This window comes from Acinetobacter sp. ANC_7655, from assembly GCF_056784015.1.
Map to the genome: position 1 here is coordinate 1 of NZ_JBWYJB010000003.1, position 57671 is coordinate 57671.

Genomic DNA, 57671 nt, shown 5'->3' on the forward strand with positions numbered 1-57671 from the left:
AAAGTTTAACAGCAATTTTTGGACAGACGCTTTATGGTGAAACACATGATGAAGCGTAATAGGGATAAGTTATGAGTCAGTTATATGCAAGTTTGTTTTATCAGAATGATGTAAATATCATATTTAGTGATGAAGCACTCGTAAAATATATGTTGCGTGCAGAGGTTGCACTGGCTCAAGCTCAAGCTGAAGTTGGTGTTATTCCCTTAATTGCTGCTGAAACGATTCAACGTGTTGCAGAACAAGAAATTCATTCCATTATTAATTTTGATCATTTGGCACAGTCCAGTGGTCTCGCTGGCAATATTGCAATTCCATTCGTAAAGCAATTCACTGCTGCTGTGAAAAAAATCAATGAAGATGCTTCTCGTTATGTGCATTGGGGTGCGACCAGCCAAGATATCATTGATACGGCCTTTATGCTGCAAGCTCAAGATGCGTTACAGCTGATCGAAAAGCAACTTATTCAAGCTATTCAGGCAACTAAAAAACTGACGATTCAATACCGTGATCAGGTGATGATTGGACGTACATGGTTGCAACAAGGTTTACCACTTACCTTTGGACATAAAACAGCACGGTGGCTCTCTAGTTTAGATCGAGATTTAAAGCGTGTTCAGCAGTTACAGCAACATGTCTTAACAGCACAGTTAGGGGGTGCGGTAGGTACTTTAGCTTCACTAACTGAATATGGTTCGGCTGTAGTGAGTAGCTACGCACAAAAACTTGGTTTAAATACGCCCGTATGTACATGGCATGGGGAGCGAGATCGTGTAGCCGACATTGCACATGTACTTGCAACGATTACAGGAAACTTGGGCAAGATGGCCCGTGACTGGTCACTCATGATGCAAACAGAAATTGCAGAAGTGTTTGAACCGAGTGGTGCTGGGCGTGGAGGGTCATCGACGATGCCTCATAAGCGTAATCCTGTTGCAGCTGCTTCAATTCTAGCCGCTGCAAATCGCGTCCCTGCATTAATGTCAAGTATCTACCAAAGCTTAGTACAAGAACATGAAAGAAGTTTAGGTGCATGGCATGCTGAATGGCTAGCGTTACCAGAGTTATTTCAACTGACGGCGGGTAGTTTAAGTAGAGCAATCGATGTATTTACGGGATTAGAAGTAGATCCTGAAAATATGTTCAGAAATTTAGAGTGCACGCAAGGATTAATCATGGCTGAAGCACTGATGATGTCACTCGCACCTCAGATGGGTCGATTGAATGCACATCATCTTGTGGAAGCTGCTTGTAAGCAAGCAGTTGCCGAACAACGACACTTACTCGATGTTGTACAAAATAATCCAGAAATATTAGCTATTTTTGATCTAGATCAACTCCGTCAGATTTTTAATCCGCAACATTATCTAGGAAATACTCAAGCACAAATAGATGCGGTACTAGAGAGCGTTCAAGGAAGTACACCATAATGACATTAATCAATAATCGTAATGGTCAGCAGCTTGCGGTCTATCGTTTTGGTGACGATACAAAACCAAGCATCATTTTTTCAAACTCACTGGGCACTGATCATGGCATGTGGCAAGCCCAAATTGATTATTTTTCCAAAGATTATGATGTGATTTGCTACGACACACGTGGTCATGGAAGAAGTAGTGTCATTGAAAATACCACAATCATTGATTTAGCCAATGATGTCCTTGATGTACTCAATCATTTCTCTATAGAAAAAGCGCATTTTTGTGGTATCTCCATGGGGGGAGTTACTGGGATTCAATTAGGCATAATTGCACCAGAGCGTTTTCACTCTATTACCATTGCAAATTCAGCAGCAAAAATTGGAAATGCCGAGGCATGGTTGAGTCGTGCAGATGCGGTTGAACAAAATGGTTTGGCTGATATCGTCAGTACTACACATACGCGTTGGTTTAGTGAACAATTTGATTATTTACACGATGTGACAGCTCAAAAAACCATTCAGAGTTTGTCTGTCACTCAGCCTAAAGGCTATGCAGCCTCTTGTCGTGCTTTAGCTCAGACGGATTTACGCAATCAACTTGGAAAAATTATTGTGCCTTGTTTGGCATTATGTGGCGGCTTAGATCCTGTGACCACAGTGAATGATGGTGAGTTTTTAAAACAACATATACCTGACTGTCAACTTGCAGTCATAGATGCATCGCATTTATCCAATATTGAGCGACCAGTTGAATTTAACCAAGCATTGCTTGCTTTTATTCAGTCTTAAGCACATCTGAACATCAAATAATTTCAATTTTAAAGAGGAACAACCTCATGAATGATGAAGAACGTTATAAGCAGGGGCTAGAAGTCCGTACTGAAGTCTTGGGTGAAGCCCATGTCGGGCGTTCACTTGAAAATTTAAACGAATTTAATGCTGATTTTCAAAACTTTATTAGTCGTTTTGCATGGGGTGAGGTTTGGTCACGACCAGGATTGCCAAGACACACACGTAGTTTGGTGACGATTGGAATCTTACTTGCATTGGGGCGTGAAGCAGAGCTCAGAATGCATATTCGTGCTTGTTTCAACAATGGCGTTACCAAAGATGATCTTAAAGAATTATTTTTGCATGCGTCTTTATATGCAGGTCTGCCTGCAGCCAATGCTGCAATGCATATGGCAGAAGAAGTATTTGCAGAGTTAGGCATTTCGCCTGAGAAAATTAAATAAACGGACGATATTTTAAATTGAATAAGGAGAGGTTCATGTCTCAAATTCTGATGGGTGCTTATGCACAGCGAAATACAGATGATCATCCACCAGCATATGCACCGGGATATAAAACCAGTGTATTACGTTCCCCGAAAAATGCACTGATTTCGATTGCGCAAACATTAACCGAGGTTACTGCACCTCACTTTAGCGCAGACTTATTGGGTCCTAAAGACAATGATTTAATTTTAAATTATGCAAAAGATGGTTTACCTGTTGGTGAACGCGTCATTATTCATGGTTATTTACGTGATCAATTTGGTCGTCCTGTTAAAAATGCTTTGATTGAAGTATGGCAAGCGAATGCCTCAGGACGTTATCGCCATCCAAATGATCAGTATGTGGGAGCTATGGACCCTAACTTTGGTGGTTGCGGTCGAATGCTCACAGATGAAAATGGATTCTTCATTTTTAGAACGATAAAACCAGGACCTTATCCGTGGCGTAACCGTATCAATGAGTGGCGTCCAGCACATATCCATTTTTCTGTGATGGCAGATGGCTGGGCACAGCGTTTGATTTCCCAGTTTTATTTTGAAGGCGATACATTAATTGATAGCTGTCCAATTTTAAAAACTGTGCCTTCAGAACAACAGCGAAGAGCTTTAATTGCGCTCGAAGACAAGAGCAACTTTATTGAAGCAGATAGTCGTTGCTATCGTTTTGACATTACTTTACGTGGTCGTCGTGCGACATATTTTGAAAATGATTTGACTTGATAGGGAGCATCAGGATGAATGGCTGGAAATTTGAAGAATTACATGAAACACCATCTCAAACAGGTGGTCCATATGTCCATATTGGATTAATGCCTAATCAAGCTGGTATAGAAGTATTTGAGCATAGCTTCAATAATCAAATGGTGAAAGATGGCACTCAAGGTGAACGTATTCGCCTCGAAGGGCAAGTTTTTGACGGTTTGGGTTTACCACTTCGCGATGTACTCGTAGAAATTTGGCAAGCTGATGCCAATGGTGTTTATCCAAGTCAGCAGGATACGCAAGGGAAGCAGCCAGATCCAAGCTTTTTAGGTTGGGGTAGAGCGGGTGCGGATTTTGACACTGGTTTTTGGAGCTTCGATACGATCAAACCAGGTGCTGTTCCTGGACGTAAGGGTTCACAGCAAGCACCACATATCGCGCTGGTTATTTTTGCGCGTGGTATCAATTTAGGTTTACATACTCGAGTTTACTTCGAGGATGAAGCTGAAGCGAATGCGAAAGACCCAATTTTGAATGGTATTGAGTGGGCGCCACGTCGTCAAACACTCATTGCTAAGCGTGAAGAGCGTGATGGTCAGATCGTTTATCGTTTCGATATTCGCATTCAAGGTGAAAATGAAACTGTATTCTTTGATATTTAAACTTTGAACAAGAAATTAAAAAGGTCAGTGATTTCACTGACCTTTTGTTGTTTCTATCAATAGATTTTGATGAAACAACTTATCTTAACAATACAAAGTTATATATCCGTGAGCATAAATTATTGAGGTTCTTTTTGTAAAACGACATATGGTGTATTTACTACGGATCTTTGTTTTAACTTATAGATGATGAAAATGGCAATAGCTGCTAAAACAAATGCAAAACCAAAATTTCCGTACAATTCTAAAGGCGAGTTCCCTAGGTCTAAAAAGTATCCCGCAATGATTGGAGAGAAAATACCACCAAAACGACCAACACCGGTTGCAATCCCCACGCCTGTTGATCGTACATCTGCCTCATAGAGCTGTGTAGAAATGGCATAGATTCCAGCTAAACAGCCATTAATAAAGAATCCTAGCGTTGTGGCAACGATAATTAATATATTTAAATTATCTGTATTGTTCACAAACAATAAAATACATACGTACGTGAGGATTAAAAAGGCAATTTGATTGATGTATACGCTGACTTTAGAACTAAGAACACCAATGATAAAACTACCCAAAATACCACCCACGCTGATCATCATGGCAGTTTTAATAGATAATGAGTTATCTAGACCAGAACTATTGAGAATTTTAGGTGTCCAGCCCATCACGAAATAAAAACCAAAAAGAATAAAGAATATAGAAACCCATAATACAAGGGATTTAACTAAATACTTGTGGTTAAATATTTCTACGTAAGAAGACTTTTGATTTTCTTTGTATGCTTTAGGGAGTGCGAGAATTGGTTTTTTATGCATTTTAGAGAAAATTTGATTCAATTTTTCCAAAGCATGTTTTGGTTGTTTTATTAATAAATAATCGATCGATTCTGGTAAAAATTTCAATGAGCAAAGAAAAGCAAATGTAGTAACGAATCCACCAATTAGAAATACTTGTCTCCAACCGATACTTTCTAAGCTATATACAGCAAGTAGTGCTCCGCTAATTGCTCCAATCCCATAACCAGCAGATAATATACCAACACTAAAACTTTTATATTTAGTCGGAGAATATTCACTGGCCAAAATCATAGCACTGATTTGAACACCACCAATACCAACACCAGTGAGAAATCTGCACAGAACCAATTGCTTAAAATCGGTGGCAAATGCAGATGCAAACATGCTCAAACCACAGATTAATAGACAAAGATTAATCAAATTACGTCTACCGATTTTATCTGCGAGAGGTGCAAGTAAAAATGAACAGACGGTCATACCAATTAAACCAGCACTGATTAAAGTTCCTATATTAGTACCAGTTAATGAAAACTCATTGGCAACTGAACTTGCCAAATAAGCCATTATCATGAAATCGAATCCATCGATAATGTATAAAATAAAACAGAAAAAAACGACGAATTTTTGATATGAACTTATTTTTTCATTTTCGACAAAGTCCTTTAATTTTAAGATATCCATTCTTTTTTAATCCTTATAGAACCATAAATGCAGCACTGGTTTTTGCCACTAACTTTCCATGCTGCCAAGCTTCACTTTCAATGCTTAAAATTTTACGTCCTTCTTTAATGAACCACGCTTTTGCCAATACTTCACCAACTTCACATGGTCTGAGGAAATCAATTGTTAAATTAATTGTGGCAGCTGGTTTTTCTGTTTGATTTAAGGCAGCTAAAATTCCCATTGCATCATCAAGCATGGCACAGATCATGCCTCCTTCAACACTTCCCCTGGGATTGGTAAAACTTTCAAGAGCAATATATTGAACTGAAATTACTCGCTTTTCCTTGTCCCACTGAAGTTGATGACCACCCAATAAATGATGAATAGGGGGTAAATTAGATAAAACTTGTTCGTCCATTAAAAAGTACTCCTTTTAATATTTATTTCACTGTAAATGCATCATAGATCACGGCTTTTCCGAGACGCATTGCACTTCCAACTGCAATTGTCTGATTTAGCCATGCATATTTTTCTGAGCTAGTTTCAAACTGCATGGTTAACTTGAAGTAATATTGAGTGGGATTAACATCTTCGCCACGACTTAATTGTTCTAGTACTTGTGGTGAAGCATGGCGATAACCTTTAGGTTGTAAATAAATCAGAGCACCATCATCAGTTTCTAATAAATAGCGCGTATCTATATATGCCAAACCTTTGCTATCGACCTTTTGCCAATCTGCACCATTGTTAAGAATACGCCCCTTCAAACTTGGTCCAGAAAAAGTTCCTCCAGTGATTGGGATAATGCGTCTTTGCCCTAAATCTGAAGTTTTACCGAGTTCCCAAACTGGGGCTGTGAGTTCAACATTGAATGTCGCAAGGGGTTCAAGTTTTATGGGTTGTGGTGAATATTGGGTATTTGCCAAACTTAATGTAGTGGTGGTATAGACCAATAAGCCGATTAAATATTTCATACTTATTATCCTTAGAGAGGGTAGGGTTCCTCAGTAAAGAACCCTTTTGTTATTATTTAAATTTCCACGTGTAATCAATATTGATACGAGTTTCATTGGCTGGCTTAATATTGGCGGTAATTGGCATATCATTATCGTAGATCGCATAACGCGCGCGTAAACCTAAATTTTTTAGTGGGCCATTTTGAACTGTGTAAGCTAGATCAAAATCCAATTCATCTTCCGAAAAATCTGTACCACCCAACTGTGGTGCGTAAATATTGCTACCATGGGTATAGCGGGTCATAAAACGAAGACCTGGAATATAGTCTTTAAAATCGTATTCATAACGCAGGCTATAAACACGCTCTTTCGCATTCAAAAACTCACCAGTCCAAGTATCAATTGCTAGTCCAGTTTCTCCTCCAGTTAAGTACGGAAAAGCAGTATCTCCAAAGTGGTGAAATGTAGAAAAGATAAACTTATGGTTTTGGTGTTGAAGTTCTGAATGGCTATGAAGTAAATTATTGTCAACTAAACCCGCTTTAGCAGTCCCATCTTCATCGCTAATGTAGTAACGCAACTGTGTTGTAAAAGTGGATTGATTTGAGATTGGATATTTATAGGTTATGCCTAACAACGATTGGCGATATAAGTCGTTAACATCCATATGAAATGCAGTCAACCGCAATGGATTATGAGTCAAGTCATAATGTCCACCTAAGTAATACAAATAATCTGTTTCTTCAGAAATATAACGACCATTTACTCCAGAGATCTTTATAGCTTCATAATTTGTAGAATCACGTTGATTGACTTCATCAATATAGGATGCTTGGAGATCCAGACCTTGAATATCTTTAGATTGAACTGCAACACCTCGATACGTTTGAGGTAAAAGTCGTGCTGGAGAGCCGACTAAAACAGGAGTCATGGGTTGAAGGGTCCCTATACGTACCTCGGTTTCAGAAACTTTAGCTTTTAAAGTGACTCCAACTTCACCATATTGATCTGCAGGCTCATTGGTTTCCAAGGAACGAATTAAGTTTCCTGTACCTCCATATTTAGCATCAGCATCCAGTTTAAAACCTGCAGTCGCTAATAGATCTAAACCAAAACCAATCGTTCCATCGGTGAATCCAGATTGCGCTTTAAAGATAAATCCTTGTGTCCAGTCTCTTAATGCGGGGTATCTATTCTCAACTTTAAAGTCACGGTCAAAGTAGAAGTTACGTGCAGTTAATTCGACTTTACTTTGGTCGATAAAATTATTTGCAAATACTGGAGCGGTACATAATAGAAGTGGTGTGATCCATAATTTTTTCATCTTTATTTCATCCTGAAATAGTATTAATACATAGAGGTAATCTTTGTGTTATTTTCCTAAAAGTTCTCTTGCAACGATTTCTTTCATAATTTCATTGGTTCCCCCATAAATTTTTTGAACACGTGCATCGACATAAAATCGAGATATTGGATATTCCCGCATGTATCCATATCCCCCGAACAATTGCAGAAGTTGATCAATGACTTCACATTGGGTATCAGTGATGAAGCATTTCAATGCCGCAACTTCGCTTACATCCAATACTCGCTGTTGATAAAGCGACTTACATTTTTCGACAAAGGCTTCGGCTGCTAGAGTTTTAATTTTGGCTTGAGCGATTACAAAACGAGTATTTTGAAATTGTGCAATTGATTGTCCAAAAGCTTTACGTTCGAGGACATATTCTTGAGTAATTTCTAAAGCACCTTGCAAAGCGCCTAATGCCATGAGAGAAATACTCAAACGCTCACGTGGAAGTTCTTGCATGAGATAGCTAAAGCCTTGACCTTCCTGACCTAATAATTGGTCTTTAGGAACTCTGACTTGGTCAAAAAATAATTCGGTAGTGTCTTGAGATTGAAGTCCAATTTTTTTTAGACCACGACCTTTTTTTACTCCATCTAAATGAGCATCCACCAATAAAATCGAAATACCTTTAGCTCTTGCTTGAGGATCAGTTTTAGCAACTAAAACTATGAGATCTGCATGTTGACCATTCGATATAAACGTTTTTGAGCCATTTACCACATAATGATCGCCATCTAATAAGGCTTGAGTGCGGATGGCTTGTAGGTCTGAACCTGCATTGGCTTCAGTCATTGCAATAGCTGTAACAACTTCACCGGATACCATTTTAGGTAACCAATATTGTTTTTGATCTTCACTTCCAATATTCTGGATATAGGGTGAAACAAGCTCACTCTGACCACCGATTGCAACGGCTAACGCAGAGAAGCCCGCTCGAGCCGTTTCTTGAACGATCATTTGTGAATAATATATCGGTGCGCCGTAACCTCCATATTGTTCAGGCACATCGACGCATAAAAATCCATTTTGTCCAAGTTGATCCCAAACTTGTCGAGGCATGAGTCCTTGCTCTTCCCATGACTCATAATATGGGGCGACAAACTCTGCTAGGAAGCGTCGATAATTGTCCCGAAACAGCTCAAAATCACTATCTTTCTGCATAGCGTTATCCTAATTTTGAATGCAACTGTCTAAGCAGCGTTTGACTAAACGCTGCTGAATAAAAAAGTTGAGTTAATTTCTAAGGGTTGGAATGCGAATAATGAGTGGATTATTGATGTTTTTTTCGTATAACTCTTCCACCATTGCTATGCGACGTTTCAAGATACCACTTTGATTGAGATTGCCTTTATCAGTGGTTTCTCCTGCATCAAGAAGTGGAGGTTCAATCATGAGGTAAAGCATAGAAACAGTGTTTGAACTACCTGTCGCATCTTTGTTGAAATCAATTAAAAACTGCTTAAACCACTGTTGAACTTTAGGGTGTAGAAGCACCTCTTTAGTATCCACTAGACTTAAATCTAATCCTGCATACTCAGCGCAATCTGCAATTTTGGGAAATATTAAAAATCCAATCGCACTTAAATTAGAACCGGTGATACATACATCTTGAATAAGTCGATTACCTGTAATGAGAACTTTATTGCGTAAAGTTCCAACATTGACAAAGGTACCTGTATTCAACTTAAAATCTTCAGCTATACGGCCATCATACATGAGTCCCTGACTCGGGTCGGATGGATCCACTAATTTCACTGCATCCCCGGTGCGGTAAAAGCCTTCATCATCAAAGATGTCAGCTTGTTGTTCCATAGGTAGACGCCAGTAATGTTTCATGACATTTTTACCACGAACACAAAACTCAAGTTTGTCACCATAAGGAACTAATTTCACTTCACAACCTGGAGCTGGATATCCAATGAACCCAGCCATTACTTTGGGACCAGTTGTAAACACACATGATGGTGCAGTCTCAGTCATCCCCAAACCGCTCATGATACGAATACGTTCCCCACAGTGTGACTGCGCGATTTGGTCAAGTCTGTTCCAACCAGCTTCTGATAGTGCAGCACCAGCAAAAAACAAAATTTTAACTCGACTAAAAAATTTTTCACGTAACTCAGCATCTTGTTCAAGTGCTACGGTTATTTCTTCCCATCCTTTAGGAACGTTTAAATACACAGTAGGTGCAATTTCCTTAAGATTCCTGATGGTTTCTTCCATCTTTCCTGGAACTGGCTTGCCGTCATCAATATAAATTGTGCCGCCGTTATATAATGCGATTCCTACATTATGACTGCCACCAAAAGTATGATGCCATGCTAACCAATCAACTAATACTGGGGGGGTCTCTTCAAACTCAGGGAAGGTCTGAAGCAGCATCTGTTGATTGGTACATAGCATTAGATGCGTTGTAGGTACCGCTTTCGGCATTTTAGTTGAGCCAGATGTAAATAGAAATTTCGCTATTTGATGTTCATCAATGGTCTCATAATGATCTTTAATATCACTAATTTCAGAGGAGAGGAGTGAAGAGAAAGCAAGGCAATTTTTCTCACCAAGTTTTCCAGAATTCGTAACGATCACAATATCATCTGTATCACAGCAATGTTCAATCGCTTTAGCAAAAGCTTGACCATCATTAGCAAAAACCAAACCTGGTGTTAGAAGATCAAACACATGTTTGAGCTTGCCAAAATCTTTAGAAATAAGTGAATAGGCAGGAGAAATTGCAGAGAATGGAATTCCTGCAAGCATTGCTCCCATTGACAAAGTAAGATGCTCTAGATCATTTCCAGATAGAATGACAATAGGACGTTCAGTTGAAAGATGTGAATATTGTTTCAAACTTTGTGCAATACGCCATGCTCGATCTAATGTTTCTGCGTATGTAAGCTTAATCCATTCATCATCATGACCACGTTTTGCTGCGAATACACGATCGGGATGTGTTTGAGCATATTGAATTAAACGGTCAGTAATTTTTTGTGGGTATGGTTTAAGTTGTTCTTTTGGGGAAATATACAAAGTGCCATTTTTAGATTGAAACTCAATCTCGTGACTGCCTAATTTAACAAATCGCTCAGGATATTTATGCGTATGAACCGTCATATTCGACATTGTTTTCACTCCATGTATTTTTAGCTATTCTTTTCCAACGAAAAGAGCTGACTTCATGTCAACTCTTTGAAATATTCGTTAAATAGGGTAGTGACGAGTTTTGGTTTGCATGGTGATCCAACGAAGCTCAGTGAACTCTGCAACTGAGACTTTACTCCCAAATCGTCCATAACCACTTTGTTTCACGCCACCAAAAGGCATTTGCGCTTCATCATGAACGGTTGCACCATTAATATGACAAATACCTGATTCGATACGTTTAGCAACATCTAGAGCTAGGGATAAATCTTGACTAAAAACTGCTGCAGATAATCCAAATTCTGAGTCATTTGCTAAATCGATTGCTTCATCAACAGTTTTAAAACGTTGAACGGTGCACACAGGACCAAAAGACTCTTCGGCATAAATCTGCATATCTTTAGTGACGTCAACTACGATAGTAGGTTGCATCATAGCACCATCAATGCTTAAACCTAGTGGTAAATATGCACCTTTTTCACGTGCATCTTCAATTAAATTTTTGATTCTTGTTGCAGCTTTTAAACTTTCTAGAACGCCCAGGGGTTCTTGACTCTCAAGTGGATTTCCTGCTCTGATATTCTGAACTTTATTGATCAATTTTTCGATGAATTGATCTGCAATTTTTTCATCCACAAGAACACGCTCTGTCGACATACAGATCTGTCCCTGGTTGAAAAAAGCGCCGAAACTGATGGCATTAACGGCTTCGTCCAGGTCCGCTTGCTCCAATACAATGACCGGTGCTTTGCCACCAAGTTCCAGCAACACTGGTTTGAGGTATTTCGCTGCAGTTTCTGCAATTATTCGTCCTACATGCGTTGAACCTGTAAAATTAATTCTTTTAGTCAATGGATGACTGATTAAACGCTCTACAATCTGTGGAGCATCTTGCGGGGCATGAGTAATGACATTGACAACACCATCGCCAATACCTGCTTCATGAAGTACTTCCCCAATTAATCGATGTGTTGCAGGGCAAGCTTCAGATGCTTTAAGTACGACTGTATTCCCACAAGCCAGAGGCATCGCTAAGGCACGAGTGGCTAAGATAACTGGAGCATTCCACGGCGCCATACCAACGATGACACCACATGGAACGCGAACACCCATAGCTATATTGCCAGGAACATCTGATGGAATAATATTTCCATCAATTTGTGTAGTCATGGCTGCTGCTTCTCTCAGCATATTGGCAGCAAGATGGACATTAAAGCCATACCACGTCGCAGTTGAACCTATTTCATGTATTGCAGTTTGAATAAACTGTTCAGTTTTTTGATCCATCAAATCTGCAGCTTTAAGCAATTTTAAACGTCGGTCTGTTGGTGATAGAACAGACCAAGTTTTGAATGCTTCATGCGCTGACTCAATTGCACGATCAACATCGCTTAAAGTCGCTGCTGCACTCGTTGATGCGATTGAGCCATTAATTGGACTGATTCTTTCAAAAGTTTGTCCTGAACTTGCTGCAACAGATTGGCCGTGAATAAGTAACTGTACGTTTTGCATGGTGAATGTTTCCTTACATGTCCATCATGACGAAAAAAGTAGATTCTGCTTAAGCAGGACGTTTATAAGTTTGAAGACCTGGTTTGATTGTTTTGTCATCCAAGAATTGCTTCATACCTTGTGCACGACCACCTTCATCATCACGGTAGTTGCATTGATCCAGTTTGGCGTATAAGTAATCTTCGTTTTGCTCCCAAGTCAGCTCACGACAGCGTTTAAAACCATTCTTCGCAGTACGCAGTACAACTGGATTCTTTTCAAGCAAATTATTTGCCAATTCAGTTACTTCTGAACGTAATTGAGCAAGTGGAACACTCTTGTTCACTAAGCCCATATTTGCAGCTTCAACACCAGAGAAGGTTTTGCCTGTCATGATGTAGTACATAGAAGCACGATGACCGACTGTATCAGCCATAGCTTTGCTCACTAAGTTACCTGGAGGAATTCCCCAATTCACTTCAGACAAGCCAAATGTAGCTTCATCTGCTGCAATGGCTAGATCACATGCGACTAGTGGTGAGAATCCACCACCGAAGCACCAGCCGTTTACCATTGCAATCGTTGGTTTTGAATAAAAACGAAGTAAATGCCATTGCCAACGTGATGCATCACGACGAATTCGCTCTTGGAAAATTTCTGGCTGGCTGTCAACCTCACGGAAGTACTCTTTCAAGTCCATACCTGCTGTCCAAGAATCCCCAGCACCAGTGAGTACCAAAACACCTGCTTCTGGATCGAGTTCAAGCGTTTCAAGTACATCAATCATTTCTTTATTTAAGGTTGGACTCATCGCATTTTTCTTTTCTGGGCGATTTAAAGTGACCCAAGCAATGCCAGCTTCAACTTTTACATCAACAGTGGACCAGCGATTTTGATAAGACATGATAAGCTCCTTAGTGTTTGTTTTATGTCCTGTTGGAATTAAGATAATATCAGTTAAACTTACATACAAGTGTTTTTTTGAATTTTTTATATAATTTTTATAATATATTGATATTTAATAAAATAATATTTTAAATGAATTTTATTTAAAAAAAAATATTGATTATTTTATAAGTTTAGGTGATATTTTTTAAGTTGCCTGGACGGAGGCAATACATAGGATGTGTATTTTTTAAAAGTATTTTAAAAGCTCTAAAAGGGACAATAAAAAATGGAACAAAGTGTAAGTAGTAAGACTAAAGCTACGCTTACACTCGTACTGTGTTTCGCTATCGCTGTATTTGAAGGTTTCGATCTTCAATCAATGGGCGTAGCAGCACCACGGATGCGAGCAGAGTTTGGCTTAGATAATACTCAAATGGCATGGGCATTTAGCGCGGCAATCTTGGGTACTTTATCTGGTGCATTATTAGGAGGTCGTTACGCTGATAAAATTGGGCGTAAGGCAGTTCTATTGACCAGTATTTTAATTTTTGGAGTGATGTCAGTTCTAACGGCATATGCTTCTGATTATACACTGCTTTTAATCATTCGTTTCTTGACTGGCTTAGGGATGGGTGGCGCTTTACCAATGATGATCACCATGGCATCTGAGGCAGTATCAGAGAAACATAAAGGCATTGCAGTCAGTATTATGTATAGCGGTATTCCATTTGGTGGAATGTTGACATCATTCGTGGCAATGGGTTTAGCTGGTGATGCGCAATGGAGACATATCTTCTACATTGGTGGCTTCGCGCCAATTCTTTTAATCCCTTTGCTAATGAAATATTTGCCAGAGTCTAAAGACTATTTAACAGCGACGAAGAATAAAACTTCTACCCCATTCTTTGAAGTGTTGTTTGCAAAAGAACGGCGTTTTTCCACGATTCAAATTTGGATCAGTTTTTTCTTTACGTTAGTTGTTTTATATTTTTTACTCAACTGGTTGCCACTATTGATGGGTGCACAAGGTTTAGGAAAAACAGAAGCGAACTATGTTCAAATTGGTTACAACATCGGTGGTATCTTCGGGTCGATTCTCATGGGAACTTTACTTGATAAGATTCGCATGAGTACTGTAATTAAATTTATATATATTGGTATTTTGTTATCACTGTGCTGTCTTGCAATCTCACCAACTGTTGCCTTACTTGTATTGTCTGCTGTGGGTTGTGGTCTATTTATTGTAGGTGGCCAATCAGCGCTCTACGGATTGGCAGCGATGTTCTATCCAACAGAAATGCGTGGCACGGGTGTAGGCGCTGCAGTCGCAGTAGGGCGTATAGGATCTTTTGCAGGGCCACTATTTGCTGGCATGCTACTGTCGTTAGGTTCTAGTTCAGCAATGGTCATTGGTGCAAGTATTCCACTGATTTTATTTGCAGCTATTGCGGCATTAATGCTTGTACGCAAACCACGTCCAGAGCAGTCTGATGCTGTTCTAAATATAACTACACGTTAAACATATGTTAAAAGTATGATTACGACAGTAGTCATACTTTTGTTCATCTATTAAGGAATATAAAATGTCAGAAGTTAATCATTCGATTCCGACACTGAGCTATATAATTGCAAGGGTTGATCGTATTGTGAGTAAACTTTTAACTGAACGTTTAAAAGACTTAGATATCACCTTATCTCAGTTTACAGCATTGTCAGTTATCGCTGCGAAAGGCAATCTATCTAATGCAAAACTTGCAGAACGTTCATTTATTAAACCGCAATCTACCAATAAAATTCTACAAGATTTACAAAACCAGGATTGGATCAGTAGAGCTTCAGATCCCTCACATGGACGAAGAATTTTAATTAATGTAACGCCTAAAGGATTTGAAAAACTCGAACAATGTCGAAACATTGTTAATGAGATAGAACAAAAAATGTTAGATGGGGTAGATATCCATTTAGCTTATTTAATTCGAAACAATCTAGAGTTAATGGCAACCAATCTTCAAAAAATAAATATTGATGATACGAACTCATAATCACCTCAGTTATCAAAAATAGAATAGTGAATTTCCGGCCTAAAAGAGTCCTTTAAGTCAACAGAGATTGATATTCCAAATCTGACTCGTTAGGATCAATCATGATCAAAAAAATTGAGTAGTTATATGTCTTCAGGGCAGCAAGTGTTAATTGAACTTCGAAAAATGATTATTTCTGGGGAGATTGCAGGAGGTTCTCGTTTGGCTGAAATTCCGACTGCTGAAATGCTAGGTGTATCGCGTCAACCTATTCGAATGGCTTTTCGGCTTTTAGAGCAAGAAGGCTTACTCGTTAAAAATCCAACTCGAGGCTATACTGTTCGAGAAATTTCATCCAAATTAGTTCATGATGCGTTGCATGTACGTGGCGTTTTAGAAGGTCTTGCTGCAAAAACGCTTGCTGAAAAAGGCATGACGTTAGATCAACATCAAACACTTTTGAATTGTATTACGCAAATTGATTCCATATTCAATAAACCAGAATTAACAAGCGATGATTTAGAAACCTACCATCATTACAACACTATTTTTCACAATACTATTATTCAAGGCTCGGATAATGTCGCAATTGTGCAAGCACTCAGTAAAAACAATCAGTTACCTATGGCATCTGCACAAGCACTGACTTATGATAAAAATAATGCGCTGTCTGAAATTCGTCGTTTGCAATATGCGCATATCCAACACTGCTCAATATTCAATGCATTAAAGCAACAAGACTCAGCACGCGCTGAAAGTTTAATGCGTGAGCATAGTCATGTGGTTACTTTAGGGGAGACTATGCGTTCAATATTTCATACAGATGGGTCTATATAAAAAACCCTTCAATTAATGAAGGGCTACACTTGAAAATCTATCGATCCAAATTAAACATCAATGATAATTCGTTGAGATTTGGCTCTTGAGCAACAAGGTGTGAATTGATCATTTGCAGCTTGTTCCTCTTCAGTTAAATACATATCTCTGTGATCAATTTCACCTTCAACTACATCTACTAAGCAAGTGCCACAAATACCTTGTTCACAAGATAAAGGGATACAGATTCCAGCATGTTCTAAAGCTTGTGCTGCAGATTGATCAGCTGCGACATGAATACGTTGCCCTGTTTTTAAAATCTCAATTTCAAAACTGCCATCTTGACTGGTATCAATAGCTTGTGCGCTGAAATGCTCTTTATGTACTTGATGACTAGGCCAAGAGAGCGTATCTGCGGTATGGATCACATAGTTCATAAAACCATCTGGGCCACATACATAAATATGATGATCGATATGAGGAGAGGCAAAGACTGTATTCAAAAGAATATGTGTTTCAGGTTCATCATCAATATGGATGTGGACGGAATCTCCTAGAGCCTCTAAATCTTGTTGGAATGCAATAGAAGCTCTCGTTTTCACAAAATACAGTAATTGGAAGGGCTGATTATTGCGTTTAAGCTCTTTAGCCATTGCTAAGATAGGAGTGATACCGATTCCACCTGCACACAAATATGCATATTCTGTCTCAGGAACCAAGGCAAACAAATTTCGTGGTTCACTAATCTTGAGCTGCTGACCCTCACGAAGTTGTTCATGAATAAATTTAGAACCACCACGTGATAAAGGATCATTCAGGACACCAATGACGTAACGGTGCTGCTCTGAACTACAATTTGCCAAAGAATACTGTCTAATTAATTGATTACCTAAGTGCACATCAATATGTGCACCGGCTTGAAAAACTGGTAATAATTCACCATGGGTGTTTACCAGTTCGAAAGATAAAATGTGTTCATTATGACGATAAATCTTCTGAATAGTCACATCCATGTGAGTATCGCTCCTTGGTAAAATGAAAAACTGATAAAATGTGGGTTTACTTTAAACAACATTCAAAGTTGTCATTTTCTGCTCATCATTCGTTTGCTCTAAGCTGATCAAGCGGTCAATTACTTTTCGAGATTGAACACCGCCTGCATCAATATTCAGCATCAGCAATTTACGATCAGGATGTCTCAATAAATTCTGTTGCTGTTGTTCAAGCATATCTAAATCTTCCGAGAAAATTTTGCCCTGTCCCTCACGAATTTGGTTAGTTAATTCGATGTTGTCAGGTTGGAAGTGTCGAGCCATTCCCCAGAAATACCAGTGAGACGTTTCCGTTTCGGGGGTAATAAAATCTACAACGATTGAAGACACTTTTTTATTTTCCGGTGCGTTGTAACCACCATGTCCTGCGTGGGCAACACCAACTTCAATATGAACATTACTAGGTGCATGAAAGTGACAAATTTGCCAACGGTCTACTAGAACATCTGCAGCGAGATTATTACCTTTTAGAGCCATTTGCCAAAATGGAGGTGCATAAATGTTTTCCATATGGCGTTCAGTCACAACATGGCCACCATCAACACGAGTGGTTGGTGCAGCTTCATCAATTTCTTTTTGACCAATGCTGTTTGCATGAACATATGTTTCATGGGTGAGATCCATTAAGTTATCAATCATCAAACGGTAATCACAGTTGATGTGGAATAGTCCACCACCATAGGCCCATTCTGGATTTTCAGCCCACTCTAAAGTTGGGAGTTGATCTTCACTTGCAAGCGATTGGTCTCCTGGCCATACCCAAATAAAGCCAAATTTTTCAATTGCGCGATAGCTTTTATTGCAAGGAAAGCCACGTACACGTTGCCCAGGCATTGAAACCGTTTTGCCGTCACATCCCATCACTAACCCATGATAACCACAGACCAGTTGACCATCTTCAACAAAGCCTAATGACAAAGGTGCACCGCGATGTGGGCAAAAATCTTCAACGGCATGTATTTGGTTTTCTTTTCCACGATAAAAAACCATTTTTTCACCGCAAATTTGTCTTCCTAGAGGCTTGTCTTGTACTTCTTCAGGTCGTGCCGCCACATACCAAGCATTTTTTACAAACATGAGTTGATCTCCTTATCAATTGGATCCAATAATTCTATTTTTTAGATAAAAAGTCAATAATAATCTTTAAAAATAAATATTTTGGATCCATTTTTGAGAGAGCATTTAAATAATAATTATTTTTGAGCAAAAATGATGGCAAATCACCATCCAAGAATATGGCGAAATTGATTCATTGTCAGAGAGGGGACGAGGGTTAATTCATTAAACAAAAAATGCTTAAACTTGATCGATTATTGGGATTTTATTTTTAGCTTCATTAGAAAATTAAAATTGACCTAATTTTTTCATTTGACGACGACGTCTCGTGAGCCCCAAGATTTCTTGGCGATCTTGAATTTCTTGAGCAGAATAAGGAAGCGTCTGTTGCAATGCTTCGAGTTGAAGATGACTGTTTTCAATGAGGAAGCAATCATGCTCAACTGGCCATGCACTGGTAATGGGTTTGCGTTTACGGGAATAGTTCATGGTTAAATTATAAAATTTGAGATATGAATAGTGTAGATGCGTATCAAGTTAAACGACAAAACATGTCGTAATGATTTAGAACACTAAGATTTTAAACCCTATTTTAATGAGACCTTTTAATATGCTTTTAAGTGATATTGATTGAGTAAAATTACCTAGATTTACACGGTTTACATAACATGTGGATTTTGAAATGAGTTGTTACGTTTCGTGCCATCGCCCTACTGGTTTTTAAGTTAATATTTTAAAAGTTAAAACTTAATAACACCAAGAAAATTAACAATAAAAATAAAGAAATAATCATTTCTGTAATGAACGATTCAATGAATAATCATCGGAATGAGTAAAAAATATGATGCTAATCGTGGTGTGTTTTGCTTTGGTCAGTTGCTATGCCGTATGGCGACTATTATTACAACCTAAATTGATTATGGGGAATACGCAGAGGCACTTTGATTTAACAAAACTCCTCAAGCCTACTGATCTCAGCCAGCCGGCGCGCTTGGTGTATGATACGGATTCTGTCGAAGATATTCGTATGTTTGATGAGGTTGCAAAATTACTGTTTGAGAAACGTGTAAATCATCGTGATATCAAGTTTGCTCAGCAAATTCAATATGAGTTTTTGAACAAGATGCCATCACGAACTTTATGTCAGATCAATCAATTTGATTTAGGTGAGTGGTCGATTTTATGGGAATATCGTAATCAATCACTTGAATACTATGTGAGTCAATATGGCATCATGTATCGACATACTGACGCACAAGGGGTAGAGCATCAATCTGACTTTATTCAGTAATTTAGAATTTAATCATTAACTAAATTGAGATAATTTTGGAGCATGTCATCCCAAATTTTTTTTGCGCCTTTTTTGAAATATCCCATGTGTCCAATTGCAGGCATTTGATACTGTTTGGCTGTGATATCAATGTAGCGCATATCAGCAGAACGATAATGTTGCATAAAGGCTTGCCTCGAATTTGGGAGAGCCCAATCATCATCTAATGCTGAAACAGCATAAATTTTGGTTTTAACACTTGCATATTGTGCTTTTAAATCTTGTTGCTCGGGGTCAGCGAAAAAATATAACGGATTTTTGCACCAACGACGCCACTGTTGATATACCCCTAAAGGCAGATCAGAGCCCATATTGAATTTACTCCAAGGTAAATAACCTGTGACTGCGACAATGGGTGGAAACACAATACTCCACATCACGGATACTTTGAATCTTTCTTTGAACGGCATATATCCTGCCCAACCTGCACCTGTACCGTAGCAACACATGGCACTGACTTGATGATGATTAGGGGTAAGTCCCAAGGCTTGACCACCATAAGAGTGTGCAGTCACAAATAAGGGGAAAGTATCGCTAGAAAAGTATTCAATGGCACCAGCGAGATCAAGTTTCCCCCAATCCAAATAACTCATTTTAAAACCTTTGAGTTGTGCTGGAGATGATGCCCCCACACCACGATAATCAAAGGTTAGCACTTCAAAACCACGTTCTGCAGCATACTCTGCAAATCTGCGATAAAAAGGTTGGGGAACCGCTGTCGCTGAAGCCACAATAATACGTGCAACAGTCTTCACACCAGATGATAGGTAGCGAGTGCCAGTGAGCATATAGTTATCTAAGGAAGGAAACTGAACTTGAGTTTTATTGATGCTTCTTGGCATCTGGTTCACATTTGGAATGGCTTGCATGTCTATATTTCCCGATATTGAACTATTGACCCTTAAAGCGAGGTTGACGTTTTTCGCTCATTGCTCGCATACCTTCGACTGCATCTTCAGATTGTATTAGTGGAAGAAGATGAGTCTTTAACTGATTAAAAGCGTACTGCTCATCATGTGAAATCGCTTCGTGAGCAGCCGTCAAGGTGGCTTGAACAGCGAGTGGAGCAGCTGAAGCGATGGATTCGGCAAGTTCAATGGCACGGTTAAGCGGATCTTGTTCTGTTACTTCAGTAATCAAATGAATTCGAAATGCAGTTGCAGCATCAAAAAAATCCCCCGTCAATAAGTAGCGCATTGCATTAGACCAACCTGCTGTTTTAACGAAGCGTGAAGTTGCTCCGCCAAAGGGGAGGATGCCACGTTGCACTTCAAGTTGAGTAAATTGGGTATTTTGATGGGCAATACAGATATCGGCATTCAACATCAGTTCGATTCCAGCAGTAAAACAATACCCCTTCACAGCGACAACGACTGGTTTTTTTCGTTTACGACCAGTCGTGCCCCATGGGTTAATCAAGTTCATATCTTCCGAAAATATACCATCTGACATACGCGGCTGAAGCTCAACCAGATCTAATCCTGCCGTAAAGTGCTCTCCATGTGCATAAATCACAGCACAGCGTAAATCAGACTGGTCTTCATAGGTGGTAAGTGCTTGTGAAAGTTCATCAATCATATGACTGTCGAATGCATTGCGCTTCGCAGCACGGTTTAAACCAATCAACATCAGATGATTGCGAATTTCAATGGTTATTCTGGTCGTTTGAGTTGTATTCATCATTATTATTTTCCATTGAGGATATTCTATTTTTAGAGGAGTTTAATGGTTAGGTCAAAACTGTGCAGTTCAAATTGAACAGCGCTAAGTCGTGTTCGTTAAGAATCATGTATGGCGCCATTCAATATGCGTTAGGATAGGCGTATCAAATAAACCACGATCATTTTACGTAGTGTATGAGCCTTTTAGAAATTATTTCAGTATTGATTAGTGTATTGGGTGTAACCCTCACTATTCGCCGTAATATTTGGTGTTGGCCTGTGAATCTCGTGGCTTATGGCTTATATGCAAAGTTATTTTATGATTATCAACTCTATGGTGAAACGATATTGCAATGCGTGTTTATCGGTTTAGGTGTGTATGGGTGGTGGATATGGAAAGCTCAGTTTAAACAACAAGAGCAACTTGCCATCAATCGTATTCAAGGGTTGAGAATTATCAAACATGTGTTTTTTACGATGTTTGCAGGACTTATTTTTGGTTTAGGTCTGGATTATTTTACGGATGCTTCCATTCCTTATTTAGATGCTCAATTGGCAAGTTTAAGTCTGCTCATTACATATTGGACGTCTAAACGATATTTGGAAATTTGGCCTGCTTGGATCGCGGTGGATATCATCTATGTGATGATGTTTATGTATAAAGATCTATACTTGACGGCTGGTCTTTATGGCGCATTTATTGTTTTAGCCTTATTAGGTTATCTTCAGTGGAAGAAAAAATATCAAGTTCAACAGCAAACCGTCTACTCACTCTGAAAAATTTACATCCTTGGACATTGATTTGAATGATTCGATCTGCAAAATAAAGCAGATCGACGTAACAATGAAATTGAATTTAACCAGTAGACTTTAAATGTATGATTATCCACTTTTGGGAAGCTCGATTTCTGCAATTTGTAAAATCATTACAACAGCATCCTCATCGTTATCTTAACTTTGAATCCGTTGCCGATTTTTATCAAAGTCAGTGGTTAAAAACGCTTCCTCCTCATACTGAATATTTTTGTACTGGATTAGACGATGGTGCAGAGCAATTTGATATTTTGATTCAATATTTGCATCATCAAGTCAGTATTCACATTGCACAAGAAATTAAAGTTATTTATCGAGAACTCGATCTCTAAGAGTTAGGAGTGTGCTTAGCAATTTTTAGCTGAGTCAAATTAAAATGCTTGAGCGTATCCTTAGCTGGATTTAAGCAAAAAAAGCTTTAAAAAAAAATAGAATAAATGGTAAAAAAACCTTGATAAATCCTAATCTTAAGGTTAGATTGTGATAATAAGTGCAATTATAATAAAAAATATGTGATTTTATTCACTATATTTTGTAGGGGTGAAATAGATTTAATGATTACAGAGTTAAATGAAAATATAGTTTATTTTGATGAGCTGTTTCAATTGAGTTAGTTCATTATGTTAAGACTATTCAATCGAATTTTTCGCCCCTATACACTTCATTCATTTATGAATCAAAGTGTGTTGATGAATTGGAGTAACTTAAATAAATGTATTCTGGTCATGGTATTGGGCGGGCTTGCACATATCACCTGGATTACATGGTATTTATTTTCATTTCATCATCCTGCATTACATCATTGGCTCAATCCTGATTATTATTATTTTCACCTATCACGGATGTTGCTGTGCTGTGTATTACAGTTTTTGCTGATCATTCCTTGTGTCATATGGCGTCATAAAGAATGGGTGAGACAATATTTACCTTACTTTATTATTTTGGTATTTTCCGTAAGCTTTATTTATGGTGGCTATTCGGTTGGTATCAGTAGTCCTGCTACCGTTGCGGGATTTATCAGTATTTTAACAGTTGGTCTGGTTTTATTTGAACGCAAGATTGTATATCTGCTTTTTTTACCAGTCACTGTATATATGCTCATTGCAATTGTCAGTAGTGCATTGGGTTATATGACCTACGCACCGGTCTTTAGTGATCAGCTCAATTATTCAGTCATGGTATTTAATGAATTCTGGGTTTATTCACAACTTTATTTTTACGTGCCTATTTTTTTTGCGACTTTTGTATTGTTTGAGATTTTGTTGACGCAATGGCGAAATCGAGAAAAACAAATTAATTTAATGAGTCAAATGGACCCGCTTACGGGGATTTATAACCGTCGAAAAATAGGTTTAGAACTCAATGAAATTCAATTACAAGAACGAAAATTTGCTCTCATTCTGTTAGATCTTGATCATTTCAAGAGTATTAATGATAACTATGGTCATGATATCGGAGACAACGTCTTAAAGCGTGTTGCCAATGTACTACGTCAAAATATACGTGATACAGATATTGTCGGGCGATTTGGTGGTGAAGAGTTTGTGATGCTGTTGCAGAATAAAAACCTCAGAGCTGCGATGGAGGTCGCAGAGCGGTGTCGCAAAGAAATTGAAAATGAGCTCTTTTATATCGATGAACGTACGACGATCAGAGTGACAGCAAGCTTTGGTATAGCCATTTCTGAATTTAATTTAAATAAAGAAGCGGTGATTCGTCATGCAGACCAAGCATTATATCTGGCAAAAAAACGTGGTCGTAATCAGGTTAGACACTACTACGAACTTCAGGATGCTGATGTCATACAAAAAAGTGAAACTTGAGCCGTAAAATTATCATCTCACAAATTCGTCATTTAAATCAGTTTTACTTCAACTTGAAATGCTTTAAGATTGGTTGACTATTAATCAAATATTTGATTTAAAATTTAAAAAATTATGAAGATCAAATTCTTATCATAATTGAGATGAACGTATTATGACGATACTACCCGTTGCTCAAAAAGGTGAAGTCATCCTTGAATTGATTGCATCGCCGGTAAGTGAGCTTGAGTTTAGTAGTAGCTGGTTAACGCATCTGGTTGAAGCAATGCATTTTACGATGCAACAGCGCAATGGTGTCGGTATTGCTGCGCCACAAGTTTATGTCTCTAAAAGGATTATTATCGTCGCTTCAAAGCCCAATATACGGTATCCCGATGCGCCTGAGATGGAGCCTATTTACATGATTAATCCTGAAATATTGGAGCGTTCTGATCATGTTGTTTTAGGAGAAGAGGGATGTTTAAGTGTAGAGAATCGACGTGCGGAAGTAGCTCGAGCTTCATCAATCCGTGTCCGTTATCGTAATATGCAAGGACAGGAAATTACTGCGACTTTTTCAGGATTCCCTGCACGAATCATTCAACACGAAATTGACCATCTTGATGGGATCTTGTTTCTAGAGCGAGTTCACGCTGCTTAAAAAGACAATATAAAAGATAAAAGGACAGAATGAAGTTAATCAGGAAGATTCAACATATGATTAAGCGATTGTATCGTATGGCCAATACGTACATCCTTGATCCTCAAAATATGCTGATCAATTGGAGTGATTTTAAAAAGGGACGGCTTATCCTCTTTTTTGGAATTCTAAGCCAACTTGAGGTCGCTCGCTGGTTAATTGTGGCTTTTTATACCCCTGAAAAAGCACAGTGGTTAAATCCTGACTATTTTGAATTACGTGTTACCCAATTGTTGGTGACCTCCGTGATTTATCTTGTCCTGTTTTGGAGCTGTTTCAAGTTTCAGCATATCGCTAAGTTTCAAACCTTCATTGCTTACTTTGCTCCTAGTTTCTTTGGAATGACCATGATTTATTCAGGGTATTCGATTGGAATTTATAGCCCTGCAACGATGGCAGGGTTCATCAGTATTGTATTGGTCGGGTTGGTATTTTATAGCCGTAAAATTATTTATGGGATTGCAGTTCCAATTACGATATACACATTATTAACGTGTTACTTGACGCATATCGATCGAATTCGTTATGCACCTATGTTTAGTGATGAGTTGAATAAAAGTATCGTTTACCAAAATGATTTTTGGGTCATGAGCATGGTACAGCTCTACGTGCCCATTTTACTTATGAGTGTTTTATTCTTTGAGATTTTACTCACTCAATGGCGCAGTCGTGAAAAACAATTTGAAACCAGTAGTAAATTTGATGCCCTGACGAACGTTTATAACCGTCGTCAAATCAATGAAGTGTTATCACATTTTCAGCAGGATCGTGCTGATTATGCTGTGATCTTATTGGATTTGGATCATTTTAAACAAATTAATGATCAATATGGTCATGCAGCAGGAGATGAAGTCCTGAAACAGGTGGCGACGCGTTTGGAATATCATGTTCGAATTGGTGATACGGTTGGACGTTATGGCGGTGAAGAATTTATATTAATTCTAGACAATCTCAGTCGTGATCAAGCGGTTGATATTGCAGAACGTTGCCGTAACGCAATTGCACAGCAGCCAATTGTGCTGGATGATGGAACCTCGTTAAATGTGACGGCAAGCTTTGGTATTGCATTATCCCATGAGTTATCTGATCAAGATGTCATTACGCATTGTGCAGATCACGCTTTATATATTGCCAAAGAAAGCGGACGAAATCAGGTACAGTTATATCAGTCAGCTTAGTTGAATGATTCAATTTCGGTTGTGGTACTACTAACTATAGAGAAACATACGCTTAGGTTTTTTTATAGCAATGCTTTTGTTTTGGTCAGTGATCATCAAATTCATACCATAAATTGATCTGAACGATAAAGCAGTCTTTTTAATGCTTAAAGCGCATTGACATGATCGCTGAATACATCCAAATTTTAATAAAAATAAATATGAATATTCGATAATACAATTAGATGATGACTCGAGAGAATGAAGTACAACAACAGCGCAGTTTATTGCAAGCTATCAAATATGTCTTGTTAGAATCTGATCGTTCTATTATTAACTGGTCCAACTTTAATAAAGGGATTCTGTTACTTATATTTGGGCTGTTGATGCTCATCGGTCATTGGTTGTGGTACTACCTAACTTTCCATTCAGAATATCAAATTTGGTTAGATCCAGAATATTATCCTCATCGGACATTGACCACATGTTTACAAGTGATTTTGACCATGTGTTTTCTGATAATCGCTTTAATGCTTCGTAAAAATGCTACTGCTCGCCGAATCTTGGGCTATTTAATCCCCTTATTTTATGGATTGATTGTCATTTTTTCAGGATACACGGTTGGGATTTATAGTCCTGCGGTGATGGCGGGAACGGTCAATATTGTATTAATTGGTTTTGTGGTATATGAACAGCGCATCATCTATAGCGTCTCTTTTATTATTGCTTGTATTATCTTGTGGTTGGCAGTACTGACGGCCAATGGTCAACTGACTTATGCACCATTGTTTAGTGATGCACTGAATCAATCTAATTTGTATGCCAATCCTTTTTGGCTGAAAAGTATGGCGGTACTATATTTACCCATACTGTTGTGCTCAGCAGTATTTTTTGAGTTGATCTTGTCGCAGTGGAGACGACGTGAGCGTAAGATTGAAGTACTAAGTCAGAAAGATGCGTTAACCAACCTCTATAACCGTCGTTACATCAATCAGTTTATTAGTAAGTTAATTCAACAAAATCGCAGCTTTGCTTTCATCATCTTAGATCTCGATTTCTTCAAGCAGATTAATGACAATTATGGTCATGATGTTGGTGATCTTGTACTTAAACGTATTGCTCTCATTTTAAAACAGCAAACACGAGAAGAGGATATAGTGGGACGACTCGGTGGTGAAGAGTTTGTTCTAGTACTTACATATGGTGATATCGACGAAGCATTAATCATCGCAGAACGCTGCCGTCGAACGATCGAAAGTGAAAAAATTGAGATTAGCCCAGCGACTTTTATTCAAGTGACCGCAAGCTTTGGCGTGGCGATGTCACAAAATTTACCACATCTATACACAGACGAAGTAAAGCAAGGGATTTATAGTGCAGCGGATAAAGCACTATATCTTGCAAAGCAGAATGGCCGTAATCAAGTCAGATGTGACACGATATCGACAACTGAATTTAACATTTGAGATCTTATTTTGGGTCTCCATTGATCACCAAGAGAATAAAAATGAAGACACCTGTACCTGATTATCTTGCCCATGTATTGGACCAATGTCATGCGAATACCGAAGGAGCATTGGCTGACTATATTCCAGAACTGGCAGCTGCCAATCCAAATCGTATCGCTTTAGCACTTTCAACCATTGATGGTACGATTTATTCCTCAGGGGATGATGAAGTTGAGTTCACGATTCAATCAATGTCTAAACCATTTGCTTATGCGTTAGCGATTCAAGAACATGGTTTGGCTCAGGTATTAGAAAAAGTTGGTGTTGAGCCTTCGGGGGAAGCATTTAATCAAATCTCATTAGAAAAAGAACGATCGATTCCCAAGAACCCAATGATTAACTCGGGTGCGATTACGACACATTCTTTATTACCTCATAAAAAGACTGTTTCTCGTGCAGAACATTTACGACGTTTCTTGAGTGAACTGTGTGGGCGTGAATTAACCTTTGATGAGCAAGTCTATCAATCTGAACTCAAAACAGCATTTCGTAATCTTTCGATTGGCTATATGTTGCGTACCGTCGGCGTGCTAGAAGAAGACCCAGAGCATATTGTTCATGGTTATATTCTACAGTGTGCGATTAAAGTCACCGTGAAAGATTTAGCGCGAATGGGCAGTGTATTAGCGAATGGTGGAAAAGACCCTGTTACGGGAAAATGTATTTTAGATCGTCAGGTATGTCGTCAGGTACTTAGCGTTATGATGACGTGCGGTATGTACGATGCAGCTGGAGATTGGTTGACCACGGTTGGTATTCCTGCCAAAAGTGGGGTGGCAGGGGGGATTATTGGTGTCTTACCAGGTCAGGTCGGGATTGCGGTTTTTTCGCCTAAATTAGACAGCCATGGCAACAGTGTTCGAGGTGTGGAAATCTTTGAACGTCTATCAAGTGATATGGGATTACATTTGATGGAGGGAACCCCTTCAGCACAAACCATTATCCAAAGTCGCCGTGAGTATGATGATGGCATGGTGGTATATGAGCTACGTGGTGTCTTACAATTTACAGAGACTGAAATGTTCTTGCGTGAGTTACAGAATGAGCCTGTAGGTAAAAATAAAGTAGTGCTTGATCTTACACATCTGACTTTAATCCATGATGTCGGTGCTCGAATGTTATTTGAAGGTGTGAAACGTCTACAGGATGATGGTCACAAAGTGGTGGTTTTAGATGCGGAATCATTGTTATCGGAACAACAAAGTAAAGGACACAAACGCGTCATTGTCCAACAGCATTTGCATAATTATTTAAAGTGATCAGCAAAGATGATGCACTTTAAGATGCGTGTATAATATTGAAAATTGTATACCGTTTTTTGGGAATGTTATGAAGTCTGAAGTCCAGCAAGGAAAAATTAAAATTTATCATGCCGATAAAGGTTTTGGTTTTATTGGTGGTGCAGGTGAGGATATTTTTTTCCACATTTCTGACTTTCCTGCAGATGAAGGTGAGCCAAAACGCAATGACCGAGTCAAATTTCAGGTTGTTGAAAATCAAGGTAAATTAAAAGCAGTCAAAATTCAACGTGTAGCTGACCAGTCAGCGAAAGCGAAGAAGTCTCGTGTGGCATCACATAATCAGGCGATTACCAGCGCATTATTATCAAGTTTTAAAAAATAAAAAGCAAAAAAAGCCCTGAATCATCAGGGCTTTTTTACATAACTAATCAATCATTTATGTCATGTTTAGATGTTATTTTAGATGATCGGCAATATCGGTAAAAATCACGCCTAAACCATATGCACCTGCATCAGGATAGCCTAAGCTACGATCGCCGACAGTACCTGCACGACCCATACGTGCAACAATCTCTTTGGTCGATTCTGCGCCTTGAACAGCAGCTTGAGCACCTAAGATAAAGTTTTCCTTAAAGCTTTTGTCTGTGTTGGCAGACCATGAATCTGCGCATGGCACGAGCGCATCAATGAGAGTTTTATCTCCCACTACCGCGCCACGTCCAAATGAACGTTCGCCTGTGGTTTGAATACCTTTTACTGCGGCTTGCAGCATATCGGCAAAATCCGCCACGCTTAACGTGGTTTTACCTTGAATGGCTTTACTTGCAGCGCGGAATGCAGAACCCCAGATGGGACCCGAAGCACCGCCACAATGTTCCATAATGATCATGGAGCTATTGAGCAAGAATTCATCCATATGCTTCGCTTGGATCAAGCTTTGCCATTCTTTCTTGAGTTGTTTAAAGCCTTTAGCCACACTCATGCCGAAGTCGCCGTCACCTGCGTGTGCGTCTAACTCACAAAATGGCACTTCATTTTTGATGATACATGCTGCCATCACATCGACCACATAGCGCATGTTTTCAATGGTAAATTGCTCATTTTGAATTTCAGCATGTTCTGCTGCAGTTTCAACTTGGCTGTTGCCTTGATGTTGGGTAGCCGTATCTTTTATCGCAAACTCAATGGCTAAAGCAGGTGAACCATCAAGTTTAAAGGCAGGGGTGCTGGCTTCTGCATCTAAGTATGTTTTGAGTTCATCATCCAATTCAAGTAATGAAATGGATGCGCCATTCATGTCGATACTGGTCATGTAGTTGCCGACAAAAGTACGGTAAATTTTGATGCCTTTACGCGCAAGGTGTGTGCATACATCATGGTTAAACAGATACAGTTCTTGCATTGGCGTTGAGCCAAAGCCATTGATCAAAACTGCGACTTCTTTCATGTCTGGGCGATCTAAAAACAGATCATCGACCATACGTTGTGCCAGTTCTTTTGCCGGCAAGATTTTTTCACGACGGATGCCCGGTTCACCGTGAATACCCACGCCGTATTCCATTTCATCATCAGCAAGCGTGAAGGTTGGTGTACCTTTAGCAGGAACAGTACATGAGCTATAGGCAAAACCTAAACTGATGACATTGTCAGCCGCTTTTTGAGCGACTGTTTTAACTTCACCTAATTCTAAGCCTTTAGATGCTGCTGCGCCTGCAATCTTATGAACAAAGACTGTGCCTGCGACACCACGACGACCGACTGTATATAAACTATCTTTAACCGCAATGTCATCTGCAACTTTCACAAAGTCGACTTGAATTCCGTCTTCAGTTGCTAAAGCTGCACCGTTCTGGAAATTCATCATATCACCAGAATAATTTTTGATGATCATTAGCACGCCTTTGTCAGTTGCGACGTGCTGCAATGCTTTATAGACCTGAATTTGTGAAGGTGATGCAAAGACATCGCCACATACGGCCGCATCTAACATGCCTTGACCGACAAAGCCTGCATGTGCAGGTTCATGCCCGCTACCGCCACCACTGATGAGAGCAACATTATTGTGTTTTTCTTTTCTTGAAATGATTTTGTGAGACTCAGTGAATGCAAGTTCTGGGTGTGCCAAGACAAAGCCTTTGCACATGTCGACAACCAAGTTTTCAGGGTGGTTGATGAGTTTTTTCATGGAAATATCAAACTTTTGGTAATTTCATTAATAAGTATTAATTATTCACTAAACTTGAAACATTTGCTGATCTAAAAATGTTAAAACGGATGATTTGCGGTTTGGTGGTTAGAAAAGGGGCGGTTTAGATAGAGCTAAGAAGTTATATGATAAAAGAGGTAAATTAACGAATTTTTATTGATTGAGCAGTATTGTATATATAACAACCTTTAATTAGTATTGAAGTAATTATAAACAATTCAGAAAGTTAAAATGAAAAAAATTGGATTCTATGCTTATTGTGCTACTCCGAGCGAAATTGGTGATTCTATCGAATCAGCAGTAACTATGGCTAATAGATGTAATCAAGAAATAGTGATTAAAACTTGGAAACACATGGACATAGTGGGGCACTTTATTGCGAATGAAGTACTAAATGGTATTGATGAGGCAGACTTTCTAATAGCAGATATAAGTGTTCTTAATTTGAATGTGACTTATGAAATTGGCTATGCAATCGGTAAAGGTAAAAGAATTTTATTAACAAAAAATTCTGCAATTTTGGAAGATCATCCTAAAATTCATGATGTAGGGATATTTGATACTCTAGGCTATAATGAATATTCTAATACTCAACAACTAGCTGGTTTCTTAAAATCAGGTTCTTTCAATGATCCAATTTTTTTAGAAAAAAAACTCAACAAACAAGCTCCCGTTTATTTTGTTTTAAGTAAACACAAAACAGATTGGATTACTCGTATAGAGTCAAGAATTAAAAAATCTAGATATATTTTTAGAACTTTTGATCCTTCAGAACAGCCACGTTTATCTGCCCACGAAGCTATACATCAAGTATCAGAATCAATGGGAATTGTAATTCCTATTTTATCCAGCCATATCGAAGATTCAAAAATTCATAATATTAGATCTTCTTTTATTGCAGGTTTAGCAAAAGGGCTTGAAAAACCTCATATCTTAATTCAGATGGGGCAAGATGCCGCCCCCCTTGATTATCGTGATTTCATTAAATACTGTTATAAATTAGATGATATTAACGATGTAATGGCAGATTTTGCTGCTTCTGTTGCGGCTTATTTTCAAGAAGAAAATGAATACCTAAACAATGAATATACTACGGAATTACAAAAAATAGATTTAGGATCAACTTCCGCAGAAAATGAAATGCGAAGTCTTCAAAAATATTATTTAAAAACTGAGCAATATCTCAAAGCAGTTCGTGGTGAAGCCAATTTGGTTGTAGGTAGAAAAGGCTCAGGTAAATCAGCAATTTTTTTGCAAATTAGGGATAGGGAAAGATCATCAAATCAAAATTTAGTTCTAGATTTAAAACCTGAAGGCTATAAATTTGTAAAATTCAAAGAACAAATATTAGGCTTTCTTCAGGAAGGGACTTTCCAACACACAATTATGGCATTTTGGGAATATGTGTTGCTTCTAGAATTATGTAATAAAATACTTAGTAATGATAAAGAGTTGCATATACATAACGAAAATTTATATCAACCGTATCGTCAAATATCTGAGTTATATAGAGCTGAAGGCTATGATACAGAAGGTGACTTTTCTGAACGAATGTCAACTTTAATGACAAGAATTTCTTCAGATTATTTTGAGAAGTATGGGGAAAATTCAGGAGTTAGACTTTCATCCCCAGAATTAACAGAATTGTTATACAAGCATGATATTAAAGCCATTACGGACCAGTTAAAGAACTATCTTAAATATAAAAGGCATGTATGGTTATTAATTGATAATATTGATAAAGGATGGCCAACTTCTGGCTTGCAAAAAGAAGATTTACTGATTGTAAGGGCATTAATAGATTGCACAAAAAAAATACAAAGACAGTTCTCTCATGTTAATACTGAAATTAACATTATTATCTTCTTAAGAAATGATGTTTATGAACTTTTAGTTCAGCATACTGCTGATAGAGGAAAAGAGGGGAATGTGCTTCTAGATTGGACTGATACTGATTTGCTTCGTGAGATGGTTCGATTAAGGATAGTCGCAAATGAAGGCTTCAGCCCTGATTTTTCATTTGAACAAGCATGGAAACGAATTTTCATAAGCCATTATAAAGGTGAAGAAACTTCACAGTATTTAATTGAGCGATCATTAATGCGTCCTCGATTTTTACTAAATTTAATTAATCAATGTAAGAGTTTCGCAGTAAACCTTAATCATCCTCAAATTACTGAAGATGATATTTCTAAAGGAATGAAAGCATACTCTACAGATTTATTAACTGATATTAGTTACGAACTAAATGATATTAATAGCGATCTTAACAATATTCTTTATAGTTTCATTGGAGTCAAATCTTTACTATCTTCAGATGAGCTTATAAATATTATTAAAGGTGATGAGAATTTAGCTTTGATGAACCCTGATGAGATTATAAAAATTTTATTATGGTATGGGTTTATTGGAATATATTTAGATAATCGTGAAATTAAATTTATTTATCACTTTAATTACAATATGAAATTAATGGAAGGATTTATCAAAACTAAAATTCATAATATGAATTATATTGTTAATCCAGCATTCTGGGATTCATTAATGATAGAAATAGATAAAGATTTAGCTGCATAAAAAACCCCCTCACTCGAGGGGATTTTTAATTCGATAATTAGATTCTTCCCCCTTTGAAAAAGGGGGATCGAGGGGGATTACACTACTGAATCATCCAAATTCGGTGCTAACCAACGTTTCGCCTCTTCCAGTGTCCAACCTTTACGTTTCGCATAATCTTCCAACTGATCGCCAGAGATTTTACCCACGTTAAAGTATTCAGTTTCAGGGTTTGCATAGTAGAAACCGCTGACTGATGAAGGCGGCCACATTGCAAAGCTACTGGTTAAGTAAGTTCCGATCTTATCAGTCGTACCTAACCAGTCAAACAATGGCGCTTTTTCAGAATGTTCAGGACAAGCAGGGTAGCCCGGTGCAGGACGAATACCCACATACTTCTCTTTGATCAACTCTTCATTCGAAAGCTGTTCATCGGCTTGGTAGCCCCAGAACTCTTTACGAATACGTTGGTGCAAGTGTTCAGCAAATGCTTCTGCAAAACGGTCACCCAAGGCTTGAACCATAATCGCGTTATAGTCATCACCTTTGGCTTTGTATTCTTGCGAAAGTTCTTCCGCACCAAAGATCGATACAGTGAAACCACCCAAATAATCTTGCGCCACGTCTTTCGGCGCTACAAAGTCAGCCAGTGAGAAATTCGCTTTGCCTGTCACTTTGTCAGACTGCTGACGAATATGCTCAAAGGTATGCGTCACATTGCCATTTTCATCAGTTACCGCAACAGTGTCTGCTGCAACACGGTTGGCAGGGTAAAGACTAAAAGTAGCGCGTGCATCGAAACGTTTATTTTCGATGATGTCTTTGAGCATCGCTTGTGCTTGTTCAAACAAATCACGTGCTGCTTCACCGACGACTTCATCTTCAAGGATTTTCGGGTATTTACCCGCCAAACTCCAAGAAATAAAGAATGGTGTCCAGTCGAAGTATTCAACTAAAGCTTCGAGTGGATAGTTGGTGAATGTTTGCGAACCAATGAAGTTTGGTTTTACAGGTGCATGCTTTTCAAAGTCAATCTTGAAACCATTTTCAACCGATTCAGCATAAGAAAGTTTTGCTGCTTTCGGTTGTTTGTTGGCAAGACGCGTACGGATTTTTTCATAATCCGCAGCATAGTCAGCTGCCAATTGAGGCTTCATATCAGTAGATAAAAGCTGTGTTGCAACACCCACCGCACGTGAAGCATCAGCCGTGTAGTACACACCATCATTGTGATATTGCGGCGCAATTTTCACGGCAGTATGCGCTTTCGATGTTGTTGCACCACCAATCATCAATGGAATGTTAAAACCTTTACGTTGCATTTCTTTGGCAACAAAGACCATTTCATCCAATGACGGTGTGATCAAACCTGACAAACCGATGATATCAACTTTCTCATCAATCGCAGTTTGTAGAATTTTCTCACACGGTACCATCACGCCAAGGTCAACGATGTCATAACCGTTACAGCCCAGTACCACACCCACGATGTTTTTACCGATGTCGTGTACGTCGCCTTTTACTGTTGCAAGCAAGATTTTACCTTTGGCTTCGCCTTGGGTTTTTTCTGCTTCAATAAATGGGTTCAACCAAGCCACGGCTTGTTTCATCACACGTGCAGATTTCACCACTTGTGGTAAGAACATTTTGCCGGCACCGAACAGGTCACCCACCACGTTCATACCTGCCATAAGTGGCCCTTCAATGACATCTAAAGGACGTGCAGATTTTAAACGCGCTTCTTCGGTATCTTCATCAATATAAGTCGTAATACCTTTAACCAACGCGTATTCAAGACGTTTTTCTACAGGTTCATTACGCCATTCAAGGTTTTCTTCAGCCTTTTGCGCACCCGCTTGACCACGGTATTTTTCCGCAACAGCGAGTAATTTTTCAGTCGCTTCTTGACCGCTCGCACCTTGGTTACGGTTTAAGACCACATCTTCAACAGCTTCTTTTAGCTCAGCATCGATATCATCATAAATTGCAAGCTGACCTGCGTTGACGATCCCCATGGTTAAGCCTTGTTGAATGCCGTGATACAAGAACACCGCATGGATCGCTTCACGAACAGGTTCATTACCACGGAATGAGAACGATACGTTTGAGATCCCGCCTGACACCATCGCATTTGGCAGGTTTTGTTTAATCCAACCGGTTGCTTCAATGAAGTCCACACCGTAGTTGTTGTGTTCTTCAATACCTGTTGCGACCGCAAACACGTTCGGGTCAAAAATAATATCTTCAGATGGGAAACCCACTTCGTTGACTAAGACATCGTAAGAGCGCTTACAGATTTCCTTTTTACGTTCAGCTGTATCCGCTTGACCATTTTCATCAAACGCCATGACAATGACTGCCGCACCGTACTGACGGCAGAGGCGAGCACGTTCGACAAACTCGTCATAACCTTCTTTTAAGGAAATTGAGTTTACAACCGCTTTACCTTGGACGCATTTCAAACCTGCTTCAATGATCTCCCATTTAGAAGAGTCAAGCATGATTGGCACACGTGAAATATCAGGCTCAGACGCGATCAGATTCAGGAAATGCACCATCGCTTCTTGCGAATCCAGCATCCCTTCATCCATGTTGATGTCGATGATTTGCGCACCGGCTTCAACTTGTTGGCGAGCAACATCTAAAGCTTCAGTGAAGTTACCTTCTTTAATCAGGCGTAAGAATTTTTTAGAACCTGTCACGTTGGTACGTTCACCGACGTTCACAAACAATGAATCTTTAGTAATGTTAAATGGCTCTAAACCACTTAAACGACATGCAGGTTCAATTTCAGGGATTTGACGCGGTGCAATACCTTCAACCGCTTGCGCAATCGCACGAATATGATCCGGCGTCGTACCACAACAACCACCCGTAATGTTAATTAAGCCACTTTCAGCAAATTCTTTAATAAATGCTGCAGTTTCTTCAGGAGTTTCATCATAACCACCGAAGGCATTTGGTAAGCCTGCGTTTGGATGCGCTGAAACAAAAGTATCCGCAACGTCAGACACGGTTTTGACGTGTGGACGCATCGCATCTGCACCCAGTGCACAGTTAAAGCCAATCGATAAAGGCTCTGCATGGCGCATTGAGTTCCAGAATGCTTCTGCGGTTTGACCTGTGAGTGTACGCCCAGATGCATCGGTAATGGTGCCCGAAATCATAATTGGCAGTTCGTAACCAATTTCTTTAAAAACTTCTTTCACTGCAAAGATCGCAGCTTTGGCATTTAGGGTATCGAAGACCGTTTCAATCAAGATGATATCTGCACCACCTTCAATCAATGCCTTAGTCGCTTCAATGTAGTTAACTTTTAACTCATCAAAGGTGATGTTACGGAATGCCGGATCATTTACATTTGGTGAAATTGAAGTGGTACGTGACGTTGGTCCTAATACGCCCGCGACAAAACGTGGTTTTTCAGGTGTTGAGTATTTTTTACATGCTTCTTTGGCAATTCGAGCTGCTTCACGGTTAATCTCAGGAACCAAATCTTCCATATGGTAGTCAGACATTGAAACACGTGTTCCATTGAACGAGTTAGTTTCAATAATATCTGCACCAGCTTCAAGATAAGCTTCATGAATGCCTTGAATAATCTGTGGCTGAGTTAGAACCAATAAGTCGTTATTACCCTTAAGGTCGTAGGCCCAATCCTCAAAACGTTCACCACGGTAATCAGCTTCTTCCAATTTGTGGCGTTGGATCATGGTACCCATTGCACCATCAATAATCAGGATACGTTTGGCAAGAAGCGCTTTTAAGGTGGCGAGGGTAGACATCAAATGACTCTCACAAAAATCTGCACAAATAATGGTGCAATATTTTAGCAGAGTTACGTCCACTTTTCTGATAAATAAAAATTTATGAACCTATTCCCAAAAAATTAAGGATGAATTTCATCCATCGACTACGATGACCAACCTATCAAAACTGAAACTGTCTATATTTCATCATGTTGTCATAATCTAATGTAATAATAATTGCCGTTGTAACAAATGTGACAGTGATGTCATCTTTATTTCATCTATTTATTCACCGATTGAAATAAAGATTAAAGACGAGGTTTTTGTATTAACTATATGATTATTATTGTTAAATTTTGAATATTATTAGTTTTTAAAGTTTAATTTTCTTAAATAAGTGTCATTTGGATGACTTATATGACAGCTCTTTGTCATATAATTGTAATAATTAAATTGAACAATAGAGGGGATATTTATCCTCTTTCTCTGCTTGCATGAATTCTAATCAAACTCCAGTTTCAGATTCAGCACAATCGTCAACGCCTATGCAGTCGACGAATGTTCACGTGCCAACGCCGAAATTCTTTATGCCAGTGTTCCTTACACTGATTGTTTCAACCTTGATTTACATTGGTTTTCAGTTGGCTGCTGATTTATCTCATGTGCCTGCTTTAAATCTTTATGCTGTGATCATGTTGGCCACGGCATTGTTTATCGCATTGGGTTTCGAGTTCGTTAACGGTTTCCATGACACGGCCAATGCTGTGGCAACGGTCATTTATACCAACGCTTTATCTGCACCTGTCGCTGTAATGTGGGCAGGCTTCTGTAACTTCCTTGGCGTAATGGTCGCAAGTGGTGCAGTTGCCTACGGTATTATCGCGCTATTGCCTGTTGAATTGATTATGAACGTCGGTTCAGGTGCTGGTTTTGCCATGGTCTTTGCCATGTTGATTGCCGCAATCGTATGGAACTTAGGAACTTGGTTCCTCGGTATCCCTGCTTCTAGCTCTCATACACTGATTGGTTCGATTTTAGGTGTGGGCATCATGAACTACATCTTAAACGCAGGTAATGGTGCGTCAGGTGTAGACATGGAACAGGTGATGAAAGTGGGTAAAGCACTTTTATTCTCACCATTAATCGGTTTTGCATTTGCGGCTGTATTGTTCTTATTGGTTAAAAAAATCTTTAAGAAACAAGTGGAATTATTCCAACCACCAGAAGGGAATAAACCGCCGCCGCCACTTATTCGTGCCATTTTGATTTTCACGTGTACCGGTGTAAGTTTTGCACACGGCTCAAATGATGGTCAAAAAGGTATGGGTCTGATTATGTTGATTCTGATCGGGATCGTGCCATTGGCATACTCTTTAAACAAGAGTCTAGATCAACAACATATCCAAACGTTTGGTCAGTTATCTGCTCAAACTGCTGATTTGATTTATCCAAATCACCAAGATATTCCAGATGAAAAAGCGCGTCAAATTATCACGTCATATATCCAAACCAAAGAAATCACACCTGAAGTTGTGCCAGCTTTGGCAAGTTTAACGGATCATTTAGGTGAAAAAGTAGGAAGCTACACATCCATTAAAGATGTTCCTGAAGATCAAGTAGCTGAATTCCGTAATGATATGTACCTCAGCACGACTGCATTCAAGCGTTTAGATAAAGCAGAAGCTTTACCTGCCATGACTGAAGCGCAAGAAAAAACAGTGGACAACTACCGTGATAACTTAGATTCATTCCTTCAATACATCCCAACATGGGTGAAAGTTGCGACTGCATTGGCATTAGGTCTAGGGACGATGGTAGGCTGGAAACGTATTGTTGTTACTGTTGGTGAGCGTATTGGTAAACAACACATGACTTATGGTCAGGGGATGTCTGCAGAGTTAGTTGCAATGTCAACGATTGCTGCTGCTGATGGCTTTGGTATGCCAGTGTCAACAACACACGTTTTAAACTCTGCTGTAGCAGGTACGATGGTTGCGAATAAGTCGGGCTTAAACTTCCAAATGGTTCGCACAATCTTATCAGCGTGGATTTTCACACTGCCAGCAACAATTTGTTTGTCAGGTGGTTTATTCTGGTTGTTCCTTCAGTTCACCTGATTGAAATCAATACTTAAAGACTAAAAAAGCGCTGAACAATCAGCGCTTTTTTATGATCAATTGTTTATGTCGCTTATTTTTGGAATTTAGACAAAAGTTTTTTCAAGGGGAGTTTTTCTTCAGCAAAACCATATAATGCGGCAAATGGTAGGGCGGTGCGTGCGAGATATGCTACACGCCATAATCCACCATGATTAGCACCATGCATGATTAAGTCTAATGGATGATTGAGGGCGATGTCAGGATTGGCAACCGACTGTGGGTTTCTCAAATCATGAATCCACAACGCAGCCATAATCGCATTGGTCGTCGCGGGTTCAAATGCTTCAACATCAAACAAATTGGCACCATTGAAAGCAGCTTTTAATAATGGGTTTTTGGTTACCGAATGTGTAGTGGTCGATGGAGCAATATTAATGCTGACACGTTGACCTTGTGACCGTGCTAACGTAGCGCGCCATTGTTGAATCCTTTTCGCCAACGCATAATTTGGACCTTGTTCAACCACAAGACAGTCGCAGATCCCATACTGTTTATCATGACATTGGAATAAGCGTTCTTCATTTTGTTTGAAAAAATAATCACGAGAGACAGTCGAAATACTCTTGGACAGAATATTTTCAAGTTTAGAGCGTGATTTAAACTTATCTAATCCACCTTGAATAACTTCCTGTGGTACAGCGTAGACGTCGGTGGGCGTACACATATACATTAAACTGGTATTGGATTTTTGTTGGCTGACATGTTGCATAATGTTGTCCATCGCCATAGAAACACGAACGTGCTTTTCGCCATCTAAATACGCAATCGCGGCAAGATCTAAGTCTTGATCAAACTGGGTGAGCCAATGTGCAATCTCAGGGGTATCTGTTAATAAGTTAACGCCTAAACGCTCTGCAGCTTCACGTATAGATGCAGATGAATCTATTGATTCGACACTTGGAGCGTATAAGGTCGCATTGCCTTGCAGAACAGTATTCAAAATCTTTGTCCATACTCGCTCATGATTTAAATCAAGCGCCACGATATTGGCTTTCCATTTCGCCAGCCAAGGTAAAGGTCCTGCTTCAGAAGCTGCACCAAACAGCACCATTGTTCGATCCGAAAGGTCAAACCACTCTGGATGCTGCACACACGCTTGTAGTGCCTGAGCATGTGATGCTTCTATAATACCTCGGTCTAACCAGAGTTGAATTTGGTCGAGTAGGGCTTGACCTTCTAAATTTTTACCCTGATAAGGTACAAACCATTGCGGCTCAGCAGTAGAGTTTCCTTGAAGTGTGTAGGTATTTAAATCTTTTGATTTAAGATTCATCACTTCATTCAATGCGTGTGTATGTTGATCACGTTGAAAACTAAACTCTTCATAAGCTTGTTGAAGTCCATCATGAGCGATGCGCAGCGCAGCTTCAGGTGATGAGAGCCCACATTCTACCAACCGTTTAAAATGAATCGGATAGGATTTGCGCCAATTCTTTTCATTGATAACTGCATCAGCGTATTCTGGCTGAATTTGTTGTAATGCCGCACTGACGATGCGTTGGCCTGATTTTGAACTGCTGGGTTTAGAGGACGTGTTAGAGGAAAATTGTAAACCATCAGGTTGATTAGACATGCAAAAAATCTCAAAAAAAAATGAATAAATTCGCGGATGCCTACATTATCCTGACAAAATTAATGATCTAGGTGGCATTAATTACCAGATATTGATTGAATTATTACGAGATATTTCTAAAAAAAGGAAGCCGAAGACTTCCTTTATAAATAAAATCAATTATTTAGTATTTTTTATACCATTGATCAATTCTTCTAACATAAATGCAGTGTTATCTAAGCCAGCGCCCGTTAAATACCAGGCATCGGCATCAACAAAGATGACACGATTCTCTTTGATTGCTTGACTATTCTTGAGTAATGGATGTGATTGAATATGTTGTTTCGCAGCATAGTTTTGCGTGTTTACAGCACCACGGTCTAACACAATGATGAAATCAGGATTTTGTTTTATTGCTTGCGCTAGACGCTCTAAATTGCGTTGCGCGGCAGCAAGCGCTTCTGGTGAGTTTGGAGCAGGTCGAGTACTTGAGGCTTGAGGTGCTGCAGTCGGCACCACTGACTTTAAGCCAGAAATATCATAGGCAAATCCAAATCTTTCATTCTTTGCATGCGGTATAAAATTATCACCCATGGCAAAAAGCATCAGGCCGGATTTGCCTTTAGTGAGTTGTTTAAGTTGTGCTTGAAGGGCATAGACATGATCTAATTTAGATTGTGCGAGTTGTTCCTTATTAAACATTTTTGCTAAAAAAAGTGTGCGATTTTTCAGGTCTTGATTGAAGTTTTGAGTATCAGGCCAGAGGTTGATTGCAGGTGCAATTTTTTTGACCTCATTTAATTTTGCAGCAGAACGCCCGCCGACAATGATGAGATCTGGCTTTTGTTCTTTTAATAAGGTTTGGTTGGGTTCAAATAAAGATCCAGCTTTTACATATTGTTTGTCATTAAATTTTTTCAAAGCACCAACAAAAGTAGTTTCAGGTACGATTGATGCTTGAATACCTAAAGCATTCAGTGTATCCAACGCGGATAATTCGTAAACAGCCAGCTTCTGTGGTGTATTTTGAAGTTGAATAGTTTGATCTTGATAAGTGAATTGAACAGGTTGAGCATATGAAACAAAGGCGCTGAATGAAAGAATGAGTGCCAATGGAAGTTTAATGTAAGTCATATCAATACCTCGAGGTTTGATAAAAGCTTAACATGAATATATAAATGATAATCATTATCATTGTTGAATTTGTGTTTTTGATTTATTTACCAGCATCAACTTTGAATTTAAGGGTATTTGTGCGGAGTGTTTTAACCCTCCGCAATGATCAAAGGATTAGAAAGGTAGTTGAAGCAACTTGCTGAAGAAGTGTGGAATAATTTGAGGTTCAATCAATATCGTTACCACGACACCGTAGGCTGCACCCCATAAATGTGCGCTGTGGTTGATGTTACTGTTTCCACGTTTACCTGACCAAATACTATAAGCAACATAAAGCACGGCAAAAATAATGGCTGGAACTGGAATAAAGAAGACAAATATCAGTTTCCATGGCTGAAATAAAATATAAGCAAACAAGACTGCTGATACTGCTCCAGAAGCGCCTAGACTTGCCCAGCGGTGATCATTTTTATGTTTTAAATAGCTTGGAATAATTGCCGCGATTAAACCGCCTAAATAGAACAGAACAAATCCGAGTTCATATAAGTATTGTCGATAAAAACTCTCAATTACACTTCCAAAGAAAAAGAGTGTGATCATATTGAACAGTAGATGTGTTCCATCTGCATGTATAAAACCATGCGTGATAAATCGATCGTATTGACCTTTCTGCATGGCTGGAGGCCAAAAAATCAAACGATTCATAATATTTTGATTGGAAAATGCAACCAGTGAAACGGCAACCGTAATTAAAACGATGGTGACAGTATGATTAAAAGGTAAATCAAGCATATGGATAAGATTGAATAAATTGCTTTAATTCTGTTCATCATGCCATTTTTTTAAATTTAATTGTTATTAATATAATAATTCTGACAAATTTAGTTGAATTTTAAATATTACCCCCGATCTTCAGTTAAAATAGAGTCTTCAGCTTGAGGAAAAATTGTTATGTCGACTGAGAACACCAGCACTGCAGTTGCTGAAGAAATTCCAAATTTATTAATTACACCAACTGCGCAAGAGTATTTGTTTGAACTTTTAGAGAAGCAAAATACTCCTGGTATCGCGGTACGTGTTTTCGTAGAACATCCGGGTACACCACGTGCTGAATGCTGCATGGCATATAGTGCACCAGATGAAGTCGTTCCAACCGACTATAAACAAGAATATCCAAAATTTGCTGCATATATTGATACACCATCAATCCCATACTTATTGGATGCAGTGATTGATTACAACAAAGATCGCTTTGGTGGTCAGTTGACTTTCCGTGCACCTAACTCGAAAGTGCCACGTGTAGGTCCAGATGCATCGATTGAAGAACGTATAACCTATGTATTACAGTCAGAAATTAACCCTGGTTTAGCAGGGCATGGTGGAAACTGTGCATTGGTTGAAGTGGTTGAAGATGCAGAGCATGGTTTAACAGCGGTCTTGAAATTTGGTGGTGGCTGTCAAGGGTGTTCAGCAATTGATGTGACACTTAAACAAGGTGTTGAAGTTACGCTAAAACAGCATATCCCAGAGTTACAACGTGTTGTGGACCAGACAGACCACAGCCAATCAGAAGGCGCTTATATGAAATAAGTTGCCTTTAAATTTACAAAAGTTGATTTGAAAAGCTCCCATTAAAAGGGGGCTTTTTTTTATGAAAACTGAACAAAATGAGTAATATCAATAAAATTGAAATGTAAAAACAAAACTATAAATGAGAATAGTTATCATAATCTATTGCAAAGTGATTATCATTTGTTACAATGCGACACAATTCGAACAAGATCTCTCCACACATTCTTTGGTAATTACACAATGCAAAAGACATTTTTAAAATCTAAGTTAGCGTTTGCTGTCTTAACCACCATGTCGGTTTCAAGTTTTGCACAAGAGCAAATTGGTCAAGATACTAATGCAAAACAAGATACAACTAAGTTAAAAACAATTGTCGTAACTTCAGCGAGTGGTTATGAGCAAAATATAGCGGATGCTGCTGCTACTATTTCAGTGATTACTGCCGAAGAATTAGAAAAAAAATCTTATAGTGATGTAACTGATGCATTGAAAAATGTTCCAGGTGTATTTGTACAAGGCGGTGGAACGAACCAGACGATCTCCATTCGGGGTATGGGATCAGCTTATACCCTATTTTTAGTAGATGGACGTCCAATGAATGATGGTAGTCTTTTAACAACAAATGGGGGGGTTCAAGGAGCATCAGTAAACTTCTTACCGCCAATAGAATCGATTGAACGTATTGAAGTGATTCGAGGCCCGTCATCCTCTCTATATGGTTCTGATGCAATGGGTGGTGTAATTAACATCATTACTAAAAAGCATCAAGATCGTTTGACTGCAAGTATTCGAACAGAATATATCAAAGCTGGTAAATCGAATGACGTTAACAACGACGCAACCAATACCAGCTTGTATGTAAATGCACCATTAATTGATAAGCTTCTTTCGGTTCAAGTTACAGCTGGTCTTCAAACGATTGAAGAAAGTTCATTACAAAAAAATACAGCCGAAACAGGTGAGAGTGAACCAGATTTTCAAAAAACAAATCTAGGTACAAAGTTTGTTTTTACACCTGATGAAAAAAACACACTCACTGCTGAATATGTAAGAACTCAACAAGAGCGTACACACAACCCAGGTAAAAGTTATACCCAGTATGTTTCAGTAACGGGTCCTAAAGTTGATATTGATGGTAAAGATTTCGTTCTATCTAATGGAAATTATTATCCAGCATATAATACGAATAATCGTAATGATGATGGTGAGCTAATCTATCGTTCAGATGTCGTACCGAATACAGGGACTTACTCAGAATTAGAAAAAAATAATTTTAGCCTTACTCATGATGGTGAGTACGACAATCTAAAACTCACTTCTTACTTGCAATATGATAAAGATAAAAATAATGCAATTACAGGGCGTACTGTGGGTAAAGTTCAAAATCCAGGGGGGATTTTATTTGAGACTATCACAGCCAATACACAAGGAACGTACTTTTTCGAAGATCATAGTCTGACCATTGGCGGGCGATATTTAAAAGAAAATCTTGAGGATGGTACAAGTAACCAAAATGCAGCGATGGCTGGTAAAGTCACTAAAATGGATCGATATCAATGGTCAATTTTTGCAGAAGATACTTGGAATGTCAGTGATAAGTTAGCACTAACCTTAAGTGGTCGTTTCGATGAAAATGAGTTTTTTGGTGATAATTTCAGTCCAAAGGCATATGCAGTTTATAAAGCTACAGACAACGTGACTTTAAAAGGAGGTATAATTTCAGGCTATAAAGCGCCGAGCTTACGTAATTCTTCTCCAGATTACATGCTGAATTCAATGGGCGGGGCAATTATGCCAAACCCAAATTTAAAGCCAGAAACCAGTTTAACGTATGAAACAGGTTTTGCATTCACTCATCCTAAATTGGGTTTATCTGCGAGTCTTATGGTCTATCAAACTGACTTTAACGATAAAATTACTCGATCTGGTCGTTTAGATGGTAGTCGACTTCCCCCAAAAAATGACGGTGAGCCGCCTTACACTCAATCTGAAATTAATGATTTCGTTGATAGCAGTGCTTTCTATCAGTCCAACCCTAATCTGCCATATAACGCAAATGGTTATACACTCAACTATAACATTGATAAGGCCGAAATTAGAGGGCTTGAACTGACCACAGATTACAACATCACAGATTACTTAAAATATAGACACTCTTATACATTCACAGATAGTGAGCAAAAATCTGGACAGTATGAAGGTAAACCATTGAATAATTTGCCTAAACATATGTTTAATGCAGGCTTAGATTGGGACTTTAATGATCAATTGTATTTATGGACTCAATTGAATTATCGTGGCAAAACAGTGGGTGATACCGATGGAGATAAAACACCAGCTTATACATTTGTAGATGTTGGAGCTGTGTATAAGTATAGTGACCAATTCCAGCTATCTACTGGTGTATATAATGTTGCAAACAAAAATGTACTGAAAGATGGAAATGATTGGGTGCTTGATGGTCGACGTTACAGCTTTGCCTTGAATTATAAGTTTTGATGTCTAGTGCTTGGAGTGAGAGCGAGAATCTCACTCCAAGCTTTGAATAGTCGAGTTTAGAAGGAAAATAATGAAGCGCGTCGATGGCTATGTGGTTGACACCATCTATCCTATGTTTTTTTATCCAGAGATGCAGCCAATTTGGCTGAGTACAATCAGCCAATTTCAAGGTTATATAGCGCCAGATATATCTCAAAATTTTCGATATTTAGAGTTAGGTTGTGGTTGTGGTCTTAACTTGATTGTGGCAGCAATTGCAAATCCGCACGCTGAGTTTGTCGGAGTGGATTTTAATGACAAACACATACAACGAGCTACAGAGCTTGCTCAATCCTTACAGTTAAGCAATATAAGATTCTTAAATATAGACTTTGAAAAATTTAACAAAAATAATAATGAAGTGTTTGATTTCATTGTCTGTCATGGAGTGTATTCTTGGGTTTCTGAACACAATCAATATTTTATTAGGCAGATTCTAGATAAATCTTTAAAGGACCAAGGGCTATTCTATTTACACTATATGTGCTTTCCTGGATCCGCTACTTTACAGCCTATTCAAAAAATCTTTAACTTGGTTGATAAAAATACGTCTCAGCAATCTGCTCAAAGTATTGAATTGTCTACAGCACTAGTGAGTGAATTAAATCGGAGAGGCGCTTTTATTGGATATGACAAAATACAAGGAATTGTGAATACATTAAAAAATGATACCAATTATCTCGCTCACGAACTTTTAACTGATTATTGGCAACCCCTTTATAGTGTAGATGTACATGAGATTTTAAAGATCGAAGCTGATCTATCATATATTGGGAGTGCAGTTCCAACTGAAAACTTAGATTCTCTTAGCATTCCAGTCGACTTGCAACAGTTTATATCAGATGTGAATATTTCGAATACAAAAGAGTATCTAAAAGATATTGCTCGGGATTCAAAGCAGCGTATGGATTTGTTTCAAAAAAAATCAGTGAATTACCGTTTTGAAGACCATTTAGGAATTTTACATAAGATTAGATTAGATCTTATTCTTAACAATGAGCGATTGGATAATATTAATTTAGAAACATCAATTGGCCCAATTCAAGCTCCGAAGGAGGTGATCAGTGCCATTATTGAAAGTTTAAGAACAGGTTCTAAAACTTTTCAACAGTTACATCACCTTCCTTGTTTTCAGCAAAATTTAAAACTACTTGTTGAGAGTATATTTTTATTGATGAATTGCCATTATATCTACCCTATAAGCGAGCATAGAGAATCAAAGGACGTACGTAAAATAGAACGTCTCAATTCATGGCTGAGTGAGCATCAAATTCAGATTCAAATACCGACGACATATTTCTAATAAACCGCTCTAAGGAGCGGTTTTATAATTAAGATGTGAGAATACTTAGTGCTGGTTCAGAATAGTAGAATTTTTCAAGATATACACGTGCACGTTGTTTAAGGTGTTCACTAGAAATCATATGCTTAATTACGGGGCAGAGTAGAGCACTTAATTCATTTTGAACAAGGCTTTCGTTGATATTGATATCTTGCATGATCAGATCAAAAGAGCGGTCTTGATTATGGCAATACCACGTGTAAATACCATCGTGTACTTGTTGCTTTAAATATTCAGTTTGACGGAGGTTGTCCCAAATATCATGTCCCATTGCCACAGTATTGGGTAGATCATTGATTTCAACATAGTTTTTAACAGCAGAGAGTGGGACTTGCTTTATTTTGTGCCAAAGATTGGCTTGGAAGTGGTATAGCTTATTATCATCAAAATGTTGGTTAATCACTTGTTCGCTAATTTGACTGATCTTGATAATATTTTTTTGAAGATAATGTTTGACCGTATCATCAAGATTTGAATCAGTGACACTTTCAAGAACTGATTTGCCCATTTTCATAAAGCGGCCGACACCGGGTACTTTTTTATTCATCACTGAATTATCAATATAATCCTGAATTGAATGATGGATTAACTCGGTGAGCATACTCGAAAATGCGGGATTGTTCACAATACGTTTAATTAGAGCTTGGCGGTGAGCACTTTTAGATGAAATATAAAGTGCAATTCGATCAATGGTGTGAACCGAGATAATATCTTCGATTTGAGTCGTTTCATTAAGCGGGTGAACCAATGCAAATCGAATATGTTCCGCAATCTGTTGAACGAGAGAATCAGTTGCAGGTGTATTTAGAATTTGTTTTTGAAGCAGTGCATTAATCGCCTCGAAAGACCAAATTTGCTTTAAAGGTTGTTTTCGAAACCATTGATAAAAATATAAAAATTCATTTTCAATGGTGTCGTCTTGAGAAAATTCATGATCAAGAAATGCCAAATGTGCCTCAATCAACTGTTCGATTTTAGGATTTTTTTCCATGAAAACTCTCAATATCCTTAATTTGATGATGACGTTTTAACGGTATTCATCTTATTTAAAAAACTTAAGTAATGTTGCGCCACAAGATCAGGTGTTTCTACGATAGGTGTATGACCAATTTGATCTAATAAAATAGGGGGATGTGCTTTTTTTAAGGCGGTCCCTAATTCATGTGCAACTTCAACATTGACTATCTGATCTTGTTTTCCCCACAAAATCAATGTTTCAACCTCAATATTTTTTAACAATTGAGCAAATGATTCAACGGTGTACTGTTGATTGAGTTTTACAAGCTGATGAATCAGCTCAGATGTATCCGCCGCGCGTTGAATAAGTGCTTGCTCTTGTTGTTTCTTGATTAAACTGGGTACGAAGGGAGCTTTATGCATGACTCTCCTAGAAACATAATTCAAGTCTCCAGGTTGTGAGATTAAAAGCTGCTTTAAATAAATTGGGTTATTGAGGAAGAATGTTTTGTTGCTTCTGAATAATCCACCGGCACTGATCAGAAATAAACTTTTCATTTCTTGAGGATATTTAGCAGCATACATCAGTCCGATTGATCCACCGACAGAGTGACCCGCTAGATTAAGCTGGTTTTCAATGCGTAATGCTTCTGCAAAACGACGTAACTGTTCAGTCAGATGAGGAAGTGATAAGTCAAATCCCTTAGGCGTTAGCGTTTGTCCACTTCCAGGCAAGTCAACAATAATGACACGATATTGCTGTGTGAGATTCCGAGCGACATGATTCCAACTGTCTCGATTCATGCCTATACCATGAATTAACAGTAAGGCAGGTCGATCAGCAGGACCACCTTCGCTATAAGACCACACAACATCTCCGACGCGAATCGTTTTATTGGATAGTCCTGCCCAAGCACGCTCTTCATTTAAAACTTTTTGATAGTCGATGAATTCAACAGTATTTGCTCGGGTAGATGAGATACCGAGGCTGAGCATTAACGCGAGTAAAATGGAAAATAAATGTTGATGCTTTAATATGGGTAAAGGAAAATGAACAAACATGCAGGTGAAATCCCTTAAAACAGGGCGACATTATAATCAAGTGACTTTTATAAAGTAGTAGTTAAAAGTAAAAAAATAAATCCTATTTTTGTGATAATTGGTTCTCGATTTAAATAAGTTTTACTTCATAAACATAAATTTAAGCGCTGAATCAGCTGCTAAAGTGTTTCAGTAAGGAATGATCATAATCATCAGATTTGAAGAAATTGAAGATATTTTTAGCAATTAACAAAAATTGTAACAGAGTTTAAATTTTGTCAGTGACAATCAAAAAGCACAGTATTAAAATTACCTCAAACCTTGATAAACCATGGATACAAGATGCTAACTGCACAAGAAGCTTTAGAACGTTTAAAAATTGGTAATCAACGTTTTGTTGAAGGTCAAACCAAGCATCAACGATTATTGACGCATCATGAGCGCGCTCAGATGGCTGAAACTCAAGAGCCATTTGCGATTGTATTAGGATGTTCTGATTCACGTGTTCCAGCTGAAATGGTTTTTGATCAGGGCTTAGGTGATTTATTTGTTATTCGTGTAGCAGGCAATATCGTAGCTCCATCTCAAGTTGGAAGTGTGGAGTTTGCAGCCGAAAGTTTTAATTGTCCTTTAGTGATTGTATTGGGTCATACACATTGCGGCGCAATCGACTCAACGATTGAAGCATTACGTAATCCTCAACAACCGCCATCTGTTAATTTGATGTCTATTGTCAATCGCGTACGTCCATCAGTCGAAATTTTAATGCAAACTGAGTTAAAAGATGATTTGAAAAAGCTTTCAGTACACGCGGTTCGCTCAAATGTTTTTGCTTCAGTTAACCAGTTGCGCCATGGTTCTGCGGTGTTGGAAAACTTGATTGCACAAGGTAAATTAAAAGTTGTAGGTGCAGAATACTCACTTGAAACAGGTGAAGTTACATTCTTTGACTTCTAATATCAGCATTTTAAAAAAGCCAGCTTAAGCTGGCTTTTTTATTGATTGGGATTTATGGATCTCTATGTCTATAACTTTATAGAGCGCCTTTAATATAAGGATATGCATTATTTAAGAGTTTAGGTTGAGCTAGTTCATTAGGATGAATCAGATCTTTTTGCATGAGTTTATTATTTCCAGCAACACCTTCTAGAAAAAAAGGGAGCAACTTCACATTAAATTGCTGGCTCACAACTTTATAATTATTTTCAAAGGCTTTGCTATACGCTGAGCCATAGTTTGGAGGAATCTTCATGCCAAATATGAGTACTTTGGCATTAGATTTTTGGCTCAATTGAACTAATCGAGTTAGGTTTTGTTGAATCATTTTTGGAGGTTGACCTCGTAAACCGTCATTACCTCCCAATTCAATTACGACAATATCTGGTTTGTGTGTTTGTAGCAATTTAGGCAAACGTGCTAATGCACCACTGCTTGTTTCACCACTGACACTTGCATTGACCACTCGATGTTGTTTCGGATACTGTTGATCAAGACGTTTTTGCAAAAGATTGACCCAACCTTTCTCGGTGGGTACGCCGTAACCAGCACTTAAACTATCACCAAGAATAAGGATAGTTTTTGCAAAGCTATTGATCGGTAAAAGAAACAGACAACTGCAGATAAATAAAAAGGCAGTTTTTCTCAACGTAACAATATTTAAACTTTGACTGATTTGCATAAAGGCTTTCTATGGTTCGTAATGACTCAACTTCTTCAATCATGCCACAAGCGTTAATTTCTGCACAGCAATTGACACAAACGATACAGATCCAACAAAAAAAGTTGACGATTTTTGAGAATCTAAATCTACAAATTTATCCTGGCGAGCAAGTCGCAATCACAGGCAGATCGGGTTCTGGAAAATCTACACTCTTGGGAATTCTGGCGACATTAGATCAGCCAAGTTCAGGAACATTGTCGATTAATGGTATAGCAGTTGAGCAATTAAGCGAAGAGCAACGCGCTCAAATTAGACTTGAAAATATTGGTTTTGTATTTCAATCCTTTCAGCTTTTACCTTCTTTATCTGCGCTTGAAAATGTCATGTTACCGCTGAGAATTCAAAAGAATTTTGATTATGCCAAAGCAGAACAACAAGCCCTTTATTGGTTGAAAAAAGTGGGTTTAGATCGTCAAAGTACTCAAACACCTAAAGTACTGTCTGGGGGAGAACAACAACGCGTAGCAATTGCACGCGCTTTAATTGCTGAGCCCAAAATTGTATTTGCGGATGAACCAACGGGAAATTTAGATGGGACGACAGCCCAGGAGATTGAACAGCTTTTATTTGATTTGAATCGGGAGCTGGGCACTACATTGGTTTTAGTCACCCATGATCAACAGCTAGCACAAAAATGTGAGACGCATTATGAATTGATCGATGGTCAATTAGAAAAAGTGCAAGGCGCTTCAGCTGCTGGAGAGCGTGTATGAGTGCGCTATTCAAACCTTTGTTGAAGCAAAGTTTTGCTAGCACAGGGATTTATTTGCTCATTTTTGCATTGAGTCTCGCGATTAGTGCGACAACCGCTTTAAAGTTCAGTAATGATCAGATTCAACAAGCTGTTTCATTGCAGGCTGCTAAGCTTCAAGCTGCAGATCTAGTGTTGAGTGATCAATATCCGCTCAATGAAAAATTTAAACAGAAGGCGAACCAACTCAATCTACAACAGTCCCAAGTGACGGTTTTTGGTTCAATGGCACATACTGATGAACAATTTGTCATGGTGAATGTCAAAGCGATTGAGTCCAATTTTCCGCTACGTGGTGAACTCATTATTCAACCTGATCAAACTGCTATTCGGTCAGAAGAGGTATGGCTGAGTCAACGTGCTTTAGATTTATTAAATGTCAGAATAGGGGAGAGGGTTCAAATCGCAGATGCGAGTTTTACAGTCACAGGAGTCATTGAAAAGGATTCTAACCAAGAACTCGGATTTTCAGCCTTTTCACCTACAGTGATCATTTCACAATCTGATGTTGCGGCAACCAATGCGATTCAGCCTGGAAGTCGTATCGAATATCGTCTGCTTATGTCTGGTGAGCCGAATAGACTTAATGAGTTTACGGCTTATTTTGATCAGCTCTATCCTAAAAAAATGATTGAACCAAATGCAGATGATCAGCAAGCAATGGAAACCCAAAGCTCAATTCGCTTGAGAACTGCGGATGAGGCAAATACCCGCTTGATGCGTCCAATTGAAAATCTAGATACTTTTTTACAGCTTGCAAACATTCTTACAATTTTACTGTGCGGTATTGCAATTGCGTTGACCAGTCAACGGTACGTTCAACAAAATCAAGATCATGTTGCTTTAATGAGATGTATGGGGGCTGCAAAGTTCCAAATTCTTAAGAACTATATTGCATTGCTTATGATTGCCGTCGCAATTGCGATGTTCATCGGTACTGGGTTAGGGATTGGTCTAGGCTATATTTTATTGCAGTTTATGTTACAACTAATTCCGCATTTAGACATCCAATTTAGCTTGTTTGATTTGGTTTTGGGTCCTTTGCCGATTGCAATATTCACCAGTGTCATTGTGATGTTTGGATTTATTGTCCCAAGTTTGATGCAGCTCTTAAATACGCCTCCAATTCGTGTTATCCGTGAGGATGTTAAATCTACGCGTTCTCTCTTGACCTTATTGGGAGCGGGAGCTGTAAGTCTTATTTTATTTTGTATTTTGCTCACTCAAAATTTACAGCTCTCATTGCTCGTTATCGGTACGATCCTCGCATTGTGTGCAAGTATGTTCAGCATAGTTTGGTTGCTATTAAAGATGATCAAATCTTTGAAAAATAGATGGTCAGCCTATGTACGTGTACCTAATCAAACAGCACTTCAAATTACTGCACTTGCATTAGGTCTGAGCCTGATTACAGTTCTTGTAGTATTAAGGACGGATCTATTAGATCGTTGGCAGCAACAGTTACCTGAAGGTACGCCAAATCAATTTATTTATGGTCTTCCTCCATTTGAAGTTGAGCAATTTAAAGCTCAGATCGAAAAAGAAGGTTGGCCAAGTACACCCTTGTATCCGAATATCCGCGGACGCCTAATTAAACATAATGGTCAGCCATTTTCAGAATCATTAAGAGCGCAAAATAACTCACTCAGACGAGAGTTGAATTTGACTCAAGCTCAAGGCTATCCAGAAGATAATGTCATTGTCAGTGGGCAGCAGCAATTGCAGCAGGTGGGAGATGTTTCTGTTGAAGCAAATCTTGCTGAAGAGTTAGGGATAAAAGTGGGTGATCAACTCAGTTTTAGCTTGCCAGAAGGGGAACTTCAAGCCAATGTTGTAAATTTAAGAACAGTCGAGTGGGAAAGCTTCAGTCCAAACTTTTTCTTCATTTTTGCACCGAATACGATGGATGAAAATGCTGGAAGTTATTTAGGAAGTTTTTTTGTACCTCAATATGAAAAATCCAAGTTGGTCAATCTAATTCAGCAGTTCTCAAATACTGTATTTATCGATGTTTCCTTAATTTTAGAGGAAATTAAAAACTTAGTATCTGTTCTGGTTCAGATTATTACCATTCTTGCGCTTCTCGTCAGTGTTTCAGGTTTTTTGGTGTTGATTGCTTGCATTAATTTATTGATGGATGAGCGAAAGCGAGAAGTCGCGATTTTAAGATCATTTGGCAGCTCAAAATCCAATTTGAAAAATATGCTGAGTTTAGAAATTGGATTTATCGGCTTTATGGCTGGCTTAGTATCGTGTTTTTTTGCTGAGGTCATCAGTGCGATCGCCAGTTATAAAATGGATCTCGCAATACAACCGCATTGGGAAATCTGGGTGATTCTACCTATGAGCATGATGATCTTATGTGCGCTGATTGGTCGTTATCGTTTAAGCTACTTAACTGAGATTCCTCCATTAAAAAGCTTGCGCGAACTCAATCAATCATAAAATTTATGAGGTCTAAAAAATGCAATTGGAATTAATACGCCAATTGCATTTTCATTTGCTGCAACATTTCAGCCCAAATGGGTTGTATTCCGCTCACTAAGCCTAAGTTATATTGATACATGAGCCAACATAAGAAGATGCCTAGAGGAAGTACCACGATGGTAGTGGTGAAGCCTAGTCTAAATCGTTGACCGATGTACCAACATAAAGCCATGACTGCACCCATCAACATTCCACCAATATGCGCTGCATTATTTATTCCAGGGATCATGAATCCCATACCAATATTTAATGCCAAGATGATCAGCAGCGATTTACGATCAAAGAGAAATTGTTGTTGTGGTAAAGGGGGAAAAAGAGATAAGAGCGTTAAAGCACCACCTAAACCCATAACGGCACCTGATGCACCTGCGGATACACGTGGAAATAAATCATGGTTGACATGCTCCAATAACTCGTAACTATTCCGAATATCAATCAGTCCACTGATCAAGCTTCCCATAATGCCTGCTAATAGATACAAGCCTAAAAAATAAACGTGTCCAAGTGTTTTCTCAGCGACATTGCCAAAGATATACAATGCCCACATATTGAGCATTAAATGAATAAGACCAAAATGAAAAAATGTACTGCTGAAGATTCGGAGGGGTTCCTCTAAATAAGTCAGCGGTGCATAATCAGCACCCCAGCGCAAAGCATCTATTGTTGCTGGGTTTGATATATCCACCCCGCTAAAGATTTGCCAGATAAAAAGTCCAACATTCAGTGTAATGATTAAAAACGTAATCTGACTTAAGGGTAGACGTGATTGGCTTTGAAATTGGGGTGGTTGCATTTCAGTCATGTCATTGTATTCTGTGATAATGATATGGATTAAGGTCAAGCATGTACTACGCTAACAAAAGGAGCAACACACTGACATGAAAGCATTTATTGTTCGAACTTTATTGGTCATTGTCAGTATCATCCTTGTAATTCAACTATGGATTTTTTCAAGTCTTGCATGGTGGAGAACCAATGCTGTTGATACAACGATGCTCATGCGTTGGACATACTGGACCGACAGTTCGAAGCCTATTCAGCATCAATGGCGTGATTATGAGAATATCAGTGATCATCTGAAACGTGCGATTATTGCAGCTGAAGATGCTAAATTTATGCAACATCATGGCTTTGATTTTGACGGCATAAAACATGCTTTGGAAAGAAATAAAGAAAAAGAACAAGTGGTTGCGGGTGGATCTACCATTTCCCAACAATTATCCAAAAATCTATTTTTATTTAATAAGCGTTCTTTTTTACGTAAAGGACAAGAGGCGGTCGCTACTGTCATGATGGAGCGTATGTGGTCAAAACAACGCATTCTTGAGGTATACATGAACTCCATTGAATTTGGAGATCATATTTTTGGTGTGGAAGCTGCAGCACGTCATTATTTTGGAAAATCGGCAAGCAGTCTAACACGTGAGCAAGCCGCATTTTTGGCAGCGATCTTGCCGAATCCGCGTTATTATCAACACCACCGTCAAGATCGTAAACTCAAAAATAAACAGCGAATTATTTTGCGTTACATGAATGCTTCAAGAATTCCGTGAAATGTAATTGTCTAAAAAACTTTCGTGAGATCAAAAATGCACAGTGATCATGTGCATTTTTTATGAAATTGTCATAAATTTGAAGCATACTTAAGACAGATCTTTAGCATGCAGGTTTTGTGGTATGAATACCGCGATGACAAATACTCCAACTGAATATACTTATAATGAACGATATATCAATCGTGAACTTTCAATTTTAGATTTTCATCTTCGTGTTTTAGAACAAGCGGTTGATCCATTGCATCCATTGCTTGAGCGAATGAATTTCTTATTGATTTTTTCAAGAAATATGGACGAATTCTTTGAAATTCGTGTTGCGGGTGTTATGGAGCAATTGGAGCTCGGTAATGAAAGCCGTAGTCCAGATGGGTTAACACCAAAGCAAGTTCTTGAGAAAATTTCACAGACTGCGCATGCTGCAATAGAGCGTCAATATCGTATTTTGAATGATGAAATTTTTCCAAAATTACGTGAAGAAGATATCTGCTTCTTACGTCGTGGAGAGTTGACACCTGCTCAATCCCAATGGATTAAAAAATATTTTCAGGAACAAGTTGCGCCAGTACTTACTCCAATTAGTTTAGATCCAGCACATCCATTCCCGCGTTTAGTCAACAAATCACTCAACTTTATCGTCACGCTAGAAGGCAAAGATGCTTTTGGACGACAGATTGATTTAGCCGTTGTCCCTGCGCCACGTTCTTTACCACGTGTGGTTCGTTTACCTGACGAGTTAACCGATGGTAAAGAACACCACGTGATGCTGTCAGCGATTATTCATGAGCATGTCTCTGATTTATTCCCAGGAATGACTGCGACAGGTTGCTATCAATTCCGTGTGACGCGAAATGCGGATTTAGCCCTTAATGAAGATGTCGAAGATTTGGCAAAAGCATTAAAAGGGGAGTTAAACTCTCGTCGATTTGGACGTGCTGTCCGTTTAGAAGTGACAGAAAATTGCCCAAAACATATTTATGATTACCTTCTCAACGAATTCGACTTGCATGAAGAACAATTATATAAAGTTGATGGACCTGTGAACTTGGCACGTTTAGTGTCTAATTTTAAACGTCCGCATTTGAGATATGACTCACATACGCCGGTCATTCCTAAAGTATTAAAGAAGTCTGAAAATGTTTTTTCTGCGATGAAGAAACAAGACATTCTTTTACATCATCCATTCGAATCATTTGCTCCAGTTATTAATTTATTACGTGAGGCAGCACGAGATCCACAAGTTTTAGCGATTAAGCAAACATTATATCGAAGTGGGCCTGATTCTGAGATTGTTCAAGTGTTGGCTGAAGCTGCACGTAATGGTAAAGAAGTCACAGCTGTCATTGAACTTCGAGCGCGATTCGATGAAGAGTCAAATATTGCGGTAGCAAATGTTTTGCAAGAGGCTGGTGCTGTGGTGGTTTATGGCATCGTAGGCTATAAAACACATGCAAAAATGATTCTCGTTGTGCGCCGTGAAAATAATAAATTGGTTCGTTATGTGCACTTAGGTACAGGGAATTATCATGCAACCAATGCCCGGATCTATACCGATTACGGATTGATGACAACGGACAAAGAGCTTTGTGAAGATGTGCATCGTATATTCCAAGAGTTGACTGGAATGGGCAAAATGGCAAAATTGAAGAAATTACTTCATGCGCCATTTACGTTGCATACACAGTTAATTAGTTATATTGATGAAGAGATTGCTCACGCCAAAGCGGGTAAGCCAGCTCAGATTATTGTGAAAGTGAATGCGCTGACTGAAGTGCAACTGATTAATAAACTTTATGAAGCATCACAAGCTGGTGTGCAGATTGATTTAATCATACGTTCAATTTGTTGTTTAAGACCAGGTTTGCCAGGGCTTTCTGAGA

Annotated in this window: 49 protein-coding genes (1 of these 49 running past the window's edge); 27 read left to right on the plus strand and 22 right to left on the minus strand. The window is 38.6% G+C overall.

The features are described 5' to 3' along the window. The first annotated feature begins 71 nt into the window (after positions 1-71). Genes pcaB through pcaG form a run of 5 tightly spaced genes read left to right on the plus strand, consistent with a single transcriptional unit; the run spans position 72 to position 4060 of the window. Positions 72-1430: a 3-carboxy-cis,cis-muconate cycloisomerase gene (gene pcaB, locus AC1M9N_RS05260; RefSeq protein WP_481954373.1), complete on the plus strand. Its 1359-nt coding sequence runs from the start codon at positions 72-74 to the stop codon at positions 1428-1430. Next, positions 1427-2209, plus strand: coding sequence for a 3-oxoadipate enol-lactonase (gene pcaD / locus AC1M9N_RS05265; protein ID WP_481954451.1), 783 nt, complete (start codon positions 1427-1429; stop codon positions 2207-2209). Before pcaB ends, pcaD begins: the two co-directional genes overlap by 4 nt. A 47-nt stretch (positions 2210-2256) precedes the next feature. Beyond that, complete coding sequence (gene pcaC / locus AC1M9N_RS05270; protein WP_035269644.1) at positions 2257-2655, plus strand: 4-carboxymuconolactone decarboxylase; 399 nt, start codon at positions 2257-2259, stop codon at positions 2653-2655. 35 nt (positions 2656-2690) lie between these two features. Continuing rightward, the gene (pcaH, locus tag AC1M9N_RS05275; RefSeq protein ID WP_092766916.1) at positions 2691-3416 is read left to right on the plus strand and encodes a protocatechuate 3,4-dioxygenase subunit beta; all 726 of its coding nucleotides are present in this window, start codon (positions 2691-2693) and stop codon (positions 3414-3416) included. Positions 3417-3430: 14 nt separating this feature from the next. Beyond that, a complete protein-coding gene (gene pcaG, locus AC1M9N_RS05280) occupies positions 3431-4060 on the plus strand; it encodes a protocatechuate 3,4-dioxygenase subunit alpha (RefSeq protein WP_481954374.1) in 630 nt (209 codons plus the stop codon). Between the two features lie 119 nt (positions 4061-4179). Here the strand turns inward: pcaG and AC1M9N_RS05285 are convergent, their stop codons facing one another. The 8 genes from AC1M9N_RS05285 to AC1M9N_RS05320 form a co-directional block, all read right to left on the minus strand. Further along, on the minus strand, positions 4180-5529 hold the full coding sequence (locus AC1M9N_RS05285) for an MFS transporter (protein WP_481954375.1): 1350 nt from the start codon (positions 5527-5529) through the stop codon (positions 4180-4182). Between the two features lie 13 nt (positions 5530-5542). Further along, positions 5543-5929 carry a PaaI family thioesterase gene (locus AC1M9N_RS05290; protein ID WP_035270089.1) on the minus strand — a complete coding sequence of 129 codons (387 nt, stop codon included), beginning with the start codon at positions 5927-5929 and terminating at the stop codon, positions 5543-5545. 22 nt (positions 5930-5951) lie between these two features. Beyond that, positions 5952-6485 (minus strand): DUF3237 domain-containing protein, encoded by a 534-nt coding sequence (locus AC1M9N_RS05295; protein ID WP_481954376.1) that lies wholly within the window; start codon positions 6483-6485, stop codon positions 5952-5954. A gap of 52 nt (positions 6486-6537) precedes the next feature. Then, a complete protein-coding gene (locus AC1M9N_RS05300; protein WP_481954377.1) occupies positions 6538-7791 on the minus strand; it encodes an OprD family porin in 1254 nt (417 codons plus the stop codon). A 48-nt stretch (positions 7792-7839) separates the two neighbouring features. Then, positions 7840-8979: an acyl-CoA dehydrogenase family protein gene (locus AC1M9N_RS05305; RefSeq protein ID WP_481954378.1), complete on the minus strand. Its 1140-nt coding sequence runs from the start codon at positions 8977-8979 to the stop codon at positions 7840-7842. 72 nt (positions 8980-9051) lie between these two features. Then, positions 9052-10938: a feruloyl-CoA synthase gene (locus AC1M9N_RS05310; RefSeq protein WP_481954379.1), complete on the minus strand. Its 1887-nt coding sequence runs from the start codon at positions 10936-10938 to the stop codon at positions 9052-9054. 78 nt (positions 10939-11016) lie between these two features. Further along, on the minus strand, positions 11017-12468 hold the full coding sequence (locus AC1M9N_RS05315) for an aldehyde dehydrogenase (RefSeq protein WP_481953837.1): 1452 nt from the start codon (positions 12466-12468) through the stop codon (positions 11017-11019). A gap of 49 nt (positions 12469-12517) precedes the next feature. Next, positions 12518-13351 (minus strand): p-hydroxycinnamoyl CoA hydratase/lyase, encoded by an 834-nt coding sequence (locus tag AC1M9N_RS05320; protein ID WP_481954380.1) that lies wholly within the window; start codon positions 13349-13351, stop codon positions 12518-12520. A gap of 270 nt (positions 13352-13621) precedes the next feature. Here AC1M9N_RS05320 and mhpT point away from each other — a divergent pair, with 270 nt between their 5' ends. From mhpT to AC1M9N_RS05335, 3 genes are all read left to right on the plus strand, one after another. Then, positions 13622-14854 carry a 3-(3-hydroxy-phenyl)propionate transporter MhpT gene (gene mhpT, locus AC1M9N_RS05325; RefSeq protein ID WP_481954381.1) on the plus strand — a complete coding sequence of 411 codons (1233 nt, stop codon included), beginning with the start codon at positions 13622-13624 and terminating at the stop codon, positions 14852-14854. A gap of 64 nt (positions 14855-14918) precedes the next feature. Then, positions 14919-15377 carry a MarR family winged helix-turn-helix transcriptional regulator gene (locus AC1M9N_RS05330; protein WP_092766907.1) on the plus strand — a complete coding sequence of 153 codons (459 nt, stop codon included), beginning with the start codon at positions 14919-14921 and terminating at the stop codon, positions 15375-15377. Between the two features lie 126 nt (positions 15378-15503). Then, positions 15504-16193, plus strand: coding sequence for a GntR family transcriptional regulator (locus tag AC1M9N_RS05335; protein ID WP_035269117.1), 690 nt, complete (start codon positions 15504-15506; stop codon positions 16191-16193). Between the two features lie 50 nt (positions 16194-16243). Here AC1M9N_RS05335 and AC1M9N_RS05340 read toward each other — a convergent pair whose 3' ends face one another. From AC1M9N_RS05340 to AC1M9N_RS05350, 3 genes are all read right to left on the minus strand, one after another. Further along, positions 16244-17185, minus strand: a complete 942-nt coding sequence (locus AC1M9N_RS05340) for a PDR/VanB family oxidoreductase (RefSeq protein ID WP_481954382.1) — start codon at positions 17183-17185, stop codon at positions 16244-16246. Positions 17186-17236: 51 nt separating this feature from the next. Next, a complete protein-coding gene (locus AC1M9N_RS05345) occupies positions 17237-18301 on the minus strand; it encodes an aromatic ring-hydroxylating dioxygenase subunit alpha (protein WP_481954383.1) in 1065 nt (354 codons plus the stop codon). A gap of 267 nt (positions 18302-18568) precedes the next feature. Beyond that, complete coding sequence (locus AC1M9N_RS05350) at positions 18569-18769, minus strand: hypothetical protein (RefSeq protein ID WP_035269110.1); 201 nt, start codon at positions 18767-18769, stop codon at positions 18569-18571. A gap of 352 nt (positions 18770-19121) precedes the next feature. Here AC1M9N_RS05350 and AC1M9N_RS05355 point away from each other — a divergent pair, with 352 nt between their 5' ends. Continuing rightward, positions 19122-19571 (plus strand): hypothetical protein, encoded by a 450-nt coding sequence (locus tag AC1M9N_RS05355; protein WP_051586611.1) that lies wholly within the window; start codon positions 19122-19124, stop codon positions 19569-19571. An 8-nt stretch (positions 19572-19579) separates the two neighbouring features. Here AC1M9N_RS05355 and AC1M9N_RS05360 read toward each other — a convergent pair whose 3' ends face one another. After that, positions 19580-20479: an alpha/beta hydrolase family protein gene (locus AC1M9N_RS05360; protein ID WP_481954384.1), complete on the minus strand. Its 900-nt coding sequence runs from the start codon at positions 20477-20479 to the stop codon at positions 19580-19582. Positions 20480-20501: 22 nt separating this feature from the next. Further along, a complete protein-coding gene (locus AC1M9N_RS05365; protein ID WP_481954385.1) occupies positions 20502-21293 on the minus strand; it encodes a crotonase/enoyl-CoA hydratase family protein in 792 nt (263 codons plus the stop codon). 173 nt (positions 21294-21466) lie between these two features. Between AC1M9N_RS05365 and pnuC the strand changes: the two genes are divergently transcribed. The 8 genes from pnuC (at position 21467) to AC1M9N_RS05405 (ending at position 28874) form a co-directional block, all read left to right on the plus strand. Further along, a complete protein-coding gene (pnuC, locus tag AC1M9N_RS05370; protein WP_481954386.1) occupies positions 21467-22048 on the plus strand; it encodes a nicotinamide riboside transporter PnuC in 582 nt (193 codons plus the stop codon). A gap of 101 nt (positions 22049-22149) precedes the next feature. After that, complete coding sequence (locus tag AC1M9N_RS05375; protein ID WP_092766902.1) at positions 22150-22416, plus strand: hypothetical protein; 267 nt, start codon at positions 22150-22152, stop codon at positions 22414-22416. Between the two features lie 357 nt (positions 22417-22773). Further along, the gene (locus AC1M9N_RS05380; RefSeq protein ID WP_481586539.1) at positions 22774-23907 is read left to right on the plus strand and encodes a GGDEF domain-containing protein; all 1134 of its coding nucleotides are present in this window, start codon (positions 22774-22776) and stop codon (positions 23905-23907) included. Positions 23908-24058: 151 nt separating this feature from the next. Beyond that, positions 24059-24547, plus strand: coding sequence for a peptide deformylase (gene def / locus AC1M9N_RS05385; RefSeq protein WP_481954452.1), 489 nt, complete (start codon positions 24059-24061; stop codon positions 24545-24547). 29 nt (positions 24548-24576) lie between these two features. Next, on the plus strand, positions 24577-25764 hold the full coding sequence (locus AC1M9N_RS05390; RefSeq protein ID WP_481954387.1) for a GGDEF domain-containing protein: 1188 nt from the start codon (positions 24577-24579) through the stop codon (positions 25762-25764). Positions 25765-25988: 224 nt separating this feature from the next. Further along, complete coding sequence (locus AC1M9N_RS05395) at positions 25989-27209, plus strand: GGDEF domain-containing protein (protein WP_481954388.1); 1221 nt, start codon at positions 25989-25991, stop codon at positions 27207-27209. 41 nt (positions 27210-27250) lie between these two features. Further along, complete coding sequence (locus AC1M9N_RS05400) at positions 27251-28510, plus strand: glutaminase (protein ID WP_481954389.1); 1260 nt, start codon at positions 27251-27253, stop codon at positions 28508-28510. 70 nt (positions 28511-28580) lie between these two features. Then, a complete protein-coding gene (locus tag AC1M9N_RS05405; RefSeq protein WP_481586536.1) occupies positions 28581-28874 on the plus strand; it encodes a cold shock domain-containing protein in 294 nt (97 codons plus the stop codon). A 72-nt stretch (positions 28875-28946) separates the two neighbouring features. Here the strand turns inward: AC1M9N_RS05405 and dhaK are convergent, their stop codons facing one another. Next, the gene (dhaK, locus tag AC1M9N_RS05410; protein WP_481954390.1) at positions 28947-30677 is read right to left on the minus strand and encodes a dihydroxyacetone kinase subunit DhaK; all 1731 of its coding nucleotides are present in this window, start codon (positions 30675-30677) and stop codon (positions 28947-28949) included. Positions 30678-30929: 252 nt separating this feature from the next. On the opposite strand from dhaK, the gene AC1M9N_RS05415 reads away from it, so the two are divergent. Further along, entirely contained in the window at positions 30930-33275 is a 2346-nt protein-coding gene (locus AC1M9N_RS05415; RefSeq protein ID WP_481954391.1) for a P-loop ATPase, Sll1717 family, read from the plus strand. A gap of 77 nt (positions 33276-33352) precedes the next feature. Here AC1M9N_RS05415 and metH read toward each other — a convergent pair whose 3' ends face one another. Beyond that, complete coding sequence (gene metH, locus AC1M9N_RS05420) at positions 33353-37039, minus strand: methionine synthase (protein WP_481954392.1); 3687 nt, start codon at positions 37037-37039, stop codon at positions 33353-33355. 458 nt (positions 37040-37497) lie between these two features. Between metH and AC1M9N_RS05425 the strand changes: the two genes are divergently transcribed. Further along, complete coding sequence (locus AC1M9N_RS05425; RefSeq protein WP_180027990.1) at positions 37498-39120, plus strand: inorganic phosphate transporter; 1623 nt, start codon at positions 37498-37500, stop codon at positions 39118-39120. A 73-nt stretch (positions 39121-39193) separates the two neighbouring features. On the opposite strand, the gene AC1M9N_RS05430 is transcribed toward AC1M9N_RS05425, so the two are convergent. The 3 genes from AC1M9N_RS05430 to AC1M9N_RS05440 all read right to left on the minus strand — a co-directional run bounded on the left by AC1M9N_RS05430 (position 39194) and on the right by AC1M9N_RS05440 (position 42622). Continuing rightward, the gene (locus tag AC1M9N_RS05430) at positions 39194-40735 is read right to left on the minus strand and encodes a hypothetical protein (RefSeq protein WP_481954393.1); all 1542 of its coding nucleotides are present in this window, start codon (positions 40733-40735) and stop codon (positions 39194-39196) included. Between the two features lie 159 nt (positions 40736-40894). Then, the gene (locus tag AC1M9N_RS05435; RefSeq protein ID WP_481954394.1) at positions 40895-41848 is read right to left on the minus strand and encodes an ABC transporter substrate-binding protein; all 954 of its coding nucleotides are present in this window, start codon (positions 41846-41848) and stop codon (positions 40895-40897) included. A gap of 156 nt (positions 41849-42004) precedes the next feature. Further along, positions 42005-42622: a rhomboid family intramembrane serine protease gene (locus AC1M9N_RS05440; RefSeq protein WP_481593915.1), complete on the minus strand. Its 618-nt coding sequence runs from the start codon at positions 42620-42622 to the stop codon at positions 42005-42007. Between the two features lie 159 nt (positions 42623-42781). Between AC1M9N_RS05440 and nfuA the strand changes: the two genes are divergently transcribed. From nfuA to AC1M9N_RS05455, 3 genes are all read left to right on the plus strand, one after another. Continuing rightward, the gene (gene nfuA / locus AC1M9N_RS05445) at positions 42782-43420 is read left to right on the plus strand and encodes a Fe-S biogenesis protein NfuA (protein ID WP_035269609.1); all 639 of its coding nucleotides are present in this window, start codon (positions 42782-42784) and stop codon (positions 43418-43420) included. A gap of 222 nt (positions 43421-43642) precedes the next feature. Then, on the plus strand, positions 43643-45901 hold the full coding sequence (locus AC1M9N_RS05450; RefSeq protein WP_481954395.1) for a TonB-dependent receptor domain-containing protein: 2259 nt from the start codon (positions 43643-43645) through the stop codon (positions 45899-45901). Positions 45902-45992: 91 nt separating this feature from the next. Next, entirely contained in the window at positions 45993-47243 is a 1251-nt protein-coding gene (locus AC1M9N_RS05455; protein WP_481954396.1) for a class I SAM-dependent methyltransferase, read from the plus strand. Between the two features lie 28 nt (positions 47244-47271). Here AC1M9N_RS05455 and AC1M9N_RS05460 read toward each other — a convergent pair whose 3' ends face one another. Continuing rightward, positions 47272-48273: a hypothetical protein gene (locus AC1M9N_RS05460; RefSeq protein ID WP_481954397.1), complete on the minus strand. Its 1002-nt coding sequence runs from the start codon at positions 48271-48273 to the stop codon at positions 47272-47274. 17 nt (positions 48274-48290) lie between these two features. Next, positions 48291-49301 (minus strand): alpha/beta fold hydrolase, encoded by a 1011-nt coding sequence (locus tag AC1M9N_RS05465; RefSeq protein WP_481954398.1) that lies wholly within the window; start codon positions 49299-49301, stop codon positions 48291-48293. Positions 49302-49622: 321 nt separating this feature from the next. Between AC1M9N_RS05465 and AC1M9N_RS05470 the strand changes: the two genes are divergently transcribed. Beyond that, positions 49623-50237 (plus strand): carbonic anhydrase, encoded by a 615-nt coding sequence (locus AC1M9N_RS05470; RefSeq protein WP_035266649.1) that lies wholly within the window; start codon positions 49623-49625, stop codon positions 50235-50237. Between the two features lie 76 nt (positions 50238-50313). On the opposite strand, the gene AC1M9N_RS05475 is transcribed toward AC1M9N_RS05470, so the two are convergent. Next, entirely contained in the window at positions 50314-50958 is a 645-nt protein-coding gene (locus tag AC1M9N_RS05475; protein WP_481954399.1) for an arylesterase, read from the minus strand. A 41-nt stretch (positions 50959-50999) separates the two neighbouring features. On the opposite strand from AC1M9N_RS05475, the gene AC1M9N_RS05480 reads away from it, so the two are divergent. Beyond that, a complete protein-coding gene (locus AC1M9N_RS05480; RefSeq protein ID WP_481954453.1) occupies positions 51000-51713 on the plus strand; it encodes an ABC transporter ATP-binding protein in 714 nt (237 codons plus the stop codon). Continuing rightward, the gene (locus tag AC1M9N_RS05485; protein ID WP_481954400.1) at positions 51710-54196 is read left to right on the plus strand and encodes an ABC transporter permease; all 2487 of its coding nucleotides are present in this window, start codon (positions 51710-51712) and stop codon (positions 54194-54196) included. Before AC1M9N_RS05480 ends, AC1M9N_RS05485 begins: the two co-directional genes overlap by 4 nt. Positions 54197-54227: 31 nt before the next feature. Here the strand turns inward: AC1M9N_RS05485 and AC1M9N_RS05490 are convergent, their stop codons facing one another. Further along, positions 54228-55040, minus strand: a complete 813-nt coding sequence (locus AC1M9N_RS05490) for a rhomboid family intramembrane serine protease (protein ID WP_481588885.1) — start codon at positions 55038-55040, stop codon at positions 54228-54230. A gap of 76 nt (positions 55041-55116) precedes the next feature. Between AC1M9N_RS05490 and mtgA the strand changes: the two genes are divergently transcribed. Continuing rightward, a complete protein-coding gene (mtgA, locus tag AC1M9N_RS05495; RefSeq protein WP_035266660.1) occupies positions 55117-55791 on the plus strand; it encodes a monofunctional biosynthetic peptidoglycan transglycosylase in 675 nt (224 codons plus the stop codon). Between the two features lie 124 nt (positions 55792-55915). Then, a protein-coding gene (ppk1, locus tag AC1M9N_RS05500) for a polyphosphate kinase 1 (RefSeq protein ID WP_035266707.1) crosses the window boundary here: on the plus strand, positions 55916-57671 show its 5' portion. Its footprint extends 323 nt past the window's final position; 1756 of the gene's 2079 nt are visible here — the first part of the coding sequence; the start codon lies at positions 55916-55918; its stop codon lies beyond the right edge, outside the window.

Excerpts from the sequence above, each read along its gene's own strand:
- AC1M9N_RS05310 (WP_481954379.1), bottom strand. The coding sequence starts at position 10,938 with ATGTCGAATATGACGGTTCATACGCATAAATATCCTGAGCGATTTGTT.
- AC1M9N_RS05335 (WP_035269117.1), top strand. The coding sequence starts at position 15,504 with ATGTCTTCAGGGCAGCAAGTGTTAATTGAACTTCGAAAAATGATTATT.
- nfuA (WP_035269609.1), top strand. The coding sequence starts at position 42,782 with ATGTCGACTGAGAACACCAGCACTGCAGTTGCTGAAGAAATTCCAAAT.
- AC1M9N_RS05485 (WP_481954400.1), top strand. The coding sequence starts at position 51,710 with ATGAGTGCGCTATTCAAACCTTTGTTGAAGCAAAGTTTTGCTAGCACA.
- AC1M9N_RS05480 (WP_481954453.1), top strand. The coding sequence starts at position 51,000 with ATGCCACAAGCGTTAATTTCTGCACAGCAATTGACACAAACGATACAG.
- AC1M9N_RS05475 (WP_481954399.1), bottom strand. The coding sequence starts at position 50,958 with ATGCAAATCAGTCAAAGTTTAAATATTGTTACGTTGAGAAAAACTGCC.
- AC1M9N_RS05300 (WP_481954377.1), bottom strand. The coding sequence starts at position 7,791 with ATGAAAAAATTATGGATCACACCACTTCTATTATGTACCGCTCCAGTA.
- AC1M9N_RS05320 (WP_481954380.1), bottom strand. The coding sequence starts at position 13,351 with ATGTCTTATCAAAATCGCTGGTCCACTGTTGATGTAAAAGTTGAAGCT.
- AC1M9N_RS05295 (WP_481954376.1), bottom strand. The coding sequence starts at position 6,485 with ATGAAATATTTAATCGGCTTATTGGTCTATACCACCACTACATTAAGT.
- AC1M9N_RS05425 (WP_180027990.1), top strand. The coding sequence starts at position 37,498 with ATGAATTCTAATCAAACTCCAGTTTCAGATTCAGCACAATCGTCAACG.
- AC1M9N_RS05380 (WP_481586539.1), top strand. The coding sequence starts at position 22,774 with ATGAATTGGAGTAACTTAAATAAATGTATTCTGGTCATGGTATTGGGC.
- mtgA (WP_035266660.1), top strand. The coding sequence starts at position 55,117 with ATGAAAGCATTTATTGTTCGAACTTTATTGGTCATTGTCAGTATCATC.
- pcaH (WP_092766916.1), top strand. The coding sequence starts at position 2,691 with ATGTCTCAAATTCTGATGGGTGCTTATGCACAGCGAAATACAGATGAT.
- AC1M9N_RS05290 (WP_035270089.1), bottom strand. The coding sequence starts at position 5,929 with ATGGACGAACAAGTTTTATCTAATTTACCCCCTATTCATCATTTATTG.
- AC1M9N_RS05285 (WP_481954375.1), bottom strand. The coding sequence starts at position 5,529 with ATGGATATCTTAAAATTAAAGGACTTTGTCGAAAATGAAAAAATAAGT.
- AC1M9N_RS05305 (WP_481954378.1), bottom strand. The coding sequence starts at position 8,979 with ATGCAGAAAGATAGTGATTTTGAGCTGTTTCGGGACAATTATCGACGC.
- pcaB (WP_481954373.1), top strand. The coding sequence starts at position 72 with ATGAGTCAGTTATATGCAAGTTTGTTTTATCAGAATGATGTAAATATC.
- AC1M9N_RS05470 (WP_035266649.1), top strand. The coding sequence starts at position 49,623 with ATGCTAACTGCACAAGAAGCTTTAGAACGTTTAAAAATTGGTAATCAA.
- AC1M9N_RS05365 (WP_481954385.1), bottom strand. The coding sequence starts at position 21,293 with ATGATGAATACAACTCAAACGACCAGAATAACCATTGAAATTCGCAAT.
- AC1M9N_RS05315 (WP_481953837.1), bottom strand. The coding sequence starts at position 12,468 with ATGCAAAACGTACAGTTACTTATTCACGGCCAATCTGTTGCAGCAAGT.
- AC1M9N_RS05450 (WP_481954395.1), top strand. The coding sequence starts at position 43,643 with ATGCAAAAGACATTTTTAAAATCTAAGTTAGCGTTTGCTGTCTTAACC.
- AC1M9N_RS05460 (WP_481954397.1), bottom strand. The coding sequence starts at position 48,273 with ATGGAAAAAAATCCTAAAATCGAACAGTTGATTGAGGCACATTTGGCA.
- dhaK (WP_481954390.1), bottom strand. The coding sequence starts at position 30,677 with ATGAAAAAACTCATCAACCACCCTGAAAACTTGGTTGTCGACATGTGC.
- AC1M9N_RS05415 (WP_481954391.1), top strand. The coding sequence starts at position 30,930 with ATGAAAAAAATTGGATTCTATGCTTATTGTGCTACTCCGAGCGAAATT.
- AC1M9N_RS05440 (WP_481593915.1), bottom strand. The coding sequence starts at position 42,622 with ATGCTTGATTTACCTTTTAATCATACTGTCACCATCGTTTTAATTACG.
- AC1M9N_RS05490 (WP_481588885.1), bottom strand. The coding sequence starts at position 55,040 with ATGACTGAAATGCAACCACCCCAATTTCAAAGCCAATCACGTCTACCC.
- mhpT (WP_481954381.1), top strand. The coding sequence starts at position 13,622 with ATGGAACAAAGTGTAAGTAGTAAGACTAAAGCTACGCTTACACTCGTA.
- pcaG (WP_481954374.1), top strand. The coding sequence starts at position 3,431 with ATGAATGGCTGGAAATTTGAAGAATTACATGAAACACCATCTCAAACA.
- AC1M9N_RS05355 (WP_051586611.1), top strand. The coding sequence starts at position 19,122 with ATGATGCTAATCGTGGTGTGTTTTGCTTTGGTCAGTTGCTATGCCGTA.
- AC1M9N_RS05340 (WP_481954382.1), bottom strand. The coding sequence starts at position 17,185 with ATGGATGTGACTATTCAGAAGATTTATCGTCATAATGAACACATTTTA.
- AC1M9N_RS05430 (WP_481954393.1), bottom strand. The coding sequence starts at position 40,735 with ATGTCTAATCAACCTGATGGTTTACAATTTTCCTCTAACACGTCCTCT.
- AC1M9N_RS05400 (WP_481954389.1), top strand. The coding sequence starts at position 27,251 with ATGAAGACACCTGTACCTGATTATCTTGCCCATGTATTGGACCAATGT.
- AC1M9N_RS05360 (WP_481954384.1), bottom strand. The coding sequence starts at position 20,479 with ATGCAAGCCATTCCAAATGTGAACCAGATGCCAAGAAGCATCAATAAA.
- AC1M9N_RS05345 (WP_481954383.1), bottom strand. The coding sequence starts at position 18,301 with ATGTTTGTAAAAAATGCTTGGTATGTGGCGGCACGACCTGAAGAAGTA.
- pnuC (WP_481954386.1), top strand. The coding sequence starts at position 21,467 with ATGAGCCTTTTAGAAATTATTTCAGTATTGATTAGTGTATTGGGTGTA.
- pcaC (WP_035269644.1), top strand. The coding sequence starts at position 2,257 with ATGAATGATGAAGAACGTTATAAGCAGGGGCTAGAAGTCCGTACTGAA.
- AC1M9N_RS05390 (WP_481954387.1), top strand. The coding sequence starts at position 24,577 with ATGAAGTTAATCAGGAAGATTCAACATATGATTAAGCGATTGTATCGT.
- metH (WP_481954392.1), bottom strand. The coding sequence starts at position 37,039 with ATGTCTACCCTCGCCACCTTAAAAGCGCTTCTTGCCAAACGTATCCTG.
- AC1M9N_RS05405 (WP_481586536.1), top strand. The coding sequence starts at position 28,581 with ATGAAGTCTGAAGTCCAGCAAGGAAAAATTAAAATTTATCATGCCGAT.
- AC1M9N_RS05350 (WP_035269110.1), bottom strand. The coding sequence starts at position 18,769 with ATGAACTATTCCCGTAAACGCAAACCCATTACCAGTGCATGGCCAGTT.
- AC1M9N_RS05375 (WP_092766902.1), top strand. The coding sequence starts at position 22,150 with ATGATTATCCACTTTTGGGAAGCTCGATTTCTGCAATTTGTAAAATCA.
- AC1M9N_RS05435 (WP_481954394.1), bottom strand. The coding sequence starts at position 41,848 with ATGACTTACATTAAACTTCCATTGGCACTCATTCTTTCATTCAGCGCC.
- AC1M9N_RS05395 (WP_481954388.1), top strand. The coding sequence starts at position 25,989 with ATGATGACTCGAGAGAATGAAGTACAACAACAGCGCAGTTTATTGCAA.
- AC1M9N_RS05465 (WP_481954398.1), bottom strand. The coding sequence starts at position 49,301 with ATGTTTGTTCATTTTCCTTTACCCATATTAAAGCATCAACATTTATTT.
- AC1M9N_RS05330 (WP_092766907.1), top strand. The coding sequence starts at position 14,919 with ATGTCAGAAGTTAATCATTCGATTCCGACACTGAGCTATATAATTGCA.